Raw genomic sequence first — 51508 nt, 5'->3', positions numbered from 1 at the left:
ATGCCGTCGTAGACCGACAGCTCCAGCATCTTCGGGTCGACCATGATCAGGCGGCACTCCTCCGGCTTCATCCGGTAGAGCAGGCTGAGGATCATGGTGTTGATCGCCACCGACTTGCCCGAGCCGGTGGTGCCGGCCACCAGCAGATGCGGCATGCGGGCGAGATCGGCGATGATCGGCTCGCCGCCGATGTTTTTCCCTAAGCACAGCGCGAGCTTGTGCTTGGTCTCGACGAAGTCGGCCGAAGCCAGAAGCTCGCGCAGGTACACGGTCTCGCGCCGCGCGTTCGGCAGCTCGATGCCGATGGCGTTGCGGCCGGGCACGACCGCGACGCGGGCCGAGACCGCCGACATCGAGCGGGCGATGTCGTCGGCGAGCGAGATGACGCGGGAGGACTTGGTGCCGGGCGCCGGCTCGAGCTCGTAGAGGGTCACGACCGGGCCTGGGCGCACCGCGAGGATGTCGCCGCGCACGCCGAAATCGCCGAGCGTGGCTTCCAGCAGCGTCGCGTTCTGCTCCAGCGCGTCGGCCGAGACCAGGCTCGCCTGCGACGGGCCGCGCGGCTCGGCCAGGAGGTCGAGCGCGGGATGGCGGTAATCGTCCTGGCCGCTGGTCGGTGCCGGGCGGCGCGCGGGCGCCACCGGCGCCACCGGTGCGGAGACGCGGGAGGCCGCGGCCTCCGCCGGCACGGGGGTCGGCTCGTCCTCGCCCCTGAAATCTTCGCCCCTGAAATCCTCGCCCTCGAAATCCTCGTCGTCGTGGACGACGGGCAGCGGACGCCGGCCCTGCGGCGCAGGCGCGGCGTGGGGCGCGGCCGGAGCCGTGGCCTGGTCGGCGCGCGGCTCGAACACCGGCTCGCGGCGCGGCTCGGCCGCGCGGCCGCCGTTGGGGAGCTGGCTCGCCCAGGGTAGGTCCTCGTCGGAGAAGGCGCGGCGGGCGGCCAGGGCCGGCGAGGCGCCGGCATAGCTGAGCGCGCCGAGGCCGGCGCGTTGCGCCCGCCACAACTCCCAGCGTTCGGCCAGGGCCGCGCGACCGCGCATCGCCGCCTGGAGCACGGTGCCGAACCCGACGATCCCGAGACCCGGCTCGTCGGATTCGTCGCGGTCGTCGTATCGACGATCCTGCGCCGCGTCCGGATGGGTGCGGCGCGGCCGGTCGGCCCGCGCCATCGCGGGGGCCACGTCGTCCTCCGCCTCGTCGAGGCCGGGGGCCACCCGGCACGCGGCCGTCAGGCTGAGGATCGCGACGCCGGCGTAGACGAAGCCGACGAGGGCCGCGCCGGCCTGCGAGATCGCGCCGACGATGGTGCGCGCGGCCGACATCAGCGCGTCGCCGGCGACCCCGCCGAGCCCGGTCGGCAGCGGCCAGCGGGCGGTCGGCGGCAGGGCGCTGGCCACCGCGCTCGCGGCGCAGAAGCCGATGATCCACAGGGCGATGCGCATGCCGCCGTTCGGCAGGTCGCGCTCGCGCATCAGCCGGACGCCCCACAGCGCCGGCGGCAGCACGAAGGCGAGCGCACCGAGCCCGAGGATCTGCATGGCGAGATCCGAGACCACCGCCCCGGGCTGGCCGAGCACGTTGTGCGCGACGTGGTCGGTGGCGTGGTTGAGGCTCGGGTCGTCGATCGACCACGTCGCGAGAGCGACCGTCAGCGCGATCGCGCCCGTGAACAGGACGAGCCCACCGAGTTCCGTCAGCCGCCGCGCCAGGAACGGGCGCAGCGTGTCGACGAAGGTATCGTAGGGCGACGCGGAGCGGCGAAGCGAGCGCATGCGGGACCGGACGCGAAAGGAGACTCTGCCCCGGAGGCTAGGCGCCTTACGTTAACGCGCATTTAAGGTTGAAAAATCCTTCACGTCCCGGGCTTTGCCCTTGCGAGGACGGCCCGGATCGGAAACGCTTCCCTTTCCCCCCGGCCGGGCCTCCGGGCCGCCTGGGAAGACCGACGATGCTTGCCCCCGCCGAGTTCGACGCCCTGGTCGACCTGATCTACGAAGCCGCCGTCGTGCCCGAGATCTGGCCGGAGGTGCTCGACCGGATCGCCGCCGCGACGGGGTCCGTCGGGGCCATCATCCTCGCCGAGGGGCGGCACGGCCCCCGGTGGCGCGCCACCGGCGCCCTCCTGACGCACCTGCCGGAGGCGATCGCCACCGGTCTGATGGCGGTGAACCCGCGCCCGGGCCGCGCGCTGGCGCTCGGCCATTCGGGCTTCGTCCACGACCTCGACCTGTTCACCCATGCGGAGATGGACGCGGACCCGATGTACGGGTTCCTGCGGGCCCGCGGCCTCGGCTGGTGCACCGGCGTCGCCATCCCGACGGTGGGGGAGGATGCCGTGATCTTCTCCTGGGAACGGGCCTTCGCGGCGGGGCCGTTCACGCCGGAGACCGTGCGCGCCCTCGATCCCCTGCGCGCGCACCTCGCCCGCGCCGGGCTGATCGCCGCCCGCCTCGGGCTGGCGCAGGCCCGCAGCGTCGTCTCGGCCCTCGACCTGCTCGGCCTGCCGGCCGCGGTCCTGTCACCGGGGAACCGGGTGATCGCCGCCAACGGCCTGTTCGCCGGCCTCGTGCCCTCCGTCGCCCAGGATCGGTCCGATCGCGTCCACCTGACGGACCCGCGCGCGGACGGCCTCCTCGTCCGCGCGCTCGCGGCGCCGGTGCAGGCCGGCGACCCGAACACCGTCGCCTCCATCCCGATCGCGGCGCGGGCCGATCGCGGTGCGATGATCGCCCACCTCGTGCCGGTGCGCGGGGCCGCCCGCGACGTGTTCGCCGCCGCGGCGACGATCCTCGTCGTGGCGGATCTCCGGCAGGGCCGGGCTCTTCCGGCGGAGCTGATGCAGGGATTGTTCGACCTCACCCCCGCCGAGGCGCGCGTCGCCCGCGGGCTGACGAACGGGCACACGGTCGGCACGCTGGCCGACGTGCACGGCGTCTCGTCGGCGACCATTCGCACGCAGCTGAAGGCGATCTTCGCCAAGACCGGCACCGCCCGCCAGGCCGACCTCGTCGCGATGCTCACCGGCGCGGCGATCGGGCGCGACCCGACCTGACCTTCGGGATCCCGCGGAACGCGCGCGCGGTGGTGCAAAACGCGTTTCGATATGGCAGACCGTCATCATGAAGATCGACGGCCGCCCCTACAGGACTATCTTCCCCGACGCGGACGGCGTCAGCGTCCAGGTGATCGACCAGACCCGCCTGCCCTTCGCCTTCGAGCTGCAGCGGCTGGCGAGCCTCGACGACGCCGCGCGCGCGATCCGCACCATGGTGGTGCGCGGCGCGCCGCTGATCGGCGTGACCGCCGCCTACGGCCTGGCCTTCGCGATGCGCGAGGATGCTTCGAATGCCGGCCTCGACCACGCGGTGGCGGCGCTGGCCGCGACCCGCCCGACGGCGATCAACCTGCGCTGGGCGCTCGACCGGGTCGCGGGGAACCTGCGCCAGGTCCAGGCGCCCGAGCGATTCGCCCGCGCCTTCGCCGAGGCCGGCCGCATCGCCGAGGAGGACGTGGCGAGCTGCCGCGCCATCGGCAACCACGGCGTCGGCCTGATCGCCGAGATCGCGCGGCGGACCGGCCGGACGGTCAACGTCCTGACCCATTGCAACGCCGGCTGGCTCGCCACCGTCGACTGGGGCACGGCGCTGGCGCCGATCTACGTCGCCCACGAGGCCGGCGTGCCGGTCCACGTGATCGTCGACGAGACCCGGCCCCGCAACCAGGGCGCGGCGCTGACCGCGTTCGAGCTCAACGGCCACGGGGTGCCGCACACCGTCGTCGCCGACAACGCCGGCGGCCACCTGATGCAGCACGGGCAGGTCGATCTCTGCATCGTCGGCTCGGACCGCACCACCGCGTCGGGCGACGTCTGCAACAAGATCGGCACCTACCTGAAGGCCCTCGCCGCCCACGACAACGGCATCCCGTTCTACGTGGCGCTCCCGTTCTCGACGATCGACTGGACCCTGCAGGACGGCGTCGCCGAGATCCCGATCGAGGAGCGCGACGCGCGCGAGGTCACCCATCTCACCGGGCGGCTCGAGGATGGCGGCTTCGCCACGATCCAGGTGGTCTCGCCGGGCAGCCCGGTCGCCAACCCGGCCTTCGACGTCACGCCCGGACGCCTCGTCACCGGCCTGATCACCGAGCGCGGCATCGCGCGGGCCGATGCCGAGGGCCTGCTCGGCCTCTATCCCGAGCGCCGCCGCGCCGCCTGAGCGGCGACCCGTCGACGAGCGCGACCATGGCTTCGCCCCTCGCCTGCCAGCGGCACCTGTTCGAGATGCCGGCGGAGGTCGCCTACCTCGATGCCGCCGCCTGGACGCCGCTTCCGCGCAGCGTGCGCGAGGCGGGCGAGGCCGGCATGCGGGTGAAGAGCCTGCCCTGGGCCCATCCACGCTCCGAGGTGCCGCCTTGGACCGAGCGGGCGCGCTGCGCGGCGGCGGCCCTGATCGGCGCTCCGGCGGACGCCGTCGCCGTCGTCGGCTCGGTCGCCGACGCCATCGCGATCGCGGCGCGGGCGATCGCACCGGTGCCGGGCGGGCGCATCCTGCGCGTCGCCGAGGAGTTTCCGTCGCTCTGCCTGGCCTTCGACCGCCTCGCCGCGGAGGCCGGCATGGTGGTCGAGGCGGTGCCGCGCCCGGGCGACGGCGACTGGACGGCGGCGCTCCTCGAAGCGATCGCCCGCCCCGGTGCGCCGCCGCTCGCGGTCGCGACCCTGACGCCGCTGCACTGGGCGGACGGGACAATCATCGACCTCGACCGTCTCGCCCCGGCCGTCCGCGCGGCCGGCGCCGCCCTGGTGGTGGACGCGACCCAGGCGGTCGGCGCGATGCCGATCGACGTGGCCCGGCTGAAGCCCGATCTCCTGGCCTTCCCGACCTACAAGTGGGTGCTCGGCCCCTACAGCCTCGCCTTCCTCTATGCCGCACCGCATCGGCAGGAGGGACGGCCCCTCGCCGAGCATGCCGGGAACCGCCCGCCGGTCACGGGCGCACGCCGCTACGACCGCGGCGAATGCCACGATCCGGTCGGCCTGCCGATGGCGGCCACGGGCCTGGAACTCGTGGCGGGCTGGGGCGTGCCGGCGATCGAAGGCCGGCTTCGGGACTTGACCGACCGCCTCGCCGAAGGCGTTCAGGCCCTCGGCCTCGCGGTCCCGCCGCGCGCGCTGCGCAGCCCGCACATCCTGGGCGTCACGGTGCCGGGTGCCGACGCCGAGGATCTCGTCGCGCAGCTGCGGAGGCGGAACGTATTCGTCAGCGCCCGGCTCGGCCGCCTGCGGATCAGCCCGCACGTCTTTGTCGACAAGGTCGACCTGTGCCGCGTCCTGGCGGCGCTGGAGGCGGTGATGCCCGGTCGCGGCTAGAAATCGGCCCGCGGTCGGGCGGGAATGTCAGCGCCCGGGGCCCGTCGACCCGGCGGTGGCGAGGTTGCGGCGGGTCTCGGCCTGGCCGCTGACGTCGCCGAAATACTTGGTCGAATCGCCGAGCTGCACCGAAGGCTGGCAGTACGGCGTGCAGGAATACGAGTTCCGCTCCTCGGCGCCGCGCTGGATGGTGATCACCGAAGCCTGCGAGGCTTCCACCCGGATCGTCGTCTCGGCCAGCATCGCGCCGGCGGCGTCGAGGGCGATCAGGTTGGTTGCACCGAAGCTCTTGCCGGTCAGCACCAGCACGCCGTTCTTCTGCAGCGTGACGTCGGCGATGATCGGGTTGCCGACGATCACCGTCTGCGTGCGCTCGGGCAGGCGCATGACCTTGGCGTTGTCGACCATCACCGTGACGACGGGCAGGGTTTCCGCCCGCAGCGCGGGGGCCGTCGCGAAGGCGAGCGCGGCGGCGAGGGCGACGCCCGGCAGGCGCTTGGCCGAGCGGGCACGGGACGGGCGGTGGGGCTGGGTGAGGCGCATCGGCTGCTGAGACTCATCAATACGCTGGAGGCGCGTCGCGCGGGCGTGGTGCCTGCAGAGCGGTGCGACGCGCCGAGGCGCGCATCCCGTTCGCCTCCAGGCAACACCTTATTGGTGAAGGAACCGCTAAGCCGGTGCCGTGGCGGAGCGCCGAAGACTTGACGCTTTCTTCACCATGCGGGCGGTCGTGCCTCGATTTAGCGCTTTCGCGGACCGACTTAACCGAATGGCAAGGCGGGTCCGGCATCCTCCATCTGCCGCCGATCGAAACAACAGATCTTCGACGGTTACCTCGCAAGTGTTTCGACCAAGGATTGCAGCCATGAAGACCATGTTCAAGAACTTCGCTTCGGACGAGTCCGGCGCCACCGCGATCGAATACGGCATGATCGCCGCCCTCGTCGCCGTGGTCATCATTGGCACGCTGTCGACCCTGGGCTCCAAGCTGAAGAATACCTTCACGAGCGTCTCGAACCAGCTCGTCCAGTAGTTCGGCTTCGCGTCCATCGGAAACGGCGCAGTCGGCGGCAACGTCCCGGTCTCCCGGCCCTCCCACGGGAGGCGGCCAGGGGATCGGGGCTCGGGCCGACGGACCGTCACTGTGGACACGGGCCGTGAAGTCGGGGTGCGGTGCGTCCCTCGCGGGCGCGCATGCCCTGCCCCGCCGCGGGCCAAAGCCGATCCCGCCCCTGCGGGATCGGCTTCGCGTCGTCCGCGATCTCGGGCCCGTGCGTCCGGGCGCGACCTCGTTCGGAATTTGCGCTTTCTTCACGCCCGCGCCCGACACTCGCGACTTGGACACCCCATCGACGGTCGAATCGACCGCGATCGCAAGGATGATGGCAACGGTCATGGCAAGCGTGATGGCTAGCACCGGTCTGGCGAGCTTCGGCCTCCTGATCGTCTTCCCGTTCTTCATGGCCTACGCCGCGGCGAGCGACCTTCTCACGATGTTGATCCCGAACCGGATCTCGCTGGCCCTCATCGCCGGCTTCTGCGTGGTCGCCGCCACCGGCCTGTTCAGCCTTCCCGAGATCGGGATGCATCTCGCGGCCGGCGCGCTGGTGCTCGCCGTCACCTTCACCCTGTTCTCGCTGGGCAAGATCGGCGGCGGCGACGCCAAGCTCGCGGCTTCGACCGCGCTCTGGATCGGGTTCGACCAGCTTCTCGACTACCTGCTCGTCGCCTCGATCCTCGGTGGGGCGCTGACGCTGGCGATCCTCCTGGCGCGCAGCCATCCCCTGCCCTCCGTCGTCGCCCGCCTGCCCTTCGCGCTGCACCTGCACGACGCCAAAACCGGCATTCCCTACGGCATCGCGCTCGCGGCCTCCGCGCTGGTGATCCTGCCCGAGACCCTGGTCTGGACCCGCGCCCTCGGCGGCTGAGCCCCGAACCGAGCTGCCAGCGGCACCGACTGACGATGAAGATCGGCGCCACGGGCGGACGACCGCGTTAGGCGGCCGGAACCGCGTCATTCACCGTGCCGTCCGGTCAGACCGTCCTCGGACATCGGACGAAACGCGATGGTCATGCCTTCTTAACCCTAATTTGAGGAATTCGGCCCTAACGTCGGTCAACGGGCGGCGACCCTGCCGTTCCATGCTTTGGCCCGACGATGAAACCAGCGCGTCTTGCCGTCCTCGCCATCGCCCTCGTCGCGGGCGGTGGAGCGGCTTTCCTGATGAGCGGCGGCGATCCGCCGCCCCCGCCCGTCGTCAGGGTCGAGGCGCCCGCGCCGCCGACGACCGAGGTGCTGGTCGCGGCCGCCGAGCTGCCCATGGGTCAGGTGCTCCAGGTCGCCGACCTGCGCTGGCAGAAATGGCCCGACGACGCGCTGACCCCCGGCTACATCACCCGCAAGGACGTGCCGAAGGCGCTGGAGGAGACAGCCGGCGCCACGATCCGCTCGGCCTTCCTGGCCGGCGAGCCGATCCGCCCGCAGAAGCTCGTGCGGCCCGACAGCGGCTTCATGGCCGCGATCCTGCCCTCCGGGATGCGCGCCGTCGCGATCGTCACCGACAGCCGCGGCACCAACTCGGCCGGCGGCTTCATCCTGCCCAACGACCGGGTGGACGTGATTCGCACCTTCCGCGACGAGGACAATTCCAAGGCGACCGGCAGCGACGTGCAGGTCTCCCAGACCATCCTCACCGACGTGCGCGTGCTCGCGGTCGGCCAGCTGATCCAGGAGAAGAACGGCACCAACGTCGTCACCGGCGAGACCGCGACCCTCGCCCTGACCCCCGGCCAGGCCGAGAAGATCACGCTGGCCCAGAAGGTCGGCTCCCTCTCCCTCGCCCTGCGCAGCCTGGCCGATTCCGGCCGCCCGCCGGAAGCCGAGGCCGCGCCTCAGGAGGCGGCCCTGACGGTGATGCGCTTCGGCGTCAGCCGGCAGCAGACCCGGTGAGCCCCCCGATGCCCGAACCGCACGACGAGGTGCAGCCGATGACGGATTCCGGACCGACGCTCGCCGGCCATCCCGCGAGCCCCCTCACCCATCCTCTGGCGAGCCCGCTCGCCGGCCTGCTCGCCCTGCTGACGGCCTTCGGAACCGCTCCGGCGGCGGCGCAGGAGCGCGCGGTGCTCGGGCCCGCCCCGGTCCTGTCCGTCGGGCAGGCGGAGGCGAGCACGACCCGCAAGATCGAGCTGACCGCGGGCCGCTCCGTGATCGTCGACCTGCCGCGCGACGCCAAGGAGGTGTTCGTGGCCAACCCGGCGGTGGCCAACGCGGTGGTGCGCTCGACCCGCAAGGTCTTCGTCATCGGCATGGCCGACGGCGCGACCTCGATCTTCATCCTCGACGCGGAAGGCCGCCAGATCGCGGCGCTCGACGTGACGGTGGCGCGCGACCTCAAGCTCGGGGCGCTGCGCCAGCTCCTGGGCCAGAGCATTCCCGGCGGCCGCTTCGACGTGCGCGTCACCGGCGATTCGATCCTGCTGTCCGGCTCGGTCGGCTCCTCGTCCGAGGCGCAGCAGGCGATCGACATCGCCAACGCCTTCGTCGGCGTGTCCGGCGGCGCCGCCGGCGGTGGCGGCGCCGGAGCCCGCGGCGCGGTGATCAACAACCTAACGATCCGCAACAAGGACCAGGTGATGCTGCGCGTCACCGTGGTCGAGGTCGCGCGCACCGTCCTCAAGCAGTTCGGGATCAACCTCAGCGGCAGCTGGTCGGGGCTCAACCTCGCCAACGTGACGCCGCTCTCGCTCTCGGGCGGCCAGTTCCCGGCCGGGAACCTGCTCTCGGGCACGATCAACGGCACCGGCGGCGCGAGCATCACGGCGACGCTGCGTGCGTTCGAGCAGGCCGGCGTCTCGCGCGTTCTCGCCGAGCCGACGCTCACCGCGATCTCGGGCGAGTCGGCGAACTTCACCGCCGGCGGCGAGCTGCCGGTCCCGTCGAGCCAGAGCTGCACGCCGAGCCTCGTCGCGGGGACCCAGCCGACCTGCGTCGTCGGCATCGCCTTCAAGCCCTACGGCGTCACCCTCAACTTCACGCCGGTGGTGATGGCCGAGAACCGCATCTCCGTGCGCGTCGGCACGTCGGTGAGCGAGATCGACCCGCAGAACTCCTACTCGTTCGTCAGCGGCAACACGACCTCGGCCGTTCCGGGCCTGACGGTGCGCAAGTCCGAGACGACGGTCGAGCTCGCCTCGGGCGCCACGATGATGACCGCGGGCCTGATCCAGCAGAAGAGCAAGGCGGCGATCAACGGCCTGCCCGGCCTCGTCAACCTGCCGATCCTCGGTGCCCTGTTCCGCTCGCGCGACTACCAGCGGCAGGAGACCGAGCTGATGATCATGGTCACCCCCTACATCGCCAAGGCGATGGAGCCCCGGCAGGTGACGCGCCCCGACGACGCCTTCGTCGACGCCACCGACGGCCAGGCGATCCTGCTCGGGCAGATCAACCGGGTCTACGGCACCGCCGGCACCGCTCCGCTCGGGCGCGGCTATCGCGGCCGCGTCGGCTTCATCACCGACTGATCCTCGCCCCGCGGTGCCCCGCCCCGCGCGACTTCCCTCCTCCGCCCCGGCGTCGCCCCGCCCCAGGACCGAACCGATGACGTTGCCCGGCCTGCCCTCCCCCGCCCGACGCACCCTGGCCCTCGCCATGCTCGCCGCCTCCGTCGGCGGCTCGCTCGGCGCCTGCCATTCCGACCGTGCCGTCACCGGCTCGATCGCGCCCGCCGACTATCGCGCCCGCCATCCGATCGTGCTCGCCGACGGCAGCCGCGTCCTCGACGTGTTCGTCACCGGGGTCGGCCACCTCGACCCGCGGCAGGCCGCCGACATCGACGCGTTCCTGCTGGAATATCGCCGCTACGGCCGCGGCAGCCTCGTGATTGACCTGCCGCGCGGGGTGGCCCCTTCCGTCGGCGCCGGCGTCGAGCGCACCGCCGCCGCCATCCGCCGGCTCGGCGCCGAGGGCGGCGTGCCGGCGCGCGAGATCGTGGTCTCCGGCTACCCGGTCGCCGATCCCGGCCTCGCCAGCCCGATCCGCCTCAGCTTCCACCGCATGGAGGCGCGCGTCGCCGACAAGTGCGGGCTGTGGCCCCAGGACCTCGGCGAGAGCAGCCCGATCGCGAACTTCCGCAATCAGCCGTCGTGGAACCTCGGCTGCTCCACCCAGGCGACGATCGCCGCCCAGGTCGCCGACCCGGTCGACCTGGTGCGCGGGCGTCCCGAGGGCCGCATCGACACGATCCGCCGGGTCAAGGACATCGGCCAGCTTCGCGAGGGCAAGGATCCGTCAACCGCCTGGCGCCAGGATGGCAAGACGAGCGTGAAGTCCTCGGTCAGCGAGTGAGCCGCCGCGCGGCGCCACGCCCCGGCTCCGCCGACCCAGAGACCCAAACGTTAAGACTTAAGACCTAGACCCCAGACTCAAGAACCCGAACCCGAAGGCCTCGTCATGGCGGACCACCCCGAGACATCTGAGCGGATGATCGCCCCGGTGCCCCGGATCACGATCCAGGCGTTCTGCGAGGTCGCAGAGACCGCTGCGATGATCGAGAGCGCCGGGACGGACCGGCGCATGCAGAAGGCCCACCTCAAGGTCCAGATGGGGGGCGGCGCGGCCGCGGTCGAAGCCTACCGCCACGCGCCGACCCCCAACGTCATCATCATCGAGACGCAGGGTCCGAAATCCCGGCCGATGGAATGCCTCGACGCCCTCGCCGAGGTCTGCGACGCCGGCACCCGGGTGCTCGTCATCGGGCACGTCAACGACGTGACGCTGTATCGCCAGTTCATCCAGCGCGGCGTCAGCGACTACCTGATGGCGCCGGTCGAGCCGCTGACGCTGATCGCCTCGCTCTCGGACCTGTTCGCCGCCCCCGGGGTCAAGCCGGTCGGGCGGACCATCGCGGTCTACGGCGTTAAGGGCGGCATCGGCGCCTCGACGGTCGCCCACAACCTCGCCTGGTCGATCGCCCGCGGCCAGGGCGCGCAGACGGTGATCGCCGACCTCGACATCGCCTTCGGCACCGCTTCGCTCAACTTCAACCAGGATCCGCCGCAGGGTGTCGCCGAGGCGGTGTTCGCGCCCGAGCGCCTCGATTCGGCGCTGGTCGAGCGCCTGCTCTCGAAATGCAGCGACCAGCTCAGCCTGCTCTCGGCGCCGGCGAGCCTCGACCGCACCATCGACCTGTCCGAGCCGGCCTTCGACGCGCTGATCGACCACCTGCGTGCGGCCGTGCCCTGCATCGTCCTCGACGTGCCGCACCAGTGGTGCGCCTGGTCGAAGCGGGTGCTGACCGGGGCCGACGAGATCCTGATCGTCGCCGGCCCCGATCTCGCCAGCCTGCGCAACGCCAAGAACCTGCTCGGCGCGCTGCAGCAGGGCCGGCCCAACGATGCGTGGCCCCGGGTGATCCTGAACGGCGTCGGGGTGCCCAAGCGTCCCGAGATCGGCGCGGCGGATTTCACCAAGGCGCTGGAATCGCCGCTTGTCGCCAGCATCCCGTTCGACCCGGCGCTATTCGGCACCGCCGCCAACAACGGCCAGATGATCGCGGAGGTGCAGGCCGGCTCGAAGGCCGCCGAGATCTTCGCCGACCTCGCCGCGGCGATGCTGGGACGGCCGGAGGCGAAGCGCGCCCGCCCCAACCTGCTCGAGCCGCTCCTCGCGAAGCTCGCGCGCCGGAAGGCGTCCTGATGCCGATGCTCTCGCGGGCCGCCGTGCCCTCCCCGGCGGGCGATGCGGCCCACGCGCGCCTCGCAGCCAGATGCGCGCGGACGCCTGCGCGCCCGTCCTTTCCGACGCGATCCGAGGATTCGTCCCATGTTCGGTAGGAGGCAGGGTACCGCCGCGGCGCCGGCTGCAGCACCGCCGCCGGCCGCCCTGCGCGCGACCGCGCCGGTGCTGGTGCAGGAGAACGTGGCCGGCAAACGCATGGATGCGTCGCCCGCCGTGGTGGCGCAGGACAACCCGCGCTCGGAGGATTACTACCGCACCAAGAGCATGATCTTCGGCGCGCTGATCGAGGCGATCGACCTCGCGCAGCTCTCGCGCCTCGAGCCCGATGCGGCGCGCGAGGAAATCCGCGACATCGTCTCGGAGATCATCGGCCTCAAGAACATCGTGCTGTCGATCGCCGAGCAGGAGGAGCTGCTCGACGACATCTGCAACGACGTGCTCGGCTACGGCCCGCTGGAGCCGCTGCTCGCCCGCGACGACATCGCCGACATCATGATCAACGGCGCCAACCGCGCCTTCATCGAGGTGAACGGCAAGATCCAGCTCACCAACGTGCGCTTCCGCGACAACCAGCAGCTGATGAACATCTGCCAGCGCATCGTCAGCCAGGTCGGGCGCCGGGTCGACGACGCCTCGCCGATCTGCGACGCGCGCCTTCCGGACGGCTCCCGCGTCAACGTCATCGCGCCGCCGCTGGCCATCGACGGCCCGGCCCTGACCATCCGAAAGTTCAAGAAGGACAAGCTCACCCTCGACCAGCTCGTACGCTTCGGCGCGATCTCGCCGGAGGGGGCGGAGATCCTGAAGATCATCGGCCGGTCGCGCTGCAACATCGTCATCTCCGGCGGCACCGGCTCGGGCAAGACCACCCTGCTGAACTGCCTCACCGCCTTCATCGAGCACGACGAGCGCGTCATCACCTGCGAGGACGCGGCGGAGCTGCAGCTTCAGCAGCCGCACGTGGTGCGCCTGGAGACGCGCCCGCCCAACATGGAGGGCCAGGGCCAGGTCACCATGCGCGACCTCGTCAAGAACTGCCTGCGCATGCGGCCGGAGCGGATCATCGTCGGCGAGGTGCGCGGGCCGGAGGCGTTCGACCTGCTGCAGGCGATGAACACCGGCCACGACGGCTCGATGGGAACGCTGCACGCCAACTCCCCGCGCGAGTGCCTGTCGCGCATCGAGTCGATGATCTCGATGGGCGGCTTCACCCTGCCCTCCAAGACGCTGCGCGAGATGATCTGCGGCTCGATCGACGTCGTGGTGCAGGCCACCCGCCTGCGCGACGGCTCGCGCCGCATCACCCACATCACCGAGGTGCTCGGGATGGAGGGCGACGTCATCACCACCCAGGACGTCTTCCTGTTCGACATCGTCGGCGAGGATGCCAACGGCAAGCTGATCGGGCGCCATCGCTCCACCGGCGTCGGCCGGCCGAAATTCTGGGAGCGGGCGCGCTACTACGGGCTGGAGCGGCAACTCGGCGAGGCGCTCGACGCCGCCGCCGAGGCGTCGGGCGCGCTGTGAACGCCGCCGCGAACGTCCCGCTCGCCGTCGGGCTGGTCTTCGTGACCACGCTCGCCCTCGGCTACGTCTTCCTGATGCCGCTGCTGATGGGCGAGCGGCGGGCGACGCAGCGCCTCAGGACGATCAGCGCCTCGGCCGCCGGCAACGCGATCCGCGGCGTCACCGTGAACCGGCGCGAGCAGGTCGCGAAGACGCTCGGCGAGATCGAGGCCAAGGCCAAGGGCGCCGCCAAGGTGACCCTCGAGCTCAAGATCGCGCGGGCCGGCCTGGCGTGGTCGGAGCGGACCTACTGGATGATCTCCGCCGGCCTCGCGGTGGTGGTCGGCTTGCTCGTGCTCATGATCACCGCGAGCCCGATCGCCGGGCTGGGGGGGACCTTCGTCGGCGGCCTCGGCGTGCCGATGTTGCTGCTGCGCCACCTGCGCAAGCGCCGCATCGCGAACTTCACGAAGGAGCTGCCCAACGCCGTCGACGTGGTGGTGCGCGGCATCCGAACCGGCATCCCCGTCAGCGACTGCTTCCGCATGGTCTCCCGCGAGGCCGAGGAGCCGGTGCGCTCGGAGTTCCGGGTCGTCATCGAGACCCAGGCGTTGGGCCTGTCGCTCGGCGAGGCGGTCTCGCGGCTCTACGAGCGGGTCCCGGTGCAGGAGGTGAACTTCTTCGCAATCGTGATCAACATCCAGCAGCAATCGGGCGGCAACCTCTCCGAGGCGCTCTCCAACCTGTCGCGGGTGCTGCGCGAGCGTCGGAAGATGGCCGGCAAGGTCCAGGCGATGAGCATGGAGGCCAAGTCCTCGGCCGGCATCATCGCCGCGCTTCCGTTCTTCGTCGCGGGCATCACCTATTTCACCAGCCCGGATTACATCTCGATCCTCTGGACCACCAATTTCGGCAAGCTCGCGCTGCTGGGCTCGGCGATCTGGATGAGCATCGGCATCCTCACCATCAAGAAGATGATCGCGTTCGACATCTGAGGCCGCCTGCGGCCCGCGCCGTCCGGCAGCCCGGATCGCGCCGCGCCGGGCTCGATCACATCCGGTCGTCACCCGAAGCCCGACGGCCCTTTCGCGGAAGCCCATCGCCATGATCGACCTCATCGCCGATAAGGTCTTCGACCCGCGCACCATGGGCATCGCGTTGACCGCGGTCGCCGTGGCGGCGACGGCCTTCGCCGTGGCGCAGCCGTTCCTCGAGAGCGACAACCTCGGCAAGCGGATGAAGCTCGTCAGCGACGAGCGCGAGATCATCCGGCGGCGGGAACGCGAGCGCCTCAACACCAAGGCGACGCTGCGGATCGAGCCCAAGGCCTACATGAAGCAGGTCGTCGAGCGGTTCGACCTGCGCCGCTGGCTCGGCACCGACACGGCCAAGCGCAAGCTCCTGATGGCCGGCTATCGCGGCCAGCAATCCGAGACCACGTTCCTGTTCTTCCGCCTGGTCATGCCGATCTCGGCGACGCTGGGCTCGCTGTTCTACCTGTTCGTGCTGGAGGCCCTGGACCAGCCCTACCTGATGCGCCTTGGCATCGTCATCGCCTGCGCCTACGGAGGCATCAAGGCGCCGGAACTCTACCTCGTCAACAAGTCGAACAAGCGCAAGGCCGAGATCAAGCTCGCCTGGCCCGATGCCCTCGACCTGACGCTGATCTGCGTCGAATCGGGCATGGCGATCGAGCACGCCTTCCGGAAGGTGAGCACCGAGATCGCCGCCACCTCGGTGGTGCTGGCGGAGGAACTCGCCCTGATGACCGCCGAGATGTCGTTCCTGCCCGATCGCCGGCAGGCCTACGAGAACCTCGCGATGCGCGTCGGCCTCGAGCCGGTGAAGGCCGTCGTCACGGCGCTGATCCAGGCCGAGCGCTATGGCACCCCGATCGGCCAGGCGCTGCGCGTGCTCGCGCAGGAGAGCCGCGACCAGCGCATGAACGAGGCCGAGAAGAAGGCGGCCTCGCTGCCGCCGAAGCTGACCGTGCCGATGATCCTGTTCTTCCTGCCGGTGCTGTTCGTGGTGATCATCAGCCCGGCGATCATCCAGGCGATGCGCTGACGCCCGAGGGGCGCCGCTCCCGCCCGGCGTCGCCACCTCGGCTCGGAAGGGCTCGCGGCGCGCTCTTCGAGGGCGATGCGGGCAAGCATTCGCCCCCGCAAATCCTTGACAGATCGCGTGCCGATCCCCTATCCACCGGGCACAACGCGCGGCTTCCTCGCAGAAGGCCGTGCGTTTCGCGTTGCGGCGGCCCTTCGGGCGGATCGCGACGAATGCATAAGAAGTCGGTCCAGGGCGCGTCCCGGAGGCCGTTCGAACCACGAGAGAGACGATGTTCGCAGTCATCAAGACGGGCGGCAAGCAGTATCGCGTTGCCGAGAACGACACCATCACCATCGCCAGCCTCGAAGGCGACGAAGGCTCCGCCGTGACCTTCGGCGAGGTCCTGCTGTTCACCGACGGCGACGCGACCCAGGTCGGCGCGCCGCTCCTGTCGGGCTTCAGCGTCACCGGCGAGATCGTCTCCCACGGTCGCGACAAGAAGGTCATCGCCTTCAAGAAGCGCCGCCGGCAGAACTCGCGGCGCAAGCGCGGCCACCGCCAGCACCACACGGTCGTGCGCATCACCGGCCTCTCGGCCGGTTCGAAGAGCGCGTAAGGGCGACCCCGCCCCCACGCGATCCGCACGTTCCGATCCCACGTCATTCGAAAGACTGAACCATGGCACACAAAAAAGCAGGCGGCTCGTCCCGCAACGGCCGCGACTCGGCCGGCCAGCGCCTCGGCGTGAAGAAGTTCGGCTCGGAAGCCGTGATTCCGGGCAACATCATCGTGCGCCAGCGCGGCACCAAGTGGCACCCCGGCACCAATGTCGGCATGGGCAAGGATCACACCCTGTTCGCGCTGACCGAGGGTCGCGTGGAGTTCCAGACCAAGCGCGGCCGCGCCTTCGTGGCGGTGGTGCCGCTCGCGCAAGCGGCAGAGTAGACGGCGGGCGCCTCGAACAGGCGAAGCAGGCCCCGCCGGTGTCCCACACCGAACCGGCGGATCTGTTTCTCGCATCCTGGCCACGAGGCCGGGGGGTCGAACGGAAGACGCGGGGGAGGATGGGGCGCCATCCTCCCTTTCGTCGTCTCAGCGCAACGGTCCTCCGCTACGGAGGATCGCGGCGGAGGAGCCCGAACGATGTTCCCCGATCTGACCCGCGACGACGTCTTCCGGATCGAGACCCGCAGCCTGTGGCTGCGCTGGCCGCGCGCCAAGGACGTGGACGCGATCGTGCGGCTCGCGGGCGACCGGTCGGTGGCCGAGATGACCGCGCGGATCCGCCACCCGATCGACCGGATGGAGACCGAGACCTTCGTGCTGGAGGCGCGGCGCTGCAACGCCGCCGGCGAGGGCCTGGCGATGGCGGTCTCGCTCCGGTCCGACCCGGACGGCCTCGTCGGGTTCGTCGGCATCCGCGCCGACGCGGCGACGGCGGGGGCCCGCCTCGGCTACTGGCTCGGCCGGCCCTTCTGGGGCCGCGGCCTCGCCACCGAGGCCGCCGAGGCGATGGTGCACGCCTACTTCGCCTATGCCGGCGGCTCGGTGCTGTCGGCGGATGCGCGGGCGGAGAACCCGGCGTCGCGCCGGGTGCTGGAGAAGGTCGGCTTCGTCCGCACGGGAACGGCGACGGATTATGTCCCCGTCCGCGGCTGCGACCTGACATCCGATCGCTTCCGGCTCGACCGCGCCGCGTGGTCGGCCCGGTTCGGGGTCTCCGGCTGCGACCGGGCAGCCTGACGAAGCGATCGGCCCGGCGCCCTTGACGTCGCTGGACGGATCGAGCGGAATCGATCCCTCGCCGTCTCGGCCCAAGGCCGAAGCGACGGGGTTCGCGGCGGAGCTGCGCAGCGTGCGCGACGCCGATGGACGGGGCCGCATCGCCGCGGCGTGAACGAGACGGGGCGGGCCGGTGGCCCGCGCCCCGACATGAAGACGAGCGACACCGTGAAATTCCTCGACGAAGCCAAGGTCTATGTCCGTTCCGGCGACGGGGGCGCGGGATGCGTCGCGTTCCGGCGCGAGAAGTTCATCGAGTTCGGCGGCCCCAACGGCGGCGACGGCGGGCGCGGCGGCGACGTCTGGGTCGAGTGCGTCGAGGGCCTGAACACGCTGATCGACTATCGCTACCAGCAGCACTTCAAGGCGCGGAAGGGCGAGCACGGCATGGGCTCGAACCGCCACGGCGCCAACGGCGCCGACGTGGTGCTGAAGGTGCCGGCCGGAACCCAGATCCTGGCGGTCGACGGCGAGCACCTGATCGCCGACATGACCCAGGTCGGCCAGCGGGTCCGGCTCGCCAAGGGCGGCAACGGCGGCTTCGGCAACGCCTACTTCACCACCTCGACCAACCGCGCCCCGAAGCATGCCAATCCGGGTCTGGAAGGCACCGAGCAGTGGATCTGGCTGCGCCTCAAGCTCATCGCGGATGCCGGCCTCGTCGGGCTACCGAACGCCGGCAAGTCGACCTTCCTGGCGACCGTGACCTCGGCCAAGCCGAAGATCGCCGACTATCCCTTCACCACCCTGCATCCGGGGCTCGGCGTCGTGCGCTCGGATGCCCGCGAGTTCGTGCTCGCCGACATCCCCGGGCTGATCGAGGGCGCACACGAGGGCGTCGGCCTCGGCGACCGGTTCCTGGCCCATGTCGAGCGCTGCCGGGTGCTGCTGCACCTCGTCGACGCCACCTGCGAGCATGCCGGCAAGGCCTACAAGATGGTCCGGCACGAGCTGGAGGCCTACGGCGAGGACCTCGCCGGCAAGCCCGAGATCGTGGCGCTCTCCAAGGCCGACGCGATCGACGCCGACACCCTGAAGGAGCAGGTCGCCCGCCTGAAGCGCGCCGCCAAGCGCAAGCCGCTCGTCCTGTCCTCGGCCTCGGGCCAGGGCGTGCCGGAGGCGCTGCGTGCGCTCCAGGGCGAAATGGATGCCGCCGCCGAGGCCGATCGGGTGCCCGAGGCGGCCTGGCAGCCGTGATGACGGGGGTGATCGGGTCGGTTAGCATCGCCCGAGGTTGTTGAACCTGTGGAGGTTTCGATGACGGAAGCGCTGATCGTCATGAACGACGAAGCCTTCGCTCTTGCCCATGAACTCGCGGAGCGCGCCGGCACCACGGTCGACGAGGCGGTGGTCACGGCGTTGCGAGAGCTCGACCGCCGCGTCGCGACGGTCAACGATGACCTGACACCGACGCAACGTGCCGAACGGGACGTGATCCGAGCGCTGGTCCGCGAGGCGCGGGCACATCGCATCGCGAACGTCCCCACCGATCATGACTATCTCTACGACGAGTACGGCCTGCCGGTATGATCGCGCTCGACACCTCGGCGATCGTCGCGATTGCGATGGAAGAGCCTGAAGGCGAGCGTTTCGACACGCTGGTCGCCAAGAATCGGGCGATCATCGGAACCCCGACGTTGCTCGAGGCGAGGATCGTGCTGGGCTCGCTGATGCCGGGTTTTGCCGAGGATTTTTTGGAGGTCCTGATCCTGCGGACCACGGTGCAGCCGGTCGCCTTCACGCTCCAGATGTACCGCATGGCATCCGATGCCTTCCAACGCTTCGGGAAGGGACAAGGGCATCCGGCGCGGTTGAACTTCGGCGACTGCCAATCCTACGCCGTCTCCAAAGCCCACGATGCGCCCCTCCTGTTCAAGGGCGACGACTTCGTCCACACCGACCTCGTCCCAGCTTACGTCCCGGCGTCATGACCCCCTCCCTCGATCAATTCCGCCGCGTCGTCATCAAGGTCGGCTCGGCCCTGCTGGTGGACCGCGCCCGCGGCCGGCTGCGGCACGCTTGGCTCGCGGCGCTCGCCGAGGACATCGCCGACCTGCATGCCCGCGGGGTCGACGTGCTGGTGGTGTCCTCGGGCAGCATCGCGCTCGGGCGCACCGTGCTCGGCTTCGCGCCGGGGGCCCTGCGGCTGGAGGAGAGCCAGGGCGCGGCCTCGGTTGGGCAGATCGCGCTGGCGCGGCACTGGGCCGAGGCGCTGGGCCACCACGGCATCGTCGCCGGGCAGATCCTGGTGACGCCGCAGGACACCGAGGAGCGCCGCCGCTACCTCAACGCGCGAGCGACCGTGCTCAAGCTCCTGGAGATGCGCGCGGTTCCGGTGGTCAACGAGAACGACACGGTGGCGACCTCCGAGATCCGCTACGGCGACAACGACCGGCTCGCCGCCCGCGTCGCCACGATGATCGGCGCCGACGTGCTGGTGCTGTTCTCCGACATCGACGGCCTCTACACCGCCCCCCCGAATGCCGATCCGGACGCGCGCCACCTGGCCGTGGTCGAGCGGATCACGCCCGAGATCGAGGCGATGGCCGGCGGTCCCGCCTCGGAGCTGTCGCGGGGCGGCATGCGGACCAAGGTCGAGGCCGCCAAGATCGCGGTGTCGGGCGGGACCCACATGATCATCGCCGACGGCCGCGAGAAGAATCCGCTCCGCAGCGTCGTCGCGGGCGGCCGATGCACTTGGTTCCTGTCCGGTTCCACGCCCACCGCAGCGCGGAAAACCTGGATCGCCGGGTCGCTCGAGCCGCGCGGCACCCTGGTGATCGACGACGGCGCGGCGCGCGCGCTCGACGGTGGGGCGAGCCTGCTGCCGGTCGGCGTCTGCGGCGTCGAGGGCAGCTTCGGCCGGGGCGACGCCGTGCTGATCCGCGACCGCGCCGGGCGGGTGCTGGGCCGCGGCCTCGTCGGCTACGACAGCACGGAGGCGGCGCTGATCCAGGGGCGCCCGAGCACGCAGATCGCCGACCTCCTCACCTATCCGGGACGCGCCTGGATGGTGCATCGCGACGACTTGGCGATGTTCTAGAACCGGTCGCGCCGCGTCCATGACTGGATACGAGCGCCTTCGAAACGTTCCGATCTTTGCCGCGGCGCTTGTTTCGTGCTGCCCGAGGATGCAGATAAGTCGCAGCTTCGTAGGCGGCTCGGGGAAGGCCGCCGACCTGGGATGATGCCCGTGCCAGTCCTGAACATGCGATCCGGCTTCGCGTCGGCCGACGACCTCGCCGAGCAGATGAACGGCATTGGCCGGCGCGCCCGCGCCGCCGGCCGCAAGCTGGCGCTGGCCTCGGCCGAGACCAAGGACGTGGCGTTGCGGGCCATCGCCGAGCGCCTGCGCGCCGACCGCGCCGCCATCCTGCGCGAAAACGCCCGCGACGTCGCCGCCGCGAAGGCCGCCGGGCAGAGCCAGGCGCTGATCGACCGGCTGACCCTCGACGAGGGCCGCCTCGCGGCGATCGCCGACGCGGTCGAGAAGATCGGCGCGCTGGCCGACCCCGTCGGGCGCCAGGTCGCGGCCTTCGAGCGCCCGAACGGCCTGCTGATCGAGCGCATCGCCGTGCCGCTCGGCGTCGTCGGCGTGATCTTCGAGAGCCGCCCGAACGTCACCGCCGATGCCGGCGCGCTCTGCCTCAAGGCCGGCAACGCGGCGATCCTGCGGGCCGGCTCGGACAGCCACCGCAGCGCCATGGCCATCGCCGAGGCGATGCGGGCCGGGCTCGAGGCCACCGGCCTGCCCGCGGACGCGATCCAGATCGTGCCGACGAAGGACCGCGCCGCGGTCGGCGCGATGCTCGCCGGCCTCGACGGCTGCATTGACGTGATCGTGCCCCGCGGCGGGCGCGGCCTGGTCGAGCGCGTCCACGCCGAGGCGCGGGTCCCGGTCTTCGCCCACCTCGACGGCATCTGCCACGTCTACGTCGCGGCCGCCGCCGACCTCGGCATGGCCCGGACCATCCTGCTCAACAGCAAGATGCGGCGCACCGGCATCTGCGGCGCCACCGAGACGCTGCTGGTCGACCGCGCCTGCGCCGGCACCCATCTCGCCCCCCTCGTCGCCGCCCTGCTCGACGCCGGCTGCGCGGTGCGCGGCGACGCCGACGTGCAGGCGGTGGACGGTTGCGTCACGGCGGCGACCGAGGCCGACTGGCGCACCGAGTACCTCGACGCGATCATCTCGGTCCGCGTCGTCGACGGGCTCGAGGCGGCGATCGAGCACATCGAGACCTACGGCTCGCACCACACCGACGCGATCGTCACCGAGGACGGCGACGAGGCCGTCCGCTTCCTCGCCGAGGTCGATTCCGCGATCGTGGTGCACAACGCCTCGACCCAGTTCGCCGATGGCGGCGAGTTCGGCTTCGGCGCCGAGATCGGCATCGCCACCGGCCGCATGCATGCCCGCGGCCCGGTCGGCGTGGAGCAGCTCACCACCTTCAAGTACCGGGTCCACGGCAGCGGCCAGACGCGCCCGTGAGCGGCGCGGTCTCGCCTGCCGTGATCCGCGCCGTTGCGTGAGGGCGCGCTGCCGCCCGCGTCGCCGGGGATGCGGATCGGCCTGTACGGCGGCTCGTTCAACCCGGCGCATGCCGGCCACCTGCATGTCGGCACCATGGCGCTGCGCCGCCTGCGCCTCGACCGGGTGTGGTGGCTGGTCACGCCCGGAAACCCGCTGAAGCGCGGGCGGCCGATCGCGCCGCTCTCCGAGCGCTGCGCGCAGGCCGCCGCGGTGGCGAAGGGCGATCCGCGGATCGCGGTGACCGGGTTCGAGGCGGCGATCGGCGCCCGCTTCACCCGCGACACCCTGCGCTGGCTGGTGCGGCGGCGGCCGGGCATCCGCTTCGTCTGGATCATGGGGGCCGATTCGCTGGCGAGCTTCCATCGCTGGAAGGGCTCGGCCGAGATCATGGGCCTGATGCCGGTCGCGGTGATCGACCGCCCCGGCCACACCCTCAGCGCGCCGGGCGCGCGGGCCGCCCGACGGTTCTCCGCCGCCCGCATCCCGGAATCGGACGCCTCCGCCCTGCCGGGCATGGCGCCCCCGGCCTGGGTGTTCCTGCACGGCCCGCGCTCGCATCTCTCCTCGACGCAGATCCGCGATGCGCGGAGCGGCACCGGGGAACCTTGAATTACCGCCCGGAACCGGCCAAAGTCGTCGGTTCAACGCAGGCGCGCGTCGCCACTGCCGATATCCGAGGAATCAGGACGCTGTCCGAGTCGCTCCACACGGGAACCCAGGGTTCCGAGACCGCCGCCCTGGCCAGGGTCGAAGACCTGAGGACACTCGTGCTCGGGTGCCTCGACGAGATGAAGGCCGAGGAGACGATCGCCATCGATCTCGCCGGCAAGACCTCGATCGCCGACACGATGATCATCGCCTCCGGACGGTCGCAGCGTCACGTCGGCTCGATCGCCGACCACATCACGCAGGAGATGAAGGCCAAGTCCTTCGGCACCGCCCGCGTCGAGGGCATGCCGGCCTGCGACTGGGTGCTGATCGATGCCGGCGACATCCTCGTCCACATCTTCAGGCCCGAGGTGCGCGGCTTCTACAACCTCGAGAAGATGTGGGGCTCCGACCGCCCCTCGGGCGTCTCCGCCGACTGAACGCCGACCCGTTGCGCCTCCTCGTCGCCGCGATCGGGCGCCTCAAGAACGGGCCCGAGCGGGACCTGACCGCGCGCTACCGCGAGCGTGCGGCCCAGCTCGGTCGCGGCCTCGGCTTCCCCGCCTGCGACATCGCCGAGATGGTCGAGAGCCGTGCGCGGCGTGCCCCCGACCGCTGCGCCGAGGAGGCGTCCGGGCTGCTCGCCCAGGTGCCGGCCGGCGGCGTCCTCGTCGCCTACGACGAGCGCGGCCGCGCCGACCTGCCGAGCGAGCGCGTCGCCGAGCGCATCCGCGACTGGCGCGATGCCGGGCGCCCGGCCCTGGTGGTCGCCATCGGCGGGGCCGACGGGCTCGATGCCGCCGTCCGGGCCCGGGCCGACCTCACCCTGTCCTTCGGTGCCGCGACGCTGCCTCACGGCATCGTGCGCGTGCTGGCGCTCGAGCAGCTCTACCGCGCCCTCACGATCCTGGCGGGCCACCCGTATCATCGCGGCGATCCCGACGGGTGAATGCCTCGCGTGCGCCGCAATGCTGGATGAGACCTGCGCTGATGAACGGAGCCGGCAAACGCACGCCATGACGCTGGTCCTCACGAGGCTGGTCGCCACGGGCGCCCTCGCCGCGGCCCTCGCCGCCCTGCCCGCGGCCCGTCCGCGGGCCCAGGACGCGGCGGCGCCCGTCACCGAGGCCGAGCGCATCCAGCGCGCCATCGACGAGCGCGACCGCCGCGCGGACAACCTCAAGCGGGTGCAGGATGCGCTCGCCGCGAGCGTGGGCGCCAAGGCGCAGTTCGAGTCCGAGATCGCCAGCATCGGCGGCGACCGGGCCAAGCTCGACGCGGCGCTCCTCGATGCCGGCCGGCAGTCCCAGGCCACCGAGGACCGGATGAGCCGCCTGGAGGAGCGCCTCAAGACGCTGTCGGGCAGCGAGGCCGCCATCCGCCGCTCGCTCGAGGCCCGCCGCGGGGTGATCGCCGAGATCCTGGCGGCGCTCCAGCGCATGGGCCGGCGCCCGCCGCCGGCGGTGCTGGTCAACCCGGAAGACGTTCTGGCGGTGATCCGCACCTCGATGCTGCTCGGGGCGATCGTGCCCGAGATGCGCGGCGAGGTGGACACGCTGGCCGCCGACCTCGCCGAGCTCGTGCGCCTGCGCGGCCTGATCGCCGCCGACCGGCAGGGCATGCAGAACGACCTCGCCGGCTGGGCGCGCGAGCAGCAGCGCCTCGCGGCCCTCGTCGCCGCGCGGAGGACCCGGCAGGCGGAGGTCGAGACCGGGCTCGCCGCCGAGCGGACCCGTGCGGCCGACCTCGCCAAGGAGGCCCGGAGCTTGAAGGACCTCCTCGACCGCATCGAGGGCGAGGTCGCCACCGCCAAGCGCTCCGCCGACGAGGCCAAGGCGGCCGAGCAGCGCGAGGCGAAGGCGACGCAGGAGCGTTTCGCCGCAGCCGGCATCCGCGACCCCGCCAAGCTCGCCCCGAAGGTGAAGTTCGTCGACGCCCGGGGGGACGTGCCGCGCCCGGTCAGCGGCCGCCTGCTGCGCGGCTTCAACCAGCCCGACGGCAACGGCGGGATGACGCGCGGCATTTCGCTCGCCACCCGCGCGAAGGCCGTGGTGTCCTCTCCCGCCGACGGCTGGGTGCAGTTCGCCGGGCCGTTCCGGTCCTACGGACGACTCTTGATCATCAACGCCGGCGATGGCTACTATCTTCTGCTGGCCGGGATGGACCAGATCTCGGTCGAGGTCGGCCAATTCGTGCTCGCGGGCGAGCCGGTCGGTAACATGGGCGAGGGAAGTGCGGTCCAGCCGGTGATGAGCGGCGACGGCAGCGATCCGATCCTGTACGTGGAATTCAAGAAGGACGGCGGCTCCATCGATCCGGAGCCTTGGTGGGCGAAAAGCCCCAGCGAGAAGGTTCGCGGATAATGCGCAAGACGTCCCTCATCATGCTCGGCGCGTTCCTGGGAGCAGGCACGTCGATGGTCGCGACGCAGACCGACTTCCTGTCGGGTCCGCGCGCCGTGGCGGCCTCCGCCGAGACCTACCGCCAGCTCAGCCTGTTCGGCGACGTGTTCGAGAAGGTCCGCACCGATTACGTCGAGAAGCCGGACGAGGCGAAGATGATCGAGGCGGCCGTCAACGGCATGCTGACCTCGCTCGACCCGCATTCGAGCTACATGGACGCCAAGGCGTTCCGCGACATGCAGACCACGACCCGCGGCGAGTTCGGCGGGCTCGGCATCGAGGTCACGATGGAGGACGGCCTGATCAAGGTCGTGACCCCGATCGACGACACCCCGGCCTCGAAGGCGGGGCTGCTCTCGAACGACATCATCACCCAGATCGACGACGACCAGGTCCAGGGCCTGACCCTGAACCAGGCGGTCGACAAGATGCGCGGCCCGGTGAACTCGCCGGTGAAGCTCAAGATCACCCGCAAGGAGGCCAAGGACCCGATCGAGGTCACGCTCAACCGCGACGTGATCAAGATCAAGCCCGTACGCTCGCGCGTCGAGGGGGCCGACATCGGCTACATCCGCCTGACGCAGTTCAACGAGCAGACCTACGACGGCCTCAAGGCTGCCGTGGACAAGCTCTCGACCGACATCGGGCAGGACAAGATCAAGGGCTACGTGATCGACCTGCGCAACAACCCGGGCGGCCTGCTCGACCAGGCGGTGATGGTCTCCGACGCGTTCCTCGACCGCGGCGAGATCGTCTCGACCCGCGGCCGCAACCCGGACGAGACCCAGCGCTTCTCGGCCAAGGCCGGCGACATCACCAAGGGCAAGCCGGTGGTGGTGCTCGTCAACGGCGGCGCGGCCTCGGCCTCCGAGATCGTCGCCGGCGCCCTGCAGGATCACAAGCGCGCGACCATCCTCGGCACGCGCTCCTTCGGCAAGGGCTCGGTGCAGTCGATCATTCCGCTCGGCGGCTCGGGCGCGCTGCGCCTCACCACGGCGCGCTACTACACGCCGTCCGGCCGCTCGATCCAGGCCAAGGGCATCGAGCCCGACGTCGAGGTGCTGCAGGAGGTCCCGGACGAGCTCAAGGGCAAGGACGAGACCAAGGGCGAGGCCGGCCTGAAGGGCCACCTCAAGCAGAAGGACGTCGAGGAGCGCGGCGGCTCGTCGGCCTACGTCCCGCCGGATCCCGCCAAGGACAAGCAGCTCACCGCCGCCGTCGACTTCCTCCACGGCATCCAGAAGGGCGCCGCGAACGCCCAGAAGCCGACGATGCCGAACTGATCCCGTCCGGGATCGACGACACGGCGAGAACCCCGTCCGGCGCGTGCCGGGCGGGGTTCTTCGCATGGCGCCCGTGCGCGCGTTGCGAGCCGTTTCGAGCGCGGCGGATCCCGGCTCGCGTGACGAGAGCGCGACCACACAACGAGAGCGAGCCTGTTCCGTGATCCGGTGATCACGGAACAGGCTCTAGGACCGAAGGCCGCTCTTACGAAAAATTAACCATGGCGGCCGGCAATGACGGCGGGGCTGCCTTGCCGCGACCGGCGATTCTCCGGCGGCCCCGCCAGTTCCGAGGGCCAGTGACCGACTCGTCCGACGATATCTTGACGCGTCCCCTCGGGGTCGACGTCCCCGCCCCCGGCCCGAAGGCCGCGCTGGCACGCCTGCGCGCGTGCCTCGCGACCCTCGGCCGGTCTCCGCGCGCCGTTGCGGCCGGTCTCGGCGGGCTCGGCCTGGCGGTGCTCGGCCTCGTGCTTCTGCTCGGCGACCCGAAGGCGGGCGAGCCGCGGGTCCAGGTCGCCATCGTCGTCCGCGAGACGATGGCCGCCGCCGGGCGTCCCCCGTCGCCGGAGGCCGCCGCCGCGAACGAGCCGGCGCCGGCATCGAAGCTCCAGAGCAGCGCCGTCGAGGTCGAGTCGGCCTCCGGCGTCACCGTGGTGCGGGCCGGCGGGTCGGCCGCGCCGGCCGAGGCGGTGGTGATCCGCGTGCCCCAGGCCGATGCGCCCAAGCTCGCGCCCGCCCCCGACCCGCGCCTGACCGAGCGTGGCCGCCACGGCGTCCTGCCCAAGCTCGGCGACGGCCGCATCCGCCCGCTCGACGTCTACGCACGCTTTGAGGAGCCCGGCAGCGGGCCGCGCATCGCGATCCTGCTCACCGGCCTCGGCGTCGGCCAGGCCGCCACCGCGAGCGCGATCGTCAAGCTGCCGCCCGCCGTCAGCCTCGCCTTCTCCCCCTACGGCGCCGATGCCGAGCGCAGCGCGGCGCGGGCCCGCGCCTTCGGCCACGAGATCCTGCTCCAGGCGCCGATGGAGCCGTTCGACTACCCCGACAGCGATCCCGGCCCGCAGGGCCTGCTCACCGCCGCCAAGGGATCCGAGAACGCCGACCGCCTCGCCTGGGTGATGAGCCGGTTCTCGGGCTATGTCGGCGTCACGAACTTCATGGGAGCCAAGTTCATGGCCGACGCGGTCGCGTTCGAGCCGGTCCTGCGCGACATCGCCACCCGCGGGCTTGGCTTCCTCGACGACGGCACCAACGCGCGCGGCGTGCCCGCGGACCTGCTCGGCAAGACCAAGGTGCCGGCGGCCCGCGCCGAGATCGTCCTCGACGCGGTGCCGCGCCCGGAGGCGATCGATCGCGAGCTCGCCCGGCTCGAAGCGCAGGCCCGCGCCAACGGCTTCGCCCTCGCTTCGGGCAGCGCCCAGCCGATGACGATCGAGCGGATCGCGCGCTGGAGCCGCGAGCTCGAGGGCCGCGGCATCCGCCTCGTGCCGGCGAGCGTGGCGCTCCGCGGCGCGAAGGCGGTGCGGGTGACGAAGGCGGACTGAGCCCGGCGGCTGCCGCGATCGGGCGCTGCCGATATCGTGTTTCCCGACGTTGCCGCGCCGGTTGGCCCTCCCTATGGTCGCGGCCGATGAAGAGCGACACCGAATCCCGCGATCCGGGCGAGAGCCTGCCCTATCGCCCCTGCGTCGGGGTCACCCTGATCAACCGCGCCGGGCTCGTCTTCGTCGGTCGCCGCAAGCCGGAGGCCGGCCCCGAGCACGTCGCGGGCGACCTCGCCTGGCAGATGCCGCAGGGCGGGATCGACGACGGCGAGGCGCCGCAGGCCGCAGCCCTGCGCGAGCTTCACGAGGAGACCAACGTCGGCGCGGCCTCGGTCCGGCTGCTCGCCGAGGCGCCGGATTGGCTGTCCTACGATTTGCCGCCCGATGTGCGAAAGCAGGCCTGGCGCGGCCGCTACCGCGGTCAGACGCAGCGCTGGTTCGCCTTCGGGTTCCTTGGGGACGACGACGCGATCGACGTCGAGCGTCCCGGCGGCGGTGCCCACAAGGCCGAGTTCGACGCGTGGCGCTGGGTGCCGTTCGCGGAGCTGCCGGGGCTGATCGTGCCGTTCAAGCGGCCGGTCTACGAGGGCGTCGTCGCGGCCTTCGCGCCGCTGCACGCGTGGTCGGTCGGCGCGTGAGCGCGGCGGCCGGGCGATAGGCTGGGCGATGCGCTGGTGGGTGTTTCCCCTCGTCGCGGTGCTCGGCTGGTTCGCCTTCACCCTGACGCCGCTCTGGACGCTCTACGACTTCGCACGGGCGGTGAGGGCGCACGACGTCGCGTTCGTCCAGCAGCATGCCAACTTTCGCACGCTGCGGCTGTCGCTGGTCCGGCAGACCACCGCCGCCCTGCGCTCGGCGTCGGACAACGATCCGACCCTCGATGCCAAGGATCGCCAGCGCCTCAACGAGGCGGCGGTCGGCGTGGCGCTGGCGCTCGCGGAATCGATGGTGACGCCCGAGACCGTGCTCGACCTGCTCGACGACGGCTGGCCGCAGAGCCTCGACATCCCGCGTCCCGACGGGGTGAAGCCGTCCGGGCTCAGGTTGGATCGCATTGGGCGGGTGTTTCCGTTCTGGATCGCCTCGGAGATGCGCGGCTTCCGCACCGCCGTGATCGCGATCCCGCCGGACGCGCCGCGGGCGCAGCAGCTGCGGGTGCGCCTGCGCCTGCGCGGCTGGACCTGGCGGCTCGTCGACATCGAGGTCGCCGAGGCCCTGCGCGACCAGATGGCCCAGCGCCTCGGCCGGACCCTGGCCCGGGCCCGCGCCGGCGAGCGGGCACCGGCAGCCCAACCCTGAGGGTGAGCGGCAGCGCGCGGCGGGTTTCAGGTCACGCGCGAGCGTCGTCCCGCAAACGATTGCAGGGGCGAGAATGTCCCGAGCCGGCATTCATGACAGGCGCGCCCGATCGATCGCGGTCCGCGATGGCCGGCACCGCGCTGGGGGCCCTGCACCACCGCATCGTTGCGAAACGTCTCACGGCCGATCCTCGACGAGGCCCCGGAACGCACCCCTGGACGCCCGGACGCCGACGGAGCCGTCGGCGTCGGCGAGTTCGATGTTGTCGTCCCCGCGCACAGAAGGGCGTCCGCCCGCCGCAAGCGCGTCCGGCAGGCCGCCTCGCCGACGGTCGCGCCTCGCACACGCGTGCGGGGGCGGGCGGTCGCCGTGCGGGCGTCAGGCCTTCGGCAGCATCCGGTCGCTGATGATGCGGCGCTGGATCTCGCTGGTGCCCTCGAAGATCGTCGTCAGCCGCGCGTCGCGCCAATAGCGCTCGACCCGCCGCTCGGTGGTGTAGCCGTTGCCGCCGTGGAGCTGCATCGCCTGGTTGGTGACGCGCACCGCCATCTCGGTGGCCAGCAGCTTCACCATGGCGGACTCGCTCTCGGCCGCCTCGCCCTGGTCGAGAAGATGGGCGACCTGGCACCAGAAGGCGCGCGCCTGCGCCACCTCGGCCGCCATGTCGGCGAGCGCGAAGCGCAGCACCTGGAAGTCGCCGATCGGGTGGCCGAACTGCACGCGCTCCTGAAGGTAGGCCTGGGTGTCCTCGACCGCCGCGCGCGCGACGCCGACGGCGCGGGCCGCGGTGTGGACGCGGGCGATGTTGAGGCCGCGCTGCACCGAGGCGAAGCCGCCGGAATCCGCGTCCGCGCCGCCGTCGCCGTAGAGGCCGGTGAGGCGGTCGCTCTCGGGGACGCGCACCCCCTCGAGCTCGAGCTGGAACGTCAGGAAGCCGTGATAGCCGATCTTGTCGATGACGTGCCCGGTCATGCCCTCGGGGAACTCACCCGGCGGCTTGACCACCAGGAACGGCTCGAGCCCGGCCGAGCGCGATTCGCCGGGCTCCGGATCGCGGGTCCGGGCCAGAACCTCGATGAAGTCGGCCGCGCGCGCGAAGCCCGCCCAGCGCTTGGTCCCGGTCAGCACCCAATGGTCGCCCTCGCGCACCGCCCGCGTCTGCACGCCGGCCAGGTCCGAGCCGGCTCCCGGCTCGGAGAGGGCGATGCCGCCGATCCATTCGCCCCGCGCCGACCGCGCCAGCAGGTCGGCGCGGCGGGCGTCGTCGAGCACCTGCGTGCCGAGCCCCTGCCCCCGCGCCAGGATGCTGCCGACCGAGAGCCACGCCCGCGCGAGTTCCTCCGAGACGAGGCAGTACTCGAACACCCCGAGCCCCATGCCGCCGTGCTCGGCCGGGATCGTCAGGCCGAACCAGCCCTTCTCGGCCATCGCGGCGATGAGCGAGCGCGGCATCTCGGCCTTCTGCGGGTCGAGCGCGGCGGCGAGCGGCATCACCACGTCGCGGGCGAAGGCGCGGGCCTCGGCCTGGAGCGCGACGCGCGCATCCGTGCGCCAGGGCGACATCAGCTCGGGCGGCTTCGGGGCGTGGCGATCCGGTTTCTCGGACGGATCGGCGGCGCGGGCGGCAGGGGCGTTGGAAATCGGATCCTCCCGGTCGAGCTTCGAGTCTCTTGCCGTGGCAAACTGGACCGCGTGACCCTGGAGGCAATGCGCCGCCGCCGCAACGCTCTAACGGGCCCGCCACTTGGCATAGCGCTCGCGGGCACGCTCCAGCGCGGCCGCGAGCGCGAAGAGCGGGTCGGGCGAGGCCTCGACCAACCGGTGCGCGATCGCCCGGCGCCCGGTCCAGAACATCTCGGCGAGGCGGTAGTCCGGGGCGGCGCAGGAATCGATTCGCGCGATCGCGCCGTCCCGCAGCGCGGCCTCGGTGAGGCGATGGACGAGCTGGACGCCCGGCGCGGCGGCGGCCTCCGCCTCGTCGTAGGAGATCTTCAGGACGAAATCCTCGTGACCGCTTCGCGGGAGGATCGCGGCGGCGAGCGTGCGGCGATCGCGGCGCAGGCGCAAGATCCGGATCCGGCCCTGGGCGCCGAACCCGGCGACCATCCCGCGCAGGAACGCGGCCTCGGCCGGGCGCCGGCCGAGGGCGGTCCCGGCCCGGCCCTTCCAGCCGGCGGTCTCGAGGGCGACGTAGTCGTCGAGCGCGTCGATCAGCGCGGCCGGATCGGCGATCGTCTCGAGCACCACCGCACCGCCGGCCTCCAGGCGCTCGCGCGCGAGCCGCAGCTTGCGCCGGCTCCTGCCGCTGACGTGGCCGAGATAGCCCGTGCGCGCCTCCGGCGTCAGGCCAGCGAGGTCGAGGGAGCCGCGGGCATGCGCCCAGTAGGCGGCATCGCGCCGCCCCGTCCGCGCCGCCAGCAGATCCGCGAAGCGGCCATCCGCCGGCGCGTTAAGCAGCAGCAGCCGCGGCGGCAGCCCGAGCGCCCTGGGCGCATCGAGCAGCCCGGCGAGGGCGCGGTCGGGCTCGGCGGCGTCGAGCAGCGGCATGCCCAAGGGGCAGAAACCGTGCGTCCAGCCGATCAGGACCGGCAGCGGCAGGCCCCAGCGGATGCGCGAGATCCGGAACGGCCACAGGGCGAGCCATCGCGCGCCGGGCTCGTCCGGCGGGCGGTCGGCGACGATCAGGAGCCGAACGCCGTCGCCGAAGGCCCCGGCCGCCGGCAGCGCGTAGTCGGCCTCGTAGAACGGGTTGGCGACGCAGGCCTTCGCGCCGAGCGCGCGCCAGGCCCCGACGCCGGGCGCTGCCGGATCGAGCGGGCGCAGGGCGGCGTACAGCCCGCCCGGCATCCTGGCCGTCGCACCCGCCCTCATCCGGCGACCCGATGCAGGCGCCGCCGCACCACGCCGGCGATGCCGACCACGTCGTAGCGCCACGCGGCGGCGAGGAAGCCGAGGGCCAGCACGGCGAAGCGCAGGATCTGCGCCGGGGCGCCCTCCCCGCCCGGGAGCCAGGCGAGGGCCGCCGGGACGAGGCCGGTCGCCACGGCGATCGCCGCGATGCCGGCGATGTCGGCCAGCGGAAGCGGCATCGCCGGCAGGCCGGACCCGTGCCGGTTCGCCCCGAGGATGAACACGAGGCAGGCCGCGGCCTGACCCGCCGCGAAGGCGATCGCCGCGCCGGCGACGCCGAGATGCGGGATCAGCGCCAGCGAGAGCACGCTCACCGTCACCAGGGTCGCCGTCGAGGCCACGGCCTCGAGGCGGCTCGACTGCGTGAAGTAGATGATCTGCCCGAAATAGTAGGCGCGGAACATCATCAGCACGCTGGCCAGGATCAGCACCGGGGCCAGCGCCCGCGCCTGGTCGCGATAGTCCGGCCCGAGCAGGACCGAGACGACGACCCCGTCGAAGTTGAGGTAGAACGCGGCGCCGAAGGCCGCGACCAGCGCCATCGCGCGGGCGGCGTCGCACAGCACCGCGGTCGCCGCCGGCATCCCCCCGGCGCGCGCCTCGCGCTTGGCGATCGAGATCAGCGAGAGGGCCAGCGCCTCGCCGAACACGACGAAGCTCTGCTTCAGGAAGTCGGCGATCGCGCCGTAGGCGCCGAGATGCTCCGGCCCGACGGTCTTCACGATGATCAGCCGGTCGACCACCTGGGCCAGAGCCGCGATGCCGAAGGACAGCACCAGCGGCCAGCCGTAGGCGATGAGGCGCAGCGCCTCCGCCCGGCTGCCGCGGCCCGGCATCAGCGGGACCACCGTCGCGGCGGCCGGGATCGACGACAGCGCGTAGGCGGTCGCCACGGCCAGCGCGAGATGGACGGCGTCGCCCGACACCATCAGCACCGCGCTGCCGAGGCCGAGGATCAGGATTCCGCGCAGGACGACCGACATCGCCACCGCGACGGCCTGCAGCCGTGTGCGCGCGATCTCGGTGGCGCCCTCGAACAGGGTCGTGCCGAAGGCGAGCGCGACGATCGCCGCCGCGATCCGCGGCGACACGACGTGGAGCGCCACCGCGAGCGCGCTTCCGATCGCCGCCAGCGCCAGCGTGCACAGCAGGATGCGCAGGACCGTGCCGACCTGCGCGCCCTCGCTCGCCTCGTCGTACAGGGCGAAGAACGCGAATTTCGGCCATTGGCAGGTGGCTCCGTAGAGCACCAGCGACCAGGACAGGATGTAGAGGTAGGTGCCGTAGCTCTCCGGCGGCGCGAGACGCGTGAACACCGCGACCGAACCGAGGTTGATCGCTGCGGCGAAGCCGCGGGAGCCGACGTAGATCGCGGTGTGGTGGGCGATCATCCGCGACCGCCGGGCGGCCGGACGGCCCGGTGCCTCCGGAACGGGACCGATCCGCTCCGGTGCGGGATGGCTCGGGCGAGCGGGCGGGCGGGGAGACGGGACGGCATCGGCGGACGCTGCACCGGCCGTGGCGCCGCGTCCATCCCGCAAAGCGGCGACGGTTGACCGGCCGTTGACTTCGCAACCGCGAAGGCGCATAGCCCGAGGGCAGCGTCAGCGGCCGACAGACGGGTCCGCTTGAGAGGGCTGCGTGACGGATACGAGGGACGGCGCGGATCGCGCCTCTCCGAATGTCTGGCCCCTCTCTTCATAACGTGCATGCACCCGGGCCGCCCCATCACGCGGGCAGCCTCCTGCTCTACGGATCGCACCTCTCTCCGTACTTGGCGGCGCCGCTCGACACGAGCCGGGCCCGCGCTCGCGATCCGGCTGCCTGAGAAGTAACACCTTGACCCAGTTCACCGATTTCGGCCTCGCCCAGCCCGTGCTGAAGGCGCTAGAAGAGGCCGGCTACCACACCCCCACCCCGATCCAGTCGCAGGCGATCCGCCCGGCGATGGAAGGCCGCGACCTCTGCGGCATCGCCCAGACCGGTACCGGCAAGACCGCCGCCTTCGCCCTGCCGATCCTGCACCGCCTGAGCCTCGAGAAGCGCCATGCGCCGCGTCGCGGCTGCCGGGTGCTGGTGCTCTCGCCGACCCGCGAGCTCGCCAACCAGATCGCTGAGAGCTTCTCCGATTACGGCCGGCACCTGCCGCTGACCAACACCGTCGTGTTCGGCGGCGTCACCATCGGCCGCCAGGAGCGGGCGCTGGCGCCGGGCGTCGACATCCTCGTCGCCACCCCGGGCCGGCTGATCGACCTCGTCGACCGCCGCTCGCTGACGCTGGAAGGCGTCGAGATCCTCGTCCTCGACGAGGCCGACCAGATGCTCGACCTCGGCTTCATCCATGCGCTCAAGCGCATCGTGAAGATGCTGCCGGCCAAGCGCCAGAGCCTGTTCTTCTCGGCGACCATGCCGAAGAACATCGCCGGCCTCGCCGACCAGTACCTGCGCGATCCGGTCCAAGTCGCCGTCACGCCGGTGGCCACCACCGCCGAGCGCGTCGAGCAGCAGGTGATCTTCGCCCATACCGGCGCCAAGCAGGCGCTGCTCGCCCACATCCTGCGCGATCCGAAGATCGAGCGCGTGCTGGTCTTCACCCGGACCAAGCACGGCGCCGACCGCGTCGTGCGCGGCCTCGAGAAGGTCGGCACCGCGGCCTCCGCCATCCACGGCAACAAGTCCCAGCCGCAGCGCGAGCGCGCGCTGGCCGCCTTCAAGGACGGGCAGTGCCGCGTGCTGGTGGCGACCGACATCGCCGCGCGCGGCATCGACGTCGAGGCGGTGAGCCACGTCGTCAACTTCGACCTGCCGAACGTGCCCGAGAGCTACGTCCACCGCATCGGCCGCACCGCGCGCGCCGGCGCGGACGGGCTCGCGATCTCGTTCTGCAACGACGAGGAGAAGGCGTACCTGCGCGACATCGAGCGCATCACCCGCCAGCGCATTCCCGTCGCCCCCTTCCCCGAGGGCTTCACCCCGCCTTCGCGCCAGGAGGCGGCCGAGATCGCCCAGGCCGAGGAGCGCCGTCCCGACACCCGCGGCCAGCGCCCCGGCGGCGGCCGTCCGGGCCAGCGTCCCGGTGGCCGGCCGGGCCAGGCGCCCGGCGGTCGTCCCGGCCAGGGCCGCCCGTTCGGCGGCGGCAACCGCACCGCCGAGGCCGGCCGCGGCCCGGGTCGTCCCGACGGCGCCCGCCAGCCCGACACCCGCAACGCCCGCCCGCAGGGCGAGCGCCCGAGCAACGGCCCGCGCCCCGAGCGCGCCGCCGGCGATCGTCCGCGCCAGCCCGCCAACAACCGTCCGCGCAGCGGCGGCGGCGGCAACGGCGGCGGCGAGGGTCGTGCCATCGGCTGGCTCGACCGCAGCCCGCACTCCTGAGCCAGCTCGCTTCCTGACCTGATCGAGAAGGCCGCCCCGGATACCCGGGGCGGCCTTCTGCTTTTTCGTATCCGGTGTCCTGCCGCTGGCGCGGGAGCATTGCCGGCGGTCGTCCCGCGCCCCATCTCGACGGCATCGAGACAGGAGCAGCCCCGATGCGATTCGAGATCTACCGCGATGCGCCGGGCCATTGGCGCTGGCGCCTGCGGGCGCAGAACGGCAACGTCGTCGCCGATTCGGGCGAGGGCTACGTTCGCCGCGAGGATTGCGAGCACGGCATCGCGCTGGTCCGTCAGAGCGAGACCGCGAAGGTCGTCGACATGACGACGCAGATCGCCTGATCACAACCGAAAGTCGGCTTTCGCGACGAAACGCTTTTCGCGGTTCGTGCGTTTCGACGGCTCGGGCTCAAGCCCCGCTCGTACGTCTCCCATCCACGAAAGAGTTGAGATCCGCGATGAGGAAATTCCTGCTGGCCGCCCTGCTCGTCCTGGGCTTCGCGGCCGCCGCCCCGCAGGGCGCGTCCGCCGCTCCGGTCGGCCCCGGCCTCGCCCTGCAGACGGAAGCCGCCCCCGCGGTCGCCGAGAAGGCCCAGTACTTCTACCGCCGCCGGTTCGGGCCGCGTCCGTTCTACCGCCGCCCGTATTACGGCCGCCGCTTCTACGGCCCGCGTCCGTTCTACCGTCGTCCGTATTACGGCCGCCGCTTCTACGGCCCGCGTCGTCGGTTCTTCTACTGATCGCACGGCGAGCCTGCGTCGAAGTCTGAACCCGGCGGCCCTTGGGGCCGTCGGGTTTTTTCATGACTTGGGCAAACGGGCTGCGTTCGCGTGCGATCCGGTGTAGGGTCTCGCGTTCGGGACGGCCGGCATCAGATCGGTCCGCCCGGGAGGAACGCCCCATGGACGATATCGCGACGCGCGAGGTGGTCGCGCGCGACCTCTGGCAATCGATCCCGCTCGAATGCCTGGTCTGCGCCGCCGCCGTCTTCCTGGCGGCCGGCCTGAAACTCGCCGGCCTGATGCCCTGACCCCTTTCGACATCGCGGCGTTCGCGCATAATCGGCGCCGCGCCCCGAGAGCGTCGGTGCGCTTCGCGCCAAGGAACAGGACCGCATGGACCGGGACAGCGCCGAGGAACCGCAGGGCGATCTGACGGTGCGCACCATCGCGATGCCGGCCGACACCAACGCCAACGGCGACATCTTCGGCGGCTGGGTGTTGTCGCAGATGGACCAGGCCGGCGGCATCGCCGGGGTCGACCGGGCCGAGGGCCGCGTGGTCACCGTGGCCCTGGACGCCATGACCTTCATCCGCCCGGTGCGGATCGGCGACGTGCTCTGCGTCTACACCCGGATCGGGCATGTCGGGCGCACCTCGATGAAGATCGAGGTCGAGGCCTGGGCGCGGCGCTTCCGGACGCAGGTGCGCGAGAAGGTGACGTCGGCGACCTTCACCTTCGTCGCGATCGACGACGAGGGTCGGCCGAGGGCGATCCCCAAGGCCGCCCCGGTGGCGGAGCCGTCGTTCACGCGAGCGTGATCGACGGGTTCCGTTCCGACGCGGTTCCGGCTAGGCATCGCGCGAGCGGATCCCCGAGGGGGCGGGGGGATGCGAGAGCTGGCCCGAGGATTGTGCCGTTGCCCGACCCGTCGCACCGCGCCGACAACCTGACCTGGCAGACCCTTCAGCCCCGCGAGACGCGCTGGCGCAGCCTGAGCCAGCGCCCGGCCATCGCCTGGTTCACCGGGCTGTCGGGGGCGGGCAAGTCGAGCATCGCCAACTCCGTCGACCGCTCGCTCACCGAGGCGGGGCGGCACGCCATGGTGCTCGACGGCGACAACCTGCGCCACGGCCTCAACCGCGACCTCGGGTTCACCGCGGCCGATCGCGCCGAGAACATCCGGCGGGCGGCCGAGACCGCGCGCCTGATGGCGGAGGCGGGACTGGTGGTGATCGTGTCGCTGATCTCGCCGTTCCGCGCCGAGCGCGCGACGGCGCGGCAGATCGCGGGCGACATCCCGTTCCTGGAGGTCTTCATCGACACCTCGCTGGCGGTGTGCGAGGCGCGCGACCCGAAGGGCCTGTACGACAGGGCGCGGGCCGGCACGATCCCGAACTTCACGGGGATCTCGGCGCCCTACGAGGCGCCGCTCGACCCCGACATGACCTTGGTCACCGACGGGCTGAGCGTCGCGGAGTCGTCGAGGACCCTGATCGCGGAGCTGATGCGGCTCAGCGCAGGCTGACCCCAAGCGTCTCGCGTTCGCGGCAAAACCCTCACTCCGCCGCGAACAGCCCCCAGCTAGCCCCGGGATCGGGGGCGTCCGCCGCCGCCGGCTCGGCGACGTCCGCCTTTGGGTCGCCCGGTGCGGTCTCGCAGCCGAGCGCCGGCAGGGCGATGATGCGGTTCTTCGAGAAGTCCACGCGGCAGACGATGGCGTTGCGGCTTTCCATGTAGCCGAGCAGGCGCCGGGCGCGGCCGGGCGAGCGGCTGCCGATGGCCCGGGCCAGCGCAGCATCGCCGGGACAGGGCTCGCCCGCGAGCGCCGCCCGCGCCAGCAGCAGGAACAGGCCCTGGACCTCCTCCGGCATCCCGGCGGCGGCCCCCTGCGCCTGGGTCCAGCGTTCGTCCCCGTCGGTCGCGGCGGGCGCCGCATCGATCCCGGCCCGTGCCACGCTCAGGGACCGGCGGAAGGCCTGGAGCCCGACGCGCTCGCCGTCGAGGCCGCGCATCCGGCAGCGGACCAGGAAGTCCTGGTAGACCACGGCGACGGATTGGCGCCCGGCCTCGGGCTCGGCGACCAGCCCGCGCAGGATCGCCTCGCAGCCGGCCCGGTTCTCGGCCTCGTCGAGCACGGGCGGGGCGGCGGCCGGCTCCGGACGGTGGGCGGCGAGCTCCCGCATCAGGTCGGCGGGGCTGACGCGCGGCGTCGCCGGCGCCCGCGACGCCCGCGTCGGGTAGGCGAAGCCGGCTTCGGCCGGCGCCAGGATCTGGGCGCGCAGGTCCGCGTCCGCCGCCTGCGGCAGCGGGATCAGGGTCGGCGAGGCCGCGCGCGACGAGGTGGTGACCGGACCGATGCGGAGGGCGAGCGGACGGCGGCTCAGCGCCGGCCCGAGCGCCACGAACTCGCCCCGCGCCAGGTCGCGGAAGCGCTCCGCGCCACGCCGGTCGAGGCCGAGCAGGTCGGCGGCCCGCGCCATGTCGATGTCGAGGAAGGTGCGCCCCATCAGGAAGTTGGTGGCCTCGGCCGCGACGTTCTTGGCGAGCTTGGCCAGCCGCTGCGTCGCGATGATGCCGGCCAAGCCCCGCTTGCGCCCGCGGCACATCAGGTTGGTCATCGCACCGAGCGCGATCTTGCGGGCCTCGTCGGAGACGTCGCCGGCGGCGGCCGGCGCGAAGATCTGCGCCTCGTCGACCACGACGAGGCAGGGATACCAATGCGCCCGCTCGGCCTCGAACAGCCCGCCGAGGAAGGCGGCGGCGGCGCGCATCTGCGCCTCCATGTCGAGGCTCTCGAGGTCGAGCACCACCGAGACGCGGTGCCCGCGCACCCGCGCGGCGATCGCCTGCAGGTCGCCCTCCCCGTGGCTTCCGTCCACCACGAGGTGGCCGTGCGCCTCGGCAAGGGTGACGAAGTCGCCCTCGGGGTCGATCACCACCTGCTGCACGTGGCCGGCGCTCTGCTCCAGCAGGCGGCGCAGCAGGTGCGACTTGCCCGAGCCGGAATTGCCCTGGACGAGCAGGCGCGTCGCGAGCAGCTCCTCCAGGTCGAGGCGGGCCGGCTGGCCGATGCCCTGCCCGTCGAGCCCGAGCCCCATCTCGATGCCGAACGCCATCGTCGCTCCGGTTGCACGCCGCGGGAAATCCCGAGCCTCCCGTTAACACGCGAGCACCCTTCGCGATGCGTCCGGCGCGCCGCGCGTCCACAGGCGCGGGGTCGCGGTGGACGACGGGCTCAGAGCGGCTTGCGGTAGACCACGAAGCCCGAGCGGTCGCCGACCTGATCGTAGAGCCGCATCGCCGTCGCGTTGGTCTCGTGCGTCTGCCAGTAGACCCGCGGCGAGCCGGCGCGGCGCGCCGCAACGTAGACGGCCTCGATCAGCGCGCGGCCGACGCCCCGCCCGCGGGCGTCGGCCGTCGTGAAAAGGTCCTGCAGGTAGCAGAACGGCGCGGTGGCCGTGGTGGTGCGGTGGTAGAGGTAGTGCGTCAGGCCGATCAGCCGGCCCTCGCGTTCGGCCACCAGCGCGTGCATCGGCTCGTAGGCGTCGAAGAACCGCTCCCAGTTCGCCTGCGTCACCGCGGGCGGGATCGCCGCCGGGCCGACGCGCTCGTAGAACAGGTTGTAGCCCTCCCAGAGCGGGAGCCACTGCGCGTGGTCGGCGCGGGCGACGGGGCGGATGACGACGTCCTGGGGCATCGTCGCGATCCTGCACCCGCCCGCATCGCCGCTCAAGCCGTGCGGCCCGCGCGCGATCGTGGCATGCTGCCATCCATGCGGAACGCCATCACCGACATCGCTGGCATCCGGGTCGGCCACGCCGCGGACGCACGGGTCGCCAGCGGCGTCACCGCGCTGGTGTTCGACCGGCCGGTCACGGCGGCGGTGGACGTCCGCGGCGGCGGGCCGGGCACCCGCGAGACCGATTTGCTCGACCCCGAGCGCACCGTCGAGGGCATCGACGCGCTGGTGCTGTCGGGCGGCTCGGCCTTCGGGCTGGACGCCGCCGCGGGGGTCGTGGCGTGGCTCGCCGAGAACGGGCGCGGCTTTCCCGTCGGCGGGATGCGGGTGCCGATCGTGCCCGGCGCGATCCTGTTCGACCTGCTCAACGGCGGCGACAAGGCGTGGGGGCGCTATCCGCCCTATCGCGAGCTCGGGTTCCTGGCGGCCCAAATGGCCTCGGAGGACGTGGCGCTCGGCTCGGTCGGGGCTGGCACCGGCGCGCGCACGGCCAACCTGAAGGGCGGGATCGGCTCGGCCTCGGCCGACGTTCCGGGCACCGGCTTCCGGGTCGGCGCGCTCGCGGCGGTCAACGCCTTCGGCCGGGTGACGGTCGGCGACGGCCCGCATTTCTGGGCGGCGCCGTTCGAGCGGGCGGCGGAGTTCGGCGGCCTCGGCTGGCCCGGCGCGATGCCGGACGACGCCCTCGCCTTTCCCGTCCGCGGCCTGCCCGGCGCCGCGACGACGCTGGCGGTGGTCGCCACCGACGCGGCGCTGACCAAGGCGCAGTGCCGGCGCCTCGCGGTGGCGGCGCAGGTCGGCCTCGCGCGGGCGATCCAGCCGGTGCACACGCCCCTCGACGGCGACGTGGTGTTCTCCGTCGCGACGGGGGCGGTGGCGCCGGCGGACCCGATCGGCGACCTGGCGCGCCTCGGCGACATGGCGGCCCAGGTGCTGGCCCGTGCCGTCGCGATCGGGGTGTACGCGGCGGCGTCCTTGCCCGGAACGCACGGCCTTCCGCCGGCTTGGCGCGACCGGTTCGGATCGGGCGCGTAGGGCGGCGGGCTTAGGCCTCGTCGCGGGCGTCCTGCAGCAACTGCGCGAGGCCGGCATCCACCTCCGCTCCGAGCATCGCGCGCTCGGCATCGGTGAGGTCGCGCGCCCATTTCGGGCCGGCGAACCCGGTCGCGCACTTGTCGCGCTCGGCGGCGATGTAGGCTTCGACCTCGGCCGGGCGGGTCCGCATCGCGTGGACCATCCCGAACCAGGCCGCACGCTCGACCACCGCGAGGCGGGCCCGCAGCCGGATCATCACCGCACGCTCGGGATCGACGTCGTCGCTCATCGGGGCGGGATCCTCAGCGGCGCGGCTCGCAGCGGGTCTTCACGTAGCTGTCCTTGCCGTTGCCGAGGCCGGCATTGGCGGCCAGCACCGGGCCCTGGATCAGGCATTCCTGCAGGGTGTGGGCCGGGCCCGTCACCACGTCGAGGGCGTTGTCCCGGCTGCAATCCTGGACCTGGACCGACGAGGCGCAGATCAGGGCGACGACGACGATGGGATTCATGGGCGCGCTCCAAGGCCCCGCCGCGACGGGCGCGTGCCGGGAGTGCAAAGGGGCGGGCCAGCGGAAGGTTCCGCCGGTGCGCCGATCCGCGCGCTAGCGCTCCCGCGCGGCGAGCGCGTCGAGGAGCCCCTGCATGCTCTTCGGCACCGGCGCGGAGACCTCGCGCGCGTAGAGCACGCGCAACTGCCGGCCGATCTCGGCGAGGCTCAAGGACCCCTTCTCGATCACCCGGTCCGCCTGGGCCTGGAGGCTCCTGCGCTCGGCGTCGGTGATCTCCTTGGCGGTCAGCACCACCACCGGCACGTCGCCGTCGGGCCGCGCCCGCAGCGCGCGCAGGAACCCGAACCCGTCCATCTCCGGCATCATCAGGTCGAGCAGGATCAGGTTCGGGCGCTGCGCCTCGAAATGCTCCAGCGCCGCCCGGCCGTTCTCGGCCTCGTCGACGCTCCAGCCGTCGCGCGCGAGCGTCCGGCGCAGGCGCTCGCGGGCGTCCGCGTCGTCGTCGACGACGAGGACGCGGGCCTCGACGCCCTCCGGCCGGTAGCGGTCCATCAGGCCCTTGAGCCGGTCCCAGTCGATCGGCTTGACGAAGTAGTCAGTGGCGCCGAGCGCCTGGCCGAGGCCCTGCTCAGCCACGACCGAGGTCATGATCACCGGGATGCCGGCGAGCTCCGGGTCGTTGCGCACGGCGTGCAGCACCGCCCAGCCGTCCATGCGCGGCATCTCGACGTCGAGCAGGATCGCGCGCGGCTTCAAGGCCCGCGCCAGCGTCAGCCCGGCCCGGCCGTCGTTGGCGGTGCGGACGCGGAAGCCCTCGCGTTCGAGGAAGCGCTGCAGCAGCTCGCGCGCGGCCGGGTCGTCGTCGACGAGCAGCACCGCGTCGTGCTCCTCGTGCGCGTGCACCGGCGCGGGCACGGCGAGCTCGGCCGCGACCTGCCCCTCGTCCTCGACCGCCAGGATCGCCGGCAGCCGCAGGGTGAAGGTCGAGCCCTGCCCGGGCACGCTGGTCACGCCGATGTCGCCGCCCATGGTGCGGCAGAAGGCGCGGGTGATGGCGAGGCCGAGGCCGGTGCCGCCGAACTGCCGCGTGGTCGATTCATCGGCCTGGGCGAAGCGCTCGAACAGCCGGCCGATCTGCTCCTCGGTGAGCCCGATCCCGGTATCGGCCACCGAGAAGCCGAACCAGTCGGCGCCGGCCTCGCGCTGGCGCTCGACCTTCAGGGTGATCGTGCCGTTCTCGGTGAACTTGGCCGCGTTGCCGATCAGGTTGAGCAGGCACTGGCGGATCTTGGTCTGGTCCTGGTGCATCGCGCCGAGGTCGTCGGCGAGGTCGAGGACGAAGCGGTTGCCCTTCTTCTCGACGAGCGAGCCGGTGGCGTCGGAGACGTCCGAGATCAGGTCGGCGACGGTGAAGTGCTCGGCCGAGGCGGTCATGCGCCCGGCCTCGATCTTGGAAATGTCGAGCACGTCGTTGATGAGCGAGAGCAGGTGGCGGGCCGCCGCCTCGATCTTGCGCAGGTCGGGCAGCAGGGCGGCCTGCCCGATATCCTCGAGCTCCTCCCCGAGCATCTCCGAGTAGCCGATCACCGCCGAGAGCGGCGTGCGCAGCTCGTGGCTCATGTTGGCGATGAACTGGCTCTTGGCGAGGTTGGCGGCCTCCGCGGCCTGCCGCGCCCGCTCGACCTCGGCCTCGGCCTCCTTCCGGTCGGTGATGTCGGTGTTGGAGCCGACCCATTCGCGCAAGGAGCCGTCGGCGGCGAGCACCGGCACGCCGCGCACCTCCATGTCGCGCCACTGCCCGTCGTGCCGGCGCAGGCGGTAGTCGACGGCGTAGGGCGTGCGCGCCTCGATGCAGCCGGCCCAGACCTCGGCGGCATGCGCCCGGTCGTCGGGATGGACCGCGTCGATCCAGCCCCAGCCCTGGAAGGCCTCCTCGGACTGGCCGGTATAGGCGCTCCAGCGCGGCTGCGGCGGCAGCAGGGCGCCGGCGGCATCGGTGTTCCAGATCACGGCCGTGGAGGCGTCGACGAGCGCCCGGAACCGCTCCTCGGATTGCAGCAGCCGGTCCTCGGCCTCCTGCTTGTGGGTGATGTCGGTGTTGGTGCCGTACCAGCGCAGGATCCGGCCCGCCGCGTCCCGATGCGGCATCGCCTGCGACAGGAACCAGCGGAAGGTGCCGTCCTTGCCCCGCAGCGGGAATGTGTCCTCCCAGGCGTCGCCGCCGGCGATCGCCGCCTTGAAGCGCTCCGTCACCGCCTCGACGTGGTCGGGATGGTGGACGTCGCGCCAGCCCCAGCCGCGCATCGTCGCGAGGGTCGTGCCGGTGTAGTCGTACCAGCGGCGGTTGTACCAGATGATGTCGCCGGTCGCGGTGGCGATCCAGGCGAGCTGCGGCAGCGCCTCGGCGAGGTTCTCGTAGTCGGCCTGCGTGACCGTGGCAGGCTCGCTGGGATCACTCATCGCAACACTCGGACTGGCTTCCCGCGGCGGATGCCGGGCACGAAGCGGCCTTATACACGCATCGCGCCCGGGTTCGGCGCGGCGGTTTCGCCCGGCACGCCATGCGCTCGCGCCGCCCGGCCGGCGCGGAGAAGGTCGAAGGCGTAGAGCGCCAGCGCCAGCCAGATCAGCCCGAACATCGGGATCGCGTGCGGCGCCACGTGCTCGGCATAGGCGAGGACGCTCAAGGCCAGCAGGCAGGTCGGGGCGATGTACTGCATCAGGCCGAGCGTCGCGAGGCGCAGGCGGTCTGCGGCCGCCGCGAACCAGATCAGCGGCAGGGCCGTCGTCACCCCCGTCAGCGCCAGCAGGGCGAAGTCCCGCGGATCGGGCGGCAGGGCCGGCTCGGGCGACAGCAGCACCCAGACGAAGGCCGCCGGCGTCAGGATCAGCGTCTCGGCGAGGAACCCGACCGCCGGGTCGACCCCGACCACCTTCCGCACCAGGCCGTAGAGGGCGAAGCTCATCGCGAGCTCGAGCGCCACCAGCGGCAACGTGCCGGCCAGCACCACGGCGATGGCGACCCCGGCCGCGGCGATGCCCACGGCGACCCGCTGCAGCGGGCGCAGGCGCTCGCGCAGGACCACGGCGCCGAGCGCCACGCTGACCAGCGGGTTGATGTAGTAGCCGAGGCTCGCATCGAGCAGGTGGCCGCTGTTCACCGCCTGCAGGTACAGCAGCCAGTTCACGCCGATCAGCCCGGCCGAGACGAAGAGCAGCGCGTGCCGGGGCCGCAACGGGAACGGGGTGCGCACCCGGTTGCGCCACAGCAGCACCAGCGCGACCGCGAACAGGCACGACCACAGGATGCGCACCGCCAGGATGTGGCTCGGGGAGAACCCCGAGAGCAGCCGGAAATGCACCGGGACGACGAGGCCCCAACTCAGATAGGCGCCGAGCGCGTAGACGAGGCCCACGGTGTCCGTCCCGATCGCGTCCGCCGGCATCCGGCGCGGAGAAGTCCTGGCGATCTAGCCCGCGCCGGCCGCTCCGGTCAGGCCCGGCGGCGCAGAGCAGGCATCCGCCCCGCCCGCGACGTCAGCGCTTCGTCGGCAGGATCGGGTCGCCGCGCATCAGCGCGTTCAGGCGCTCGGTGTCGAACCCGTTCGGGATCTTCGCCGGCGCCGGCTTCACGGCCGCGACCGGCTTCTCCGGCGCCGGGATCGATCCGGTCGCCGAAGGTTCGGGCAGGACGATGCGGGCGACCGGGCTCGGCACCGTGTGGGCCAGCCGGTCGGCGCAGACGAACCCGATCACGAGGATCGAGGCGCCGGCCGAGACGCCGGCGGCGAGGAGACGCAGGATACGCAAGCGACGGGTTCCGGCAACGCGAACGACGACGGAGCCGAGGATGGCCCAAGGCCGTTAACGAAGGGACACCTCACAGGGAGATCCCATGAAACCCGAAGCGAACGCTCAGGCCACCGCCAGCGACAGCCCGTTCATCCAGGGCCGCAACGCCCGCCTCTACGGCAAGCCGATCGACGATTGCCCCTACGCGGAGGGCTCGGAGGAGCGCACCGCCTGGCTGCAGGCCTACGAGGAGGCCACCGTCACGGACGCCGGCTGACCGAAAGGGCGGCCCGGGCGCACGCTTGACCTCCGCCGGGTTGCCGGGCTTCGTCGTCCGATCGCAGCCCGAGAGCCAAAGCGCCCATGTCCAAGCCTTCGTCTAAGACCGCCGAGTCGTTCGGGGTCGCGACGCGCCTCGTCCATGCGGGGCGCGATCCGTCGGCGCAGCACGGGTTCGTCAACACGCCGATCTATCGCGGCTCCACCGTGCTGTACCCGACCTACGACGACATCGTGCACCGGCGCGGCCGCTACAATTACGGCACCAGTGGCACGCCGACGATGGACGCGCTGACCGATGCCTGGAGCGAGGTGGCGGGCGCTGCCGGCACGGTGGCGACGCCCTCGGGCCTGTGCGCGCTCACCGTCGCGCTGATGGCCTCGGTCTCCGCCGGCGACCACCTGCTCGTCACCGATTCCGCCTATCGCCCGACCCGGATCTTCTGCGACGGGCTGCTCGCCCGCTTCGGCGTCGAGACGACCTATTACGACCCGCTGGTCGGCGCCGGCATCGCCGGGCTGATGCGCGACAACACCAAGGCCGTGCTGGTCGAGGCGCCGGGCTCGCAGAGCTTCGAGATGCAGGACGTGCCGGCGATCGCCGACGCGGTCCACGCCCGCGGCGGCACCGTGATCATGGACAACACCTGGGCGACGCCGCTGCTGTTCCCGCCGCACGCGCGCGGCGTCGACATCGCCGTCGAGGCCGGGACCAAGTATCTCAGCGGCGGATCCGACCTGCTCCTCGGCCTGACCTCGGCCAACGCCGCGCATTTCCCGGCGGTGCGGCGGACCTTCGACCAGATCGCCCCCTGCGCCGGCCCCGAGGACCTGTTCCTGGCGCTCCGCGGCCTGCGCACCATGAACCTGCGGCTGCGCGAGCACGGCCGCGCCGGCCTCGAGATGGCGCGCTGGCTGCAGGAGCGGCCGGAGGTGCTGCGCGTCCTCCATCCCGGCCTGCCCGAGGATCCCGGCCACGCGATCTGGAAGCGCGACTTCTCCGGCGCATCGGGCCTGTTCGGCGTGGTCCTCGAGCCCGTCTCGGAGACCGCCCTCGCCGCGATGCTCGACGGCCTGGAGCTGTTCGGGATGGGCTTCTCCTGGGGCGGCTTCGAAAGCCTCGTCATTCCCTTCGACTGCAGGCCCTACCGCACGGCGACGCAGTGGGCCCCCGGCGGTCCCGCCCTGCGCTTCCACATCGGGCTCGAGGACGTCGCGGACCTGAAGGCCGATCTCGACGCCGGGTTCGCGCGGTTGCGGGCGGCGGCCTGAGGCGCCCTCACGGCACCCGCCATTCGCCCCGCCACCCTTCCCCGTCGCGGCGCCAGCCGGCGCGGCGATGGCCGCGGTGGTCGAGGTAGAGGAAGTCGAGGGCGTCGGCGCGGACGAGGACGGCGGCGAAGTTCGGGCGGCCGACGGTCAGCGCCGCCGCCTCGTCGGGCACCGCGTAGCCGCCGCCGGCATCGAGCGCGGTGCCGGGCGCGGGCGCGATGCCGTAGCAGACCCGGCTCATCGCCCGCGAGCCGTCCCAGGCCGCGTCCGCCGCGGCATCGTCGACGTGGAGACCCGCGCTGCCCTCGATCCGGATCTGGATCTTCACCGCGCGGTCGTAGGCGTGGAGCGCACAGGCCGGGTTGGCCGCGACCTCGGCCGCCTTGTCCGAGCGGCGGTCGCAGTGGAAGCGCAGGGTGCCGGTCGCGGCATCGGCCTCCCGCAGCACCACCGTGCGGCTGCGCGGGCGGCCCGCCTGGTCCAGCGTCGCGAAGCTCGGGGCGTGGAACGCGCTCCGTCCCTGCGCGACCCCGTCCGCCAGCAGCCGCCACGCTTCGGCGAAGGCCGCGTCGAGGTCGTCGTGGAACGGCGGGAGCGGGTGGCGGGCATCGTCCTGTGGCATCGGGCTCCGAACGGCGCGTGGGTGGGGCGAGACGAGCACGGGCGCGACGGGGGATCAAGCGCGGCATCGCGGTGTCGCGCGCTTAACGCTGTGGTGCCAAAACTAGGCGTCGTGTCCTAGGATGCCTTGACGCGTTCCTAACATGCATTACCCATTGTGCACCGCGTCGACGAGAGCCGCGCGGCTTCCGCTCTCAGATGAGACGTCGACGCTATGCCGTGGATGATGGTTCTGCTGTTCGGGCTGCCCTGCGCCCTCGGTTTCCTCTGCCTCTACGCCGATCGGCATCTCGCCCGGTTCTCCGAGTCCCACGACGACCTTTGGCAGCTGCCGCGGCCGTCTTCGCTGCGGCGCTGATCCCCGAGCGGACCCGGCTGCGACGCGCCAGGGCTCGGTCCGGCACCGGCCTCGGGCCGGTCGGCTCGGGCGCGGGAATGCCGGTTCAGCCCGCCTTGGTTTCGGTTCCGCGCCGGTTGCGGAAGATCAGGGCGAGGTTGCGCAGGTAGATCCCGGTCGACAGGCCCTGGCCGATGATGATCACCGGCTCGCGGCGCACGAAGCCGTAGACCAGGGTCATGATTCCGCCGGCGATCGACAGGAACCAGAACGACAGCGGGATCACGCTCCGTCCCGCCCGCTCGCTGGCGATCCATTGCAGGATGAAGCGCGAGCCGAAGACCACCTGCGCGACGATGCCGAAGACCAGCCAGAAGTCGAACCGCGTCACGAACACGTCGTAGAAGTAGTCCGGCAGGTCTCGCGCCAACTGGATCAGCATCGGAATCAGACCTCGGTGACGGCGGGCGTCGGACGCTTGCGGCGGATCAGCCACCACACGCCGGCCAAGTCGAGCAGGCCGACCCAGAGGCGGTCGAACAGCCCGTAGTTCGAGACGCCGGTGAAGCGCGGGCGGTCGACCACGTCGCGGTGCACGATCGCAAAGCCCTCGCGCACCACGAGCGCCGGCATGAAGCGGTGGAGGGCGTCGAAGTACGGCAGGCGCAGGTAGACCGCGCGGCGGAAGACCTTGAGGCCGCAGCCGGTGTCGCGGGTGGAATCGTTGAGGATCCCCCCGCGCACGCCGTTGGCGATGCGGGACTGGATCATCTTGAAGCGCCCGTCCTTGCGGCCCTTGCGCTGCCCCTGGGCGAGGCCCGTCCCCTCGCCCGCCTGCTCCAGCGCCGCCACCAGGACGGGGATGAAGGCCGGGTCGTTCTGGCCGTCGCCGTCGAGCGTCGCGACGATCGGGCCGGCGGCCGCCGCGACCCCGCTGCGCACCGCCGCCGACTGCCCGCCGCTGCGGGCGTGGCGCAGCACCCGCAGCCAGGGCCGGCCCTGACGCGCGGCGTCGAGCGCGGCCGGCGTCGCATCGGTCGAGCCGTCGTCGACGTAGATCACCTCGAAGGGTGCCAGCGCCCCGCAGGCGGCTTCGATCTCGGCGACGAGCCCCGCGATGTTGCCGGCCTCGTTCTTCACCGGCACCACGATGCTGAGGCGGGGAGACGTCGCGTTCATGGGGTCACCGTCTGAGCCGTGGGCGTCACCGCGTAGGCGGTGAGGTCGACCCGGCGGCCGGCGTTGATGTTGAAGCCCGACACCTGCCCCACCGCCTTCGGGCCGACGCCGCCGACGGGCCAGGCATCGGCGAAGTCGGCGGCCGAGCGCTGCTCGACGAAGACGAGGCGGCAGCCGCCCGCATGGAGGAAGGCCAGCGCGTCGGCGCCGGTGTTCGGGGTGGCGAGCTCGGTGCCGATCAGGAACACCAGGCTCGGCTCGCGGTAGCCGAGGCTCGCGACCTGCGGCCGGCACGGCAGCGCGTCGCGGATCGCGGCGAGCCGGTTCGAGACCTTCAGCGCCGGGATCTCGGTCTGCGCCAGCCCGAGCACCGCGGGCGAGAGCACGCAGGCGGAGAGGATCGCGAACACCATCGCCCGCTCGGCGCCGTTCCGCGCATAGGCCATCCAGGCGGCCAGCGCGAGCGCGCAGGCGGCCCCGAGCAGCGGCAGCGACAGCACGGGCAGCACCCGGTCCAGGCGCCACGCGACCACGGCGAGGCCGATCGTCAGCCCGATCGGGATCGCCGGCACCAGCAGCGCCATCGCCCGCGCGCTGCGCCGCGTCGGATCGAGGGCGCCGGCCCGGAGCGCCAGCACGGTGAGGATCGCCACCATCGGCATCAGCGGCAGGACGTAGTGCGGCAGCTTGGTCGGCACGGCCTCGAACATCAGCCACGCCGGCACGATCGACGCGACCAGGAACGCGACCGCATCGTCCCGGCGACGGCGCCACGCGAACGGGATCGCCAGAGCCGCGAAGGCGGCACTGGGCCAGAAGGTCGCGAAGAACACCAGCGCGTAGGTGCCGGGCGGCGCCCAGTGCTTCTCCTTGGCGCTGCCGACCTTGGCCAGCATGTCGTGGCCGACCGCCTCGGTGAAGAAGGCGCTGCCGCTGCGCCAGGCGATCGCCAGGAACCACGGGGCGACGACTGCAACGACGATCGCGAGGCCGGACCACGGCCGCAGCGCCAGGATCCAGCGGCCGGAGCGCGCCTTCCACGACAGGGCCAGCATCGGCAGGCCGACGAAGAGCGGCACCATCGGCCCCTTCACCAGGATGCCGATCGCCAGGCCGAGCCAGAACGCGAGCCGGCCCGCGGTCGAGGGGCCGGGGCCGGATCGCCCGAGCCAGGCGCGGGCGAGCGCGCCGAGCGACGCGATCGCGCACGCGGTCAGCAGCGCGTCGGTCTTGGCGAGATGCGCCTCCGCCGCGAGCATCAGGCAGGCGCCGAACAGGGCGGCCGCGAGGAAGGCGCCGCGCCGCGGCAGGAAGGCGAGCGCCGCCCAGTAGGCCAGCAGCACGGCGGCGGTCGCGCCGACGAGCGAGGGGATGCGGTAGAGCGCGATCTCGGTTCGCGCCTGGGGCACCCCGAGCGCCTCGCCGGCCGCCACCGAAGCGGCCTGGGCCCAGTAGATGCCCACCGGCTTCTTGTGCCGGGCCTCGCCCTGGAAGCGGATGTCGACGCCGTCGCCGGTCTCGAGCATCTGCTTCGAGGCCTGGGCGAATCGCGGCTCGTCCCGGTCCATCGGCTGGAGCGAGATCTGGCCGGGCAGGAAGCAGACGAGGCAGAGCGCCACCAGCCAGGCGCAGGCCCGCGCGTGGCTCGCCGACACGGTGTTCAGGAGGAAGTCGCCGAACGCGAAGCCGGGGCCGGTGGCCGGGACGGGCCGCGTGGCCGGGACGGGTCGCCGCGCGGCTTGGCTGGGGATCATGAGCGCGGTGCGGAACGGAAGGAGGGGGCCGAGAAGGCGGTCATGCGCGGCTCCGGAACCGGCAACCGGCCTCGTCGTTCGGTCGATGCCCAGACGGCCGGCGGTGTCGATGATGCGGCCGGGATTGTCAAATGCCGGCCCCGCCGCCCGAGGGACGGGGCCGGCGGCGCGGCGCGTGTCAGGCCCGGTCGACGCCGCGGCGCCGATCCCGGCGGTCGTGGTGGCGCCGACCTGGCGCATGATCGTCTCGAACTCGCGCTGCATGATGGCGAGCACGGCGGCGACCCCGGGCTCGCCGAAGGCGGCCAGCCCCCAGACGGAGGGGCGGCCGATGCACACGGCGGTGGCGCCGAGCGCCAGGGCCTTGAGCACGTCGGTGCCGCGGCGGAAGCCGCCGTCGATCAGCACGGGCACGCGGCCGTTCACCGCCGTCACGATCTCCGGCGGCACGCCGATCGTGGATTGCAGGCTCGCCTCGGCCCGGCCGCCGTGGTTCGACACGATCAGCGCATCGACGCCGTGGTCGAGCGCGCTCTTCGCGTCCTCCCTCGTGACGATGCCCTGGAGCACGAGCTTGCCCTTCACGAGGCCGCGCAGGCGCCGCACGTAGTCCCAGGTCATGCCGGTGCCGTAGAGGTTGGTCACCCGGTCGACGTCGATCCCGTCGAACATCGGCTTGCGGCTGACCTCGTTCTTGAAGCCGGGCGTATGGCAGTCGGTGCAGGTGCGGGTGTCCGAGCGCCGCTAGTTCAGTCGTTTCCAAATGTTTCCAAGATGTCGAGCTTCGCTTCCAGGGCGAGCTCATGCCAGCTCAAGACATAAATCGT

54 protein-coding genes and 1 pseudogene are annotated in these 51508 nt (G+C 72.1%); 38 read left to right on the top strand and 17 right to left on the bottom strand.

Features of this window, described 5'->3' with window-relative positions; translation table 11 throughout:
* A partial coding sequence (locus MKK68_RS17900) for a DNA translocase FtsK (protein ID WP_244032035.1) occupies window positions 1–1772 on the bottom strand: 1772 nt, incomplete at its 3' end.
* A 176-nt stretch (window positions 1773–1948) separates the two neighbouring features.
* Here MKK68_RS17900 and MKK68_RS17895 point away from each other — a divergent pair.
* From MKK68_RS17895 to MKK68_RS17885, 3 genes are all read left to right on the top strand, one after another.
* The gene (locus tag MKK68_RS17895) at window positions 1949–3052 is read left to right on the top strand and encodes a helix-turn-helix transcriptional regulator (RefSeq protein WP_147727589.1); all 1104 of its coding nucleotides are present in this window, start codon (window positions 1949–1951) and stop codon (window positions 3050–3052) included.
* A gap of 67 nt (window positions 3053–3119) precedes the next feature.
* On the top strand, window positions 3120–4217 hold the full coding sequence (gene mtnA / locus MKK68_RS17890) for an S-methyl-5-thioribose-1-phosphate isomerase (protein WP_147727590.1): 1098 nt from the start codon (window positions 3120–3122) through the stop codon (window positions 4215–4217).
* Between the two features lie 26 nt (window positions 4218–4243).
* On the top strand, window positions 4244–5368 hold the full coding sequence (locus MKK68_RS17885; protein WP_244032033.1) for an aminotransferase class V-fold PLP-dependent enzyme: 1125 nt from the start codon (window positions 4244–4246) through the stop codon (window positions 5366–5368).
* A gap of 27 nt (window positions 5369–5395) precedes the next feature.
* On the opposite strand, the gene MKK68_RS17880 is transcribed toward MKK68_RS17885, so the two are convergent.
* Window positions 5396–5911 (bottom strand): pilus assembly protein N-terminal domain-containing protein, encoded by a 516-nt coding sequence (locus tag MKK68_RS17880; RefSeq protein ID WP_147843555.1) that lies wholly within the window; start codon window positions 5909–5911, stop codon window positions 5396–5398.
* 322 nt (window positions 5912–6233) lie between these two features.
* Between MKK68_RS17880 and MKK68_RS17875 the strand changes: the two genes are divergently transcribed.
* The 26 genes from MKK68_RS17875 (at window position 6234) to MKK68_RS17755 (ending at window position 29160) form a co-directional block, all read left to right on the top strand.
* Window positions 6234–6401, top strand: coding sequence for a Flp family type IVb pilin (locus tag MKK68_RS17875; RefSeq protein WP_147727592.1), 168 nt, complete (start codon window positions 6234–6236; stop codon window positions 6399–6401).
* A gap of 373 nt (window positions 6402–6774) precedes the next feature.
* Window positions 6775–7296 carry a prepilin peptidase gene (locus MKK68_RS17870; protein WP_405042796.1) on the top strand — a complete coding sequence of 174 codons (522 nt, stop codon included), beginning with the start codon at window positions 6775–6777 and terminating at the stop codon, window positions 7294–7296.
* Between the two features lie 230 nt (window positions 7297–7526).
* Complete coding sequence (gene cpaB, locus MKK68_RS17865) at window positions 7527–8318, top strand: Flp pilus assembly protein CpaB (RefSeq protein ID WP_147727594.1); 792 nt, start codon at window positions 7527–7529, stop codon at window positions 8316–8318.
* A gap of 38 nt (window positions 8319–8356) precedes the next feature.
* A complete protein-coding gene (locus MKK68_RS17860; protein ID WP_409567261.1) occupies window positions 8357–9895 on the top strand; it encodes a type II and III secretion system protein family protein in 1539 nt (512 codons plus the stop codon).
* 76 nt (window positions 9896–9971) lie between these two features.
* Window positions 9972–10718 (top strand): CpaD family pilus assembly protein, encoded by a 747-nt coding sequence (locus tag MKK68_RS17855; protein ID WP_405042795.1) that lies wholly within the window; start codon window positions 9972–9974, stop codon window positions 10716–10718.
* Window positions 10719–10823: 105 nt separating this feature from the next.
* On the top strand, window positions 10824–12068 hold the full coding sequence (locus tag MKK68_RS17850; RefSeq protein WP_244032029.1) for a CpaE family protein: 1245 nt from the start codon (window positions 10824–10826) through the stop codon (window positions 12066–12068).
* Window positions 12069–12194: 126 nt separating this feature from the next.
* Window positions 12195–13637, top strand: coding sequence for a CpaF family protein (locus MKK68_RS17845; protein WP_147726600.1), 1443 nt, complete (start codon window positions 12195–12197; stop codon window positions 13635–13637).
* Window positions 13634–14611: a type II secretion system F family protein gene (locus MKK68_RS17840; protein ID WP_243934821.1), complete on the top strand. Its 978-nt coding sequence runs from the start codon at window positions 13634–13636 to the stop codon at window positions 14609–14611. Before MKK68_RS17845 ends, MKK68_RS17840 begins: the two co-directional genes overlap by 4 nt.
* Before the next feature lie 109 nt (window positions 14612–14720).
* A complete protein-coding gene (locus MKK68_RS17835) occupies window positions 14721–15683 on the top strand; it encodes a type II secretion system F family protein (protein WP_147842125.1) in 963 nt (320 codons plus the stop codon).
* 271 nt (window positions 15684–15954) lie between these two features.
* Window positions 15955–16281, top strand: coding sequence for a 50S ribosomal protein L21 (gene rplU / locus MKK68_RS17830; protein WP_147726603.1), 327 nt, complete (start codon window positions 15955–15957; stop codon window positions 16279–16281).
* Between the two features lie 62 nt (window positions 16282–16343).
* Complete coding sequence (rpmA, locus tag MKK68_RS17825; protein WP_147726605.1) at window positions 16344–16610, top strand: 50S ribosomal protein L27; 267 nt, start codon at window positions 16344–16346, stop codon at window positions 16608–16610.
* Between the two features lie 198 nt (window positions 16611–16808).
* Window positions 16809–17408 (top strand): GNAT family N-acetyltransferase, encoded by a 600-nt coding sequence (locus tag MKK68_RS17820; RefSeq protein ID WP_244032026.1) that lies wholly within the window; start codon window positions 16809–16811, stop codon window positions 17406–17408.
* A 22-nt stretch (window positions 17409–17430) separates the two neighbouring features.
* Entirely contained in the window at window positions 17431–17562 is a 132-nt protein-coding gene (locus MKK68_RS29545; protein WP_279605403.1) for a hypothetical protein, read from the top strand.
* A 53-nt stretch (window positions 17563–17615) separates the two neighbouring features.
* Window positions 17616–18644 carry a GTPase ObgE gene (obgE, locus tag MKK68_RS17815; protein ID WP_243934928.1) on the top strand — a complete coding sequence of 343 codons (1029 nt, stop codon included), beginning with the start codon at window positions 17616–17618 and terminating at the stop codon, window positions 18642–18644.
* Between the two features lie 60 nt (window positions 18645–18704).
* Window positions 18705–18977: a type II toxin-antitoxin system VapB family antitoxin gene (locus tag MKK68_RS17810; protein ID WP_147842123.1), complete on the top strand. Its 273-nt coding sequence runs from the start codon at window positions 18705–18707 to the stop codon at window positions 18975–18977.
* Window positions 18974–19378 carry a type II toxin-antitoxin system VapC family toxin gene (locus tag MKK68_RS17805; RefSeq protein WP_244032024.1) on the top strand — a complete coding sequence of 135 codons (405 nt, stop codon included), beginning with the start codon at window positions 18974–18976 and terminating at the stop codon, window positions 19376–19378. Before MKK68_RS17810 ends, MKK68_RS17805 begins: the two co-directional genes overlap by 4 nt.
* Window positions 19375–20490, top strand: coding sequence for a glutamate 5-kinase (gene proB, locus MKK68_RS17800; RefSeq protein ID WP_147726611.1), 1116 nt, complete (start codon window positions 19375–19377; stop codon window positions 20488–20490). Before MKK68_RS17805 ends, proB begins: the two co-directional genes overlap by 4 nt.
* Window positions 20491–20640: 150 nt before the next feature.
* Window positions 20641–21939, top strand: a complete 1299-nt coding sequence (locus tag MKK68_RS17795) for a glutamate-5-semialdehyde dehydrogenase (protein ID WP_244032010.1) — start codon at window positions 20641–20643, stop codon at window positions 21937–21939.
* 33 nt (window positions 21940–21972) lie between these two features.
* Window positions 21973–22590 (top strand): nicotinate-nucleotide adenylyltransferase, encoded by a 618-nt coding sequence (locus MKK68_RS17790; RefSeq protein WP_279603602.1) that lies wholly within the window; start codon window positions 21973–21975, stop codon window positions 22588–22590.
* Window positions 22591–22748: 158 nt separating this feature from the next.
* Complete coding sequence (gene rsfS / locus MKK68_RS17785; protein ID WP_313898961.1) at window positions 22749–23069, top strand: ribosome silencing factor; 321 nt, start codon at window positions 22749–22751, stop codon at window positions 23067–23069.
* Window positions 23070–23080: 11 nt separating this feature from the next.
* Window positions 23081–23578 carry a 23S rRNA (pseudouridine(1915)-N(3))-methyltransferase RlmH gene (gene rlmH, locus MKK68_RS17780; RefSeq protein ID WP_147842120.1) on the top strand — a complete coding sequence of 166 codons (498 nt, stop codon included), beginning with the start codon at window positions 23081–23083 and terminating at the stop codon, window positions 23576–23578.
* A 67-nt stretch (window positions 23579–23645) separates the two neighbouring features.
* Window positions 23646–24992 carry a murein hydrolase activator EnvC family protein gene (locus MKK68_RS17775; RefSeq protein ID WP_244032003.1) on the top strand — a complete coding sequence of 449 codons (1347 nt, stop codon included), beginning with the start codon at window positions 23646–23648 and terminating at the stop codon, window positions 24990–24992.
* Window positions 24992–26314, top strand: a complete 1323-nt coding sequence (locus MKK68_RS17770) for a S41 family peptidase (protein ID WP_147729525.1) — start codon at window positions 24992–24994, stop codon at window positions 26312–26314. Before MKK68_RS17775 ends, MKK68_RS17770 begins: the two co-directional genes overlap by 1 nt.
* A 323-nt stretch (window positions 26315–26637) precedes the next feature.
* A complete protein-coding gene (locus MKK68_RS17765; RefSeq protein WP_279605402.1) occupies window positions 26638–27861 on the top strand; it encodes a divergent polysaccharide deacetylase family protein in 1224 nt (407 codons plus the stop codon).
* 86 nt (window positions 27862–27947) lie between these two features.
* Window positions 27948–28499: an RNA pyrophosphohydrolase gene (locus tag MKK68_RS17760; protein WP_243937550.1), complete on the top strand. Its 552-nt coding sequence runs from the start codon at window positions 27948–27950 to the stop codon at window positions 28497–28499.
* A gap of 28 nt (window positions 28500–28527) precedes the next feature.
* Window positions 28528–29160, top strand: a complete 633-nt coding sequence (locus tag MKK68_RS17755) for a DUF2939 domain-containing protein (RefSeq protein ID WP_147728798.1) — start codon at window positions 28528–28530, stop codon at window positions 29158–29160.
* Between the two features lie 378 nt (window positions 29161–29538).
* On the opposite strand, the gene MKK68_RS17750 is transcribed toward MKK68_RS17755, so the two are convergent.
* The 3 genes from MKK68_RS17750 to MKK68_RS17740 form a co-directional block, all read right to left on the bottom strand.
* Window positions 29539–30723, bottom strand: coding sequence for an acyl-CoA dehydrogenase family protein (locus MKK68_RS17750; RefSeq protein ID WP_244031999.1), 1185 nt, complete (start codon window positions 30721–30723; stop codon window positions 29539–29541).
* 165 nt (window positions 30724–30888) lie between these two features.
* Entirely contained in the window at window positions 30889–32031 is a 1143-nt protein-coding gene (locus MKK68_RS17745) for a GNAT family N-acetyltransferase (protein WP_244031997.1), read from the bottom strand.
* Window positions 32028–33461 (bottom strand): lipopolysaccharide biosynthesis protein, encoded by a 1434-nt coding sequence (locus MKK68_RS17740; protein ID WP_243987967.1) that lies wholly within the window; start codon window positions 33459–33461, stop codon window positions 32028–32030. Before MKK68_RS17740 ends, MKK68_RS17745 begins: the two co-directional genes overlap by 4 nt.
* A gap of 448 nt (window positions 33462–33909) precedes the next feature.
* Here MKK68_RS17740 and MKK68_RS17735 point away from each other — a divergent pair, with 448 nt between their 5' ends.
* From MKK68_RS17735 to cysC, 6 genes are all read left to right on the top strand, one after another.
* A complete protein-coding gene (locus MKK68_RS17735; RefSeq protein WP_244031989.1) occupies window positions 33910–35442 on the top strand; it encodes a DEAD/DEAH box helicase in 1533 nt (510 codons plus the stop codon).
* 155 nt (window positions 35443–35597) lie between these two features.
* Window positions 35598–35783, top strand: a complete 186-nt coding sequence (locus tag MKK68_RS17730; protein WP_243934839.1) for a YegP family protein — start codon at window positions 35598–35600, stop codon at window positions 35781–35783.
* Window positions 35784–35899: 116 nt separating this feature from the next.
* Window positions 35900–36181, top strand: coding sequence for a hypothetical protein (locus MKK68_RS17725; RefSeq protein ID WP_147729335.1), 282 nt, complete (start codon window positions 35900–35902; stop codon window positions 36179–36181).
* A gap of 161 nt (window positions 36182–36342) precedes the next feature.
* A complete protein-coding gene (locus MKK68_RS29540) occupies window positions 36343–36471 on the top strand; it encodes a hypothetical protein (RefSeq protein WP_279593315.1) in 129 nt (42 codons plus the stop codon).
* An 85-nt stretch (window positions 36472–36556) separates the two neighbouring features.
* Complete coding sequence (locus MKK68_RS17720; RefSeq protein ID WP_243934840.1) at window positions 36557–36982, top strand: acyl-CoA thioesterase; 426 nt, start codon at window positions 36557–36559, stop codon at window positions 36980–36982.
* A 98-nt stretch (window positions 36983–37080) separates the two neighbouring features.
* Window positions 37081–37689: an adenylyl-sulfate kinase gene (gene cysC / locus MKK68_RS17715; protein ID WP_244031987.1), complete on the top strand. Its 609-nt coding sequence runs from the start codon at window positions 37081–37083 to the stop codon at window positions 37687–37689.
* 31 nt (window positions 37690–37720) lie between these two features.
* Here cysC and MKK68_RS17710 read toward each other — a convergent pair whose 3' ends face one another.
* Together MKK68_RS17710 and MKK68_RS17705 are read right to left on the bottom strand one after the other, a co-directional pair.
* Window positions 37721–39280 carry an ATP-binding protein gene (locus MKK68_RS17710; RefSeq protein WP_243934842.1) on the bottom strand — a complete coding sequence of 520 codons (1560 nt, stop codon included), beginning with the start codon at window positions 39278–39280 and terminating at the stop codon, window positions 37721–37723.
* Between the two features lie 119 nt (window positions 39281–39399).
* The gene (locus MKK68_RS17705; protein ID WP_147844176.1) at window positions 39400–39861 is read right to left on the bottom strand and encodes a GNAT family N-acetyltransferase; all 462 of its coding nucleotides are present in this window, start codon (window positions 39859–39861) and stop codon (window positions 39400–39402) included.
* A gap of 75 nt (window positions 39862–39936) precedes the next feature.
* Here MKK68_RS17705 and MKK68_RS17700 point away from each other — a divergent pair, with 75 nt between their 5' ends.
* Complete coding sequence (locus MKK68_RS17700) at window positions 39937–40938, top strand: P1 family peptidase (RefSeq protein ID WP_243988120.1); 1002 nt, start codon at window positions 39937–39939, stop codon at window positions 40936–40938.
* Between the two features lie 10 nt (window positions 40939–40948).
* Here the strand turns inward: MKK68_RS17700 and MKK68_RS17695 are convergent, their stop codons facing one another.
* The 5 genes from MKK68_RS17695 to MKK68_RS17675 all read right to left on the bottom strand — a co-directional run bounded on the left by MKK68_RS17695 (window position 40949) and on the right by MKK68_RS17675 (window position 45257).
* A complete protein-coding gene (locus MKK68_RS17695) occupies window positions 40949–41227 on the bottom strand; it encodes a hypothetical protein (protein ID WP_243934846.1) in 279 nt (92 codons plus the stop codon).
* Between the two features lie 13 nt (window positions 41228–41240).
* Window positions 41241–41447 carry a hypothetical protein gene (locus MKK68_RS17690; protein WP_147727724.1) on the bottom strand — a complete coding sequence of 69 codons (207 nt, stop codon included), beginning with the start codon at window positions 41445–41447 and terminating at the stop codon, window positions 41241–41243.
* A 93-nt stretch (window positions 41448–41540) separates the two neighbouring features.
* On the bottom strand, window positions 41541–43907 hold the full coding sequence (locus tag MKK68_RS17685) for a response regulator (protein WP_244031979.1): 2367 nt from the start codon (window positions 43905–43907) through the stop codon (window positions 41541–41543).
* A gap of 50 nt (window positions 43908–43957) precedes the next feature.
* Window positions 43958–44863, bottom strand: a complete 906-nt coding sequence (gene rarD, locus MKK68_RS17680; protein WP_244031977.1) for an EamA family transporter RarD — start codon at window positions 44861–44863, stop codon at window positions 43958–43960.
* A 121-nt stretch (window positions 44864–44984) separates the two neighbouring features.
* The gene (locus tag MKK68_RS17675) at window positions 44985–45257 is read right to left on the bottom strand and encodes a hypothetical protein (protein ID WP_147727722.1); all 273 of its coding nucleotides are present in this window, start codon (window positions 45255–45257) and stop codon (window positions 44985–44987) included.
* A gap of 85 nt (window positions 45258–45342) precedes the next feature.
* Between MKK68_RS17675 and MKK68_RS17670 the strand changes: the two genes are divergently transcribed.
* Together MKK68_RS17670 and metC are read left to right on the top strand one after the other, a co-directional pair.
* Window positions 45343–45516 (top strand): Rmf/CrpP family protein, encoded by a 174-nt coding sequence (locus MKK68_RS17670; RefSeq protein WP_187273697.1) that lies wholly within the window; start codon window positions 45343–45345, stop codon window positions 45514–45516.
* 86 nt (window positions 45517–45602) lie between these two features.
* A complete protein-coding gene (metC, locus tag MKK68_RS17665; protein WP_147727721.1) occupies window positions 45603–46790 on the top strand; it encodes a cystathionine beta-lyase in 1188 nt (395 codons plus the stop codon).
* A gap of 7 nt (window positions 46791–46797) precedes the next feature.
* Here the strand turns inward: metC and MKK68_RS17660 are convergent, their stop codons facing one another.
* From MKK68_RS17660 to MKK68_RS17640, 5 genes and pseudogenes are all read right to left on the bottom strand, one after another.
* Window positions 46798–47412 (bottom strand): pyridoxamine 5'-phosphate oxidase family protein, encoded by a 615-nt coding sequence (locus MKK68_RS17660; protein WP_244031969.1) that lies wholly within the window; start codon window positions 47410–47412, stop codon window positions 46798–46800.
* Window positions 47413–47854: 442 nt separating this feature from the next.
* Entirely contained in the window at window positions 47855–48190 is a 336-nt protein-coding gene (locus MKK68_RS17655) for a lipid-A-disaccharide synthase N-terminal domain-containing protein (protein WP_244031962.1), read from the bottom strand.
* 5 nt (window positions 48191–48195) lie between these two features.
* Entirely contained in the window at window positions 48196–48927 is a 732-nt protein-coding gene (locus tag MKK68_RS17650) for a glycosyltransferase family 2 protein (protein ID WP_244031960.1), read from the bottom strand.
* Entirely contained in the window at window positions 48924–50681 is a 1758-nt protein-coding gene (locus MKK68_RS17645; protein WP_409567260.1) for an ArnT family glycosyltransferase, read from the bottom strand. Before MKK68_RS17645 ends, MKK68_RS17650 begins: the two co-directional genes overlap by 4 nt.
* 210 nt (window positions 50682–50891) lie before the next feature.
* Window positions 50892–51353: pseudogene (locus tag MKK68_RS17640) on the bottom strand (alpha-hydroxy-acid oxidizing protein); the annotation flags it as partial.
* Window positions 51354–51508: the final 155 nt, after the last annotated feature.

The organism is Methylobacterium sp. E-016, assembly GCF_022829745.1.
Taxonomy (GTDB): Bacteria; Pseudomonadota; Alphaproteobacteria; order Rhizobiales; family Beijerinckiaceae; genus Methylobacterium.
This window is presented reverse-complemented; position numbering and strand designations above follow the sequence as displayed.

Bases quoted from the DNA above. Each gene is read 5' to 3' on its own strand.
- MKK68_RS17895 (WP_147727589.1), top strand. From the start codon at position 1,949: ATGCTTGCCCCCGCCGAGTTCGACGCCCTGGTCGACCTGATCTACGAA.
- mtnA (WP_147727590.1), top strand. From the start codon at position 3,120: ATGAAGATCGACGGCCGCCCCTACAGGACTATCTTCCCCGACGCGGAC.
- MKK68_RS17885 (WP_244032033.1), top strand. From the start codon at position 4,244: ATGGCTTCGCCCCTCGCCTGCCAGCGGCACCTGTTCGAGATGCCGGCG.
- MKK68_RS17880 (WP_147843555.1), bottom strand. From the start codon at position 5,911: ATGCGCCTCACCCAGCCCCACCGCCCGTCCCGTGCCCGCTCGGCCAAG.
- MKK68_RS17875 (WP_147727592.1), top strand. From the start codon at position 6,234: ATGAAGACCATGTTCAAGAACTTCGCTTCGGACGAGTCCGGCGCCACC.
- MKK68_RS17870 (WP_405042796.1), top strand. From the start codon at position 6,775: ATGGCTAGCACCGGTCTGGCGAGCTTCGGCCTCCTGATCGTCTTCCCG.
- cpaB (WP_147727594.1), top strand. From the start codon at position 7,527: ATGAAACCAGCGCGTCTTGCCGTCCTCGCCATCGCCCTCGTCGCGGGC.
- MKK68_RS17860 (WP_409567261.1), top strand. From the start codon at position 8,357: ATGACGGATTCCGGACCGACGCTCGCCGGCCATCCCGCGAGCCCCCTC.
- MKK68_RS17855 (WP_405042795.1), top strand. From the start codon at position 9,972: ATGACGTTGCCCGGCCTGCCCTCCCCCGCCCGACGCACCCTGGCCCTC.
- MKK68_RS17850 (WP_244032029.1), top strand. From the start codon at position 10,824: ATGGCGGACCACCCCGAGACATCTGAGCGGATGATCGCCCCGGTGCCC.
- MKK68_RS17845 (WP_147726600.1), top strand. From the start codon at position 12,195: ATGTTCGGTAGGAGGCAGGGTACCGCCGCGGCGCCGGCTGCAGCACCG.
- MKK68_RS17835 (WP_147842125.1), top strand. From the start codon at position 14,721: ATGATCGACCTCATCGCCGATAAGGTCTTCGACCCGCGCACCATGGGC.
- rplU (WP_147726603.1), top strand. From the start codon at position 15,955: ATGTTCGCAGTCATCAAGACGGGCGGCAAGCAGTATCGCGTTGCCGAG.
- rpmA (WP_147726605.1), top strand. From the start codon at position 16,344: ATGGCACACAAAAAAGCAGGCGGCTCGTCCCGCAACGGCCGCGACTCG.
- MKK68_RS17820 (WP_244032026.1), top strand. From the start codon at position 16,809: ATGTTCCCCGATCTGACCCGCGACGACGTCTTCCGGATCGAGACCCGC.
- MKK68_RS17810 (WP_147842123.1), top strand. From the start codon at position 18,705: ATGACGGAAGCGCTGATCGTCATGAACGACGAAGCCTTCGCTCTTGCC.
- MKK68_RS17805 (WP_244032024.1), top strand. From the start codon at position 18,974: ATGATCGCGCTCGACACCTCGGCGATCGTCGCGATTGCGATGGAAGAG.
- proB (WP_147726611.1), top strand. From the start codon at position 19,375: ATGACCCCCTCCCTCGATCAATTCCGCCGCGTCGTCATCAAGGTCGGC.
- MKK68_RS17775 (WP_244032003.1), top strand. From the start codon at position 23,646: ATGACGCTGGTCCTCACGAGGCTGGTCGCCACGGGCGCCCTCGCCGCG.
- MKK68_RS17770 (WP_147729525.1), top strand. From the start codon at position 24,992: ATGCGCAAGACGTCCCTCATCATGCTCGGCGCGTTCCTGGGAGCAGGC.
- MKK68_RS17760 (WP_243937550.1), top strand. From the start codon at position 27,948: ATGAAGAGCGACACCGAATCCCGCGATCCGGGCGAGAGCCTGCCCTAT.
- MKK68_RS17755 (WP_147728798.1), top strand. From the start codon at position 28,528: ATGCGCTGGTGGGTGTTTCCCCTCGTCGCGGTGCTCGGCTGGTTCGCC.
- MKK68_RS17750 (WP_244031999.1), bottom strand. From the start codon at position 30,723: ATGTCGCCCTGGCGCACGGATGCGCGCGTCGCGCTCCAGGCCGAGGCC.
- MKK68_RS17745 (WP_244031997.1), bottom strand. From the start codon at position 32,031: ATGAGGGCGGGTGCGACGGCCAGGATGCCGGGCGGGCTGTACGCCGCC.
- MKK68_RS17740 (WP_243987967.1), bottom strand. From the start codon at position 33,461: ATGATCGCCCACCACACCGCGATCTACGTCGGCTCCCGCGGCTTCGCC.
- MKK68_RS17730 (WP_243934839.1), top strand. From the start codon at position 35,598: ATGCGATTCGAGATCTACCGCGATGCGCCGGGCCATTGGCGCTGGCGC.
- MKK68_RS17725 (WP_147729335.1), top strand. From the start codon at position 35,900: ATGAGGAAATTCCTGCTGGCCGCCCTGCTCGTCCTGGGCTTCGCGGCC.
- MKK68_RS29540 (WP_279593315.1), top strand. From the start codon at position 36,343: ATGGACGATATCGCGACGCGCGAGGTGGTCGCGCGCGACCTCTGGCAA.
- MKK68_RS17720 (WP_243934840.1), top strand. From the start codon at position 36,557: ATGGACCGGGACAGCGCCGAGGAACCGCAGGGCGATCTGACGGTGCGC.
- MKK68_RS17710 (WP_243934842.1), bottom strand. From the start codon at position 39,280: ATGGCGTTCGGCATCGAGATGGGGCTCGGGCTCGACGGGCAGGGCATC.
- MKK68_RS17705 (WP_147844176.1), bottom strand. From the start codon at position 39,861: ATGCCCCAGGACGTCGTCATCCGCCCCGTCGCCCGCGCCGACCACGCG.
- MKK68_RS17700 (WP_243988120.1), top strand. From the start codon at position 39,937: ATGCGGAACGCCATCACCGACATCGCTGGCATCCGGGTCGGCCACGCC.
- MKK68_RS17695 (WP_243934846.1), bottom strand. From the start codon at position 41,227: ATGAGCGACGACGTCGATCCCGAGCGTGCGGTGATGATCCGGCTGCGG.
- MKK68_RS17690 (WP_147727724.1), bottom strand. From the start codon at position 41,447: ATGAATCCCATCGTCGTCGTCGCCCTGATCTGCGCCTCGTCGGTCCAG.
- MKK68_RS17685 (WP_244031979.1), bottom strand. From the start codon at position 43,907: ATGAGTGATCCCAGCGAGCCTGCCACGGTCACGCAGGCCGACTACGAG.
- MKK68_RS17670 (WP_187273697.1), top strand. From the start codon at position 45,343: ATGAAACCCGAAGCGAACGCTCAGGCCACCGCCAGCGACAGCCCGTTC.
- metC (WP_147727721.1), top strand. From the start codon at position 45,603: ATGTCCAAGCCTTCGTCTAAGACCGCCGAGTCGTTCGGGGTCGCGACG.
- MKK68_RS17660 (WP_244031969.1), bottom strand. From the start codon at position 47,412: ATGCCACAGGACGATGCCCGCCACCCGCTCCCGCCGTTCCACGACGAC.
- MKK68_RS17655 (WP_244031962.1), bottom strand. From the start codon at position 48,190: ATGCTGATCCAGTTGGCGCGAGACCTGCCGGACTACTTCTACGACGTG.
- MKK68_RS17650 (WP_244031960.1), bottom strand. From the start codon at position 48,927: ATGAACGCGACGTCTCCCCGCCTCAGCATCGTGGTGCCGGTGAAGAAC.
- MKK68_RS17645 (WP_409567260.1), bottom strand. From the start codon at position 50,681: ATGATCCCCAGCCAAGCCGCGCGGCGACCCGTCCCGGCCACGCGGCCC.